Source organism: Tildeniella sp., assembly GCF_059505325.1.
The window spans coordinates 1-47,348 of sequence record NZ_JCACKI010000041.1 but is presented as its reverse complement, the minus strand read 5'-3'; the positions used below and the strand labels follow the sequence as shown (position 1 = coordinate 47,348).

Annotated in this window: 39 protein-coding genes and 1 tRNA gene; 29 read left to right on the top strand and 11 right to left on the bottom strand. The window is 52.0% G+C overall.

Annotated features, from left to right (window positions below; translation table 11 throughout):
• Positions 1–220: 220 nt before the first annotated feature.
• Positions 221–1,240, bottom strand: a complete 1,020-nt coding sequence (locus tag AC5JO6_RS15285; protein ID WP_496081926.1) for a glycosyltransferase family 2 protein — start codon at positions 1,238–1,240, stop codon at positions 221–223.
• Positions 1,241–1,323: 83 nt separating this feature from the next.
• Entirely contained in the window at positions 1,324–2,052 is a 729-nt protein-coding gene (locus AC5JO6_RS15280; protein ID WP_496081925.1) for a C40 family peptidase, read from the bottom strand.
• A 304-nt stretch (positions 2,053–2,356) separates the two neighbouring features.
• Here AC5JO6_RS15280 and AC5JO6_RS15275 point away from each other — a divergent pair, with 304 nt between their 5' ends.
• Positions 2,357–3,265, top strand: coding sequence for an RluA family pseudouridine synthase (locus tag AC5JO6_RS15275; protein WP_496081924.1), 909 nt, complete (start codon positions 2,357–2,359; stop codon positions 3,263–3,265).
• A gap of 391 nt (positions 3,266–3,656) precedes the next feature.
• Here the strand turns inward: AC5JO6_RS15275 and AC5JO6_RS15270 are convergent, their stop codons facing one another.
• Positions 3,657–3,938, bottom strand: coding sequence for a hypothetical protein (locus AC5JO6_RS15270; protein WP_496081923.1), 282 nt, complete (start codon positions 3,936–3,938; stop codon positions 3,657–3,659).
• Between the two features lie 38 nt (positions 3,939–3,976).
• Between AC5JO6_RS15270 and AC5JO6_RS15265 the strand changes: the two genes are divergently transcribed.
• From AC5JO6_RS15265 to AC5JO6_RS15245, 5 genes are all read left to right on the top strand, one after another.
• Complete coding sequence (locus AC5JO6_RS15265) at positions 3,977–6,256, top strand: amylo-alpha-1,6-glucosidase (RefSeq protein ID WP_496081922.1); 2,280 nt, start codon at positions 3,977–3,979, stop codon at positions 6,254–6,256.
• Positions 6,257–6,439: 183 nt separating this feature from the next.
• Positions 6,440–7,054 carry a transcriptional repressor LexA gene (gene lexA, locus AC5JO6_RS15260; protein WP_496081921.1) on the top strand — a complete coding sequence of 205 codons (615 nt, stop codon included), beginning with the start codon at positions 6,440–6,442 and terminating at the stop codon, positions 7,052–7,054.
• A gap of 160 nt (positions 7,055–7,214) precedes the next feature.
• Positions 7,215–8,588: an AmpG family muropeptide MFS transporter gene (locus AC5JO6_RS15255; protein ID WP_496081920.1), complete on the top strand. Its 1,374-nt coding sequence runs from the start codon at positions 7,215–7,217 to the stop codon at positions 8,586–8,588.
• A gap of 96 nt (positions 8,589–8,684) precedes the next feature.
• The gene (locus tag AC5JO6_RS15250) at positions 8,685–8,918 is read left to right on the top strand and encodes a DUF8624 family small hydrophobic protein (protein WP_496081919.1); all 234 of its coding nucleotides are present in this window, start codon (positions 8,685–8,687) and stop codon (positions 8,916–8,918) included.
• Positions 8,919–9,010: 92 nt separating this feature from the next.
• Positions 9,011–9,505 (top strand): GNAT family N-acetyltransferase, encoded by a 495-nt coding sequence (locus AC5JO6_RS15245; protein ID WP_496081929.1) that lies wholly within the window; start codon positions 9,011–9,013, stop codon positions 9,503–9,505.
• Positions 9,506–9,559: 54 nt separating this feature from the next.
• Here the strand turns inward: AC5JO6_RS15245 and AC5JO6_RS15240 are convergent, their stop codons facing one another.
• The 3 genes from AC5JO6_RS15240 to AC5JO6_RS15230 form a co-directional block, all read right to left on the bottom strand.
• Positions 9,560–10,234, bottom strand: coding sequence for a lysophospholipid acyltransferase family protein (locus AC5JO6_RS15240; RefSeq protein ID WP_496081918.1), 675 nt, complete (start codon positions 10,232–10,234; stop codon positions 9,560–9,562).
• A 194-nt stretch (positions 10,235–10,428) separates the two neighbouring features.
• Entirely contained in the window at positions 10,429–11,898 is a 1,470-nt protein-coding gene (locus AC5JO6_RS15235; RefSeq protein ID WP_496081917.1) for a DUF3370 domain-containing protein, read from the bottom strand.
• A 19-nt stretch (positions 11,899–11,917) separates the two neighbouring features.
• Positions 11,918–12,091: a hypothetical protein gene (locus AC5JO6_RS15230; RefSeq protein ID WP_496081916.1), complete on the bottom strand. Its 174-nt coding sequence runs from the start codon at positions 12,089–12,091 to the stop codon at positions 11,918–11,920.
• Between the two features lie 263 nt (positions 12,092–12,354).
• Here AC5JO6_RS15230 and AC5JO6_RS15225 point away from each other — a divergent pair, with 263 nt between their 5' ends.
• The 5 genes from AC5JO6_RS15225 (at position 12,355) to AC5JO6_RS15205 (ending at position 16,855) form a co-directional block, all read left to right on the top strand.
• On the top strand, positions 12,355–13,098 hold the full coding sequence (locus tag AC5JO6_RS15225; protein WP_496081915.1) for an MORN repeat-containing protein: 744 nt from the start codon (positions 12,355–12,357) through the stop codon (positions 13,096–13,098).
• A 272-nt stretch (positions 13,099–13,370) separates the two neighbouring features.
• Positions 13,371–13,685 (top strand): hypothetical protein, encoded by a 315-nt coding sequence (locus tag AC5JO6_RS15220; protein WP_496081914.1) that lies wholly within the window; start codon positions 13,371–13,373, stop codon positions 13,683–13,685.
• A gap of 513 nt (positions 13,686–14,198) precedes the next feature.
• The gene (locus AC5JO6_RS15215) at positions 14,199–15,302 is read left to right on the top strand and encodes a protein kinase domain-containing protein (RefSeq protein WP_496081913.1); all 1,104 of its coding nucleotides are present in this window, start codon (positions 14,199–14,201) and stop codon (positions 15,300–15,302) included.
• 110 nt (positions 15,303–15,412) lie between these two features.
• Positions 15,413–15,988, top strand: a complete 576-nt coding sequence (locus tag AC5JO6_RS15210) for a sigma-70 family RNA polymerase sigma factor (protein ID WP_496081912.1) — start codon at positions 15,413–15,415, stop codon at positions 15,986–15,988.
• Positions 15,989–16,015: 27 nt separating this feature from the next.
• Complete coding sequence (locus tag AC5JO6_RS15205) at positions 16,016–16,855, top strand: anti-sigma factor domain-containing protein (protein ID WP_496081911.1); 840 nt, start codon at positions 16,016–16,018, stop codon at positions 16,853–16,855.
• A gap of 5 nt (positions 16,856–16,860) precedes the next feature.
• On the opposite strand, the gene AC5JO6_RS15200 is transcribed toward AC5JO6_RS15205, so the two are convergent.
• Positions 16,861–18,216, bottom strand: coding sequence for an alpha/beta hydrolase fold domain-containing protein (locus AC5JO6_RS15200; RefSeq protein WP_496081910.1), 1,356 nt, complete (start codon positions 18,214–18,216; stop codon positions 16,861–16,863).
• 223 nt (positions 18,217–18,439) lie between these two features.
• On the bottom strand, positions 18,440–19,699 hold the full coding sequence (locus AC5JO6_RS15195; protein WP_496081909.1) for a DUF4912 domain-containing protein: 1,260 nt from the start codon (positions 19,697–19,699) through the stop codon (positions 18,440–18,442).
• Positions 19,700–20,332: 633 nt separating this feature from the next.
• Between AC5JO6_RS15195 and AC5JO6_RS15190 the strand changes: the two genes are divergently transcribed.
• From AC5JO6_RS15190 to AC5JO6_RS15180, 3 genes are all read left to right on the top strand, one after another.
• On the top strand, positions 20,333–21,085 hold the full coding sequence (locus AC5JO6_RS15190) for an LmeA family phospholipid-binding protein (protein WP_496081908.1): 753 nt from the start codon (positions 20,333–20,335) through the stop codon (positions 21,083–21,085).
• Positions 21,086–21,377: 292 nt separating this feature from the next.
• Positions 21,378–23,237 carry a S8 family peptidase gene (locus AC5JO6_RS15185; RefSeq protein WP_496081907.1) on the top strand — a complete coding sequence of 620 codons (1,860 nt, stop codon included), beginning with the start codon at positions 21,378–21,380 and terminating at the stop codon, positions 23,235–23,237.
• On the top strand, positions 23,234–23,464 hold the full coding sequence (locus tag AC5JO6_RS15180) for a hypothetical protein (protein WP_496081906.1): 231 nt from the start codon (positions 23,234–23,236) through the stop codon (positions 23,462–23,464). The genes AC5JO6_RS15185 and AC5JO6_RS15180 overlap by 4 nt, the downstream gene beginning before the upstream one ends.
• Before the next feature lie 141 nt (positions 23,465–23,605).
• On the opposite strand, the gene AC5JO6_RS15175 is transcribed toward AC5JO6_RS15180, so the two are convergent.
• Positions 23,606–23,920: a thioredoxin family protein gene (locus tag AC5JO6_RS15175; RefSeq protein WP_496081905.1), complete on the bottom strand. Its 315-nt coding sequence runs from the start codon at positions 23,918–23,920 to the stop codon at positions 23,606–23,608.
• Positions 23,921–24,578: 658 nt separating this feature from the next.
• Between AC5JO6_RS15175 and AC5JO6_RS15170 the strand changes: the two genes are divergently transcribed.
• Entirely contained in the window at positions 24,579–27,542 is a 2,964-nt protein-coding gene (locus tag AC5JO6_RS15170) for a CHAT domain-containing protein (protein ID WP_496081904.1), read from the top strand.
• A gap of 46 nt (positions 27,543–27,588) precedes the next feature.
• Here the strand turns inward: AC5JO6_RS15170 and AC5JO6_RS15165 are convergent, their stop codons facing one another.
• Entirely contained in the window at positions 27,589–28,149 is a 561-nt protein-coding gene (locus AC5JO6_RS15165; RefSeq protein WP_496081903.1) for a Uma2 family endonuclease, read from the bottom strand.
• Positions 28,150–28,227: 78 nt separating this feature from the next.
• Positions 28,228–29,001 carry a hypothetical protein gene (locus AC5JO6_RS15160; RefSeq protein ID WP_496081902.1) on the bottom strand — a complete coding sequence of 258 codons (774 nt, stop codon included), beginning with the start codon at positions 28,999–29,001 and terminating at the stop codon, positions 28,228–28,230.
• Positions 29,002–29,229: 228 nt separating this feature from the next.
• Here AC5JO6_RS15160 and AC5JO6_RS15155 point away from each other — a divergent pair, with 228 nt between their 5' ends.
• The 14 genes from AC5JO6_RS15155 to AC5JO6_RS15090 all read left to right on the top strand — a co-directional run bounded on the left by AC5JO6_RS15155 (position 29,230) and on the right by AC5JO6_RS15090 (position 47,340).
• Positions 29,230–29,655, top strand: a complete 426-nt coding sequence (locus AC5JO6_RS15155) for an MAPEG family protein (protein ID WP_496081928.1) — start codon at positions 29,230–29,232, stop codon at positions 29,653–29,655.
• A 72-nt stretch (positions 29,656–29,727) separates the two neighbouring features.
• On the top strand, positions 29,728–30,423 hold the full coding sequence (gene deoC / locus AC5JO6_RS15150; protein WP_496081901.1) for a deoxyribose-phosphate aldolase: 696 nt from the start codon (positions 29,728–29,730) through the stop codon (positions 30,421–30,423).
• 70 nt (positions 30,424–30,493) lie between these two features.
• Complete coding sequence (recO, locus tag AC5JO6_RS15145) at positions 30,494–31,462, top strand: DNA repair protein RecO (protein WP_496081900.1); 969 nt, start codon at positions 30,494–30,496, stop codon at positions 31,460–31,462.
• A 24-nt stretch (positions 31,463–31,486) separates the two neighbouring features.
• Positions 31,487–33,256 (top strand): MFS transporter, encoded by a 1,770-nt coding sequence (locus AC5JO6_RS15140; RefSeq protein ID WP_496081899.1) that lies wholly within the window; start codon positions 31,487–31,489, stop codon positions 33,254–33,256.
• Between the two features lie 104 nt (positions 33,257–33,360).
• Complete coding sequence (locus AC5JO6_RS15135) at positions 33,361–34,512, top strand: glycosyltransferase family 4 protein (protein WP_496081898.1); 1,152 nt, start codon at positions 33,361–33,363, stop codon at positions 34,510–34,512.
• 1 nt (position 34,513) lies between these two features.
• The gene (locus AC5JO6_RS15130) at positions 34,514–35,965 is read left to right on the top strand and encodes an amidase (protein WP_496081897.1); all 1,452 of its coding nucleotides are present in this window, start codon (positions 34,514–34,516) and stop codon (positions 35,963–35,965) included.
• A gap of 278 nt (positions 35,966–36,243) precedes the next feature.
• A complete protein-coding gene (locus tag AC5JO6_RS15125; RefSeq protein WP_496081896.1) occupies positions 36,244–38,142 on the top strand; it encodes an iron uptake porin in 1,899 nt (632 codons plus the stop codon).
• A gap of 466 nt (positions 38,143–38,608) precedes the next feature.
• On the top strand, positions 38,609–40,495 hold the full coding sequence (locus AC5JO6_RS15120) for an iron uptake porin (protein ID WP_496081927.1): 1,887 nt from the start codon (positions 38,609–38,611) through the stop codon (positions 40,493–40,495).
• A gap of 411 nt (positions 40,496–40,906) precedes the next feature.
• Entirely contained in the window at positions 40,907–42,709 is a 1,803-nt protein-coding gene (locus AC5JO6_RS15115) for an iron uptake porin (RefSeq protein WP_496081895.1), read from the top strand.
• Positions 42,710–43,038: 329 nt separating this feature from the next.
• Entirely contained in the window at positions 43,039–44,907 is a 1,869-nt protein-coding gene (locus AC5JO6_RS15110; RefSeq protein WP_496081894.1) for an iron uptake porin, read from the top strand.
• A 173-nt stretch (positions 44,908–45,080) separates the two neighbouring features.
• The gene (locus AC5JO6_RS15105) at positions 45,081–45,518 is read left to right on the top strand and encodes an Rrf2 family transcriptional regulator (RefSeq protein ID WP_496081893.1); all 438 of its coding nucleotides are present in this window, start codon (positions 45,081–45,083) and stop codon (positions 45,516–45,518) included.
• Positions 45,519–45,522: 4 nt separating this feature from the next.
• On the top strand, positions 45,523–46,488 hold the full coding sequence (gene cysK / locus AC5JO6_RS15100) for a cysteine synthase A (protein ID WP_496081892.1): 966 nt from the start codon (positions 45,523–45,525) through the stop codon (positions 46,486–46,488).
• 15 nt (positions 46,489–46,503) lie between these two features.
• On the top strand, positions 46,504–47,220 hold the full coding sequence (locus tag AC5JO6_RS15095; RefSeq protein ID WP_496081891.1) for a J domain-containing protein: 717 nt from the start codon (positions 46,504–46,506) through the stop codon (positions 47,218–47,220).
• A gap of 46 nt (positions 47,221–47,266) precedes the next feature.
• A tRNA-Pro gene (locus AC5JO6_RS15090) sits at positions 47,267–47,340 on the top strand.
• Positions 47,341–47,348: the final 8 nt, after the last annotated feature.

The following is a 47,348-nucleotide window of genomic DNA, read 5'->3' as shown; positions in this document are numbered from 1 at the left end:
ACTGCTGTTTCAGCCTATTGTGCTACGCTGCCTAATTGGATAAAGTCGAGCTTAGGTTTAAGGCAGGAGGCAGAAAGAAAACTGTGCTCCTCCTTGCTTTTGCCCTCTGCCTTCTGCTCTTCACAGCTACACTTCACTTGTTTGGGAACTGCTATGTAGCGCTTCTACAGATAACGAATTCCAGCTTTGGAAGACGAACAATGAAACAGACATCAGTGATTTAGCTATCAATCCTGTTGTCTGGCTCAATCATCTCTCGGACTCGATAAATGGGTCTTCCTTGCGATTCATGATAAGTTCGCATGAGCAGTTCTGCTAACAGCCCCACGCTGAAAAGTTGCACACCAGCCAGCACTAAAACTACAGCCAGAATCAAAAGTGGACGATTGCCGATGCTAACGCCGTAGGCAATTTTGATCGCTGTGAGGTAGACTCCGATCGCCGTGCCAATGGTAATTGAACCGACACCAAAAAGCCCAAACACGTGCATCGGCTTGGTTAAGAACTTACGCATGAACCAGACCGTCAGCAAATCCATAATGACCCGGAACGTGCGGTCTAAGCCATACTTGCTCTTGCCAAAGCGACGGGCATGATGGCGCACTGGAATTTCGGTAATTCTGGCTCCTTCAATAAACGCAAGGGCAGGCAGAAATCGATGCAGCTCACCATAAAGGTTCATGTCAGCAATGAGTTCTGCCCGATAGGCTTTGAGTGAACAGCCGTAGTCCTTCAGCTTCACACCCGTTACTTGACTAATCAGCCAGTTAGCAATTTTTGAAGGGAGTAATCGAGACAACGCTGCGTCTTGTCGGTCTTTGCGCCAACCGCTAACCAGATCATATCCCTCTTCTAATTTTGCAAGAAGGATCGGAATGTCAGCGGGATCATTTTGCAAGTCACCATCCAGCGTGACGATCACTTGTCCTCTGGCACAACTAAAGCCAGCCGCCATCGCTGCCGTTTGACCATAGTTACGGCGCAAAATAACCGCCCGTAGATCACTCCGAGTTTGCACAATCTGTTTGAGCAAGGTGCCAGAGTCATCAGTCGAGCCATCATCAATGCAAATGATTTCGTAGCGAAGCTGTTCTGCCTGCAAACTAGAGGCGATCGCGTCTACCAAATGCGGCAAACTTTCGTACTCATTGTGAATGGGTACGACAACTGAGACTTCAGGACGATGCGTGGCGCTAGAAGTGCGAACGAGGCTACCGTCAGGGTGTAATGAAGTACTCATTGGCAATAGCGATGGTGTTAGAAAAGCGAGGCTCAAAGCACTGTATCAAAAAACGTCCCCTTCATGAGCGTCCTTCATGAGCTTCATTGAGGCTGATAACAGGCTACAACGCGCCCTGCGCCGCGCAATTGGGCACAGTAGGTCTGGCTGATGCGATCGCCTTCGGAAGACAAGCGATCGATACCAATGCCGTTGCGTCCTTGATCCTTGCCAGAACTGTGGATATAGCTGCTTTCCCCCAAATATAGCCCCACGTGGGTCGCTTTTACAGGTGAACCGAAGAACACCAAATCGCCAGGAAGCAGCTCTGAAGGCGCGATCGCTTGTGTAAAGGCTTCCTGCTGATAGGCATCTCTAGGCAACCAGATACCCACTGAGGCAAAGGCGGCTTGCATCAAACCAGAACAGTCGTAGTTGGGTGCTACAGTGCCGCCCCAGAGGTACTCGTTGGGTTGTGCCATCGCTGCGTGGGCAAACGCGATCGCACTGTGTATCCTAGTTTTGATCTCTACTTCAGATAGGACGATTGCCTGATAAGGTTTGTTCGCGATCGTCAGGTACGCCAAGTCACTAACGGCTAACCATCCCCTATAGTCGTCCTCACAGAGACACACCTCTAGAGCAGGCTGGGTTGTCTGGGCAGCGGCGATCGTTGCTGTCGCTGTGAAGTATAAAGACCGTCCAACGGCTGCCTGTGTTGCCAGTCGGGCTAAAGCGGGCGAGTCATAGAGGTTCAAATTTGCCAGACTGCGATAGTGAGTATGAGCAGTTTTTGGCGAGTTCGCTGTTGATTCAGATAATTTTGGGGTCAAAACTGAGAAAACTCCCGATCGTCCTGTGCTTCTGATTTGGGTAGAAGTGTCGATGATTCTACAGCATTTCAACCTCTACACTCCTGTTACCGTGGAACCTCAGACAAGATCAGTCTCGACAGCTTTCATTTTTCTCCGGATCAAGTAGGGGTATTGGGAATAGTGGAGTGGTAGATGCACCCTGATCATGCCCCTGGCTTCTGGCTGGGGGCATTTACTTTTGTAAGGACACAAAACTAAGTGCGTCTGGATCGAATGGTGTCACAGAGTCCAGAATACAGGAGTTGTATCGTTTACTGGATGTGTGAATAACGGTTGGATGTATCGAGAGCAGGTAGAGCGATCGGCGGCTGGCACAACGGTTCTAGACTATTACACGCAGCGCTATCGCCACTCTAATCGGTCAGAGTGGGCAAGTCGGATTCAGTCAAGACAGGTGTTGCTAGACGACGCTGAAACAACGGTAGAGGCTGTTCTACTAGCAGGGCAGTGGCTAACCTACCATCGCGCTCCGTGGCAAGAACCGGACGTACCGTTGGCGTTTGAGGTGCTCTATGAGGACGCAGCGCTGACGGTGGTGGCAAAACCGTCTGGGCTACCAGTGCTGCCGGGAGGTGGTTTCCTGGAGCACACGTTGCTCTGGCAGTTGCAGCAGCGCTATCCACAGGAAACACCGCTACCGATTCATCGGTTAGGACGGGGTACGTCTGGGCTAATGTTGCTGGCGCGATCGCCCGATGCCCGTGCCCACCTCAGCCAGCAGTTGCGCGATCGCCAGATGCAGAAAATCTATCGAGCGCTGGCTCAAGGCAACTCCATGCCCGATCGCTTCTCCATTACGGAACCGATCGGCAAGCAGCCCCATCCCGTTTTGGGCTATGTCTACGCAGCGCATCCTCAAGGCGCATTGGCTCAAAGTGACTGTCAGGTGCTGCGCCGCGATGCTGAAACGGCGTTGCTTGATGTGACCATTCTGACAGGCAGACCGCACCAGATCCGCATTCATCTGGCAGCCACTGGCTATCCACTGGTGGGCGACCCGCTCTATGCGATCGGTGGTATGCCCCTCATCCAACCTCCGTCTGAAAACGGTAGACTACCTGTACCGGGTGATTGTGGCTATCATCTCCACGCGCTGCACTTAAGCTTTACGCATCCCAATGGGCAGCTAATGACGTTTACCTGTTCACCGCCGCCAGTGCTAGCAGTGTGAGAAGAGACCGTTACAGTGAGCCGCCAACACTTCAATTTGGACTAAACTGCCTCTATTTTTGGTGTTTATCTACGTGCGTCACCCGATCCACCCTCACCCTAGCCCTCTCCCACAGGAGAGGGAACCGGAGGCTCCTTCTCTCTTGGGAGAAGGGGTTGGGGGATGAGGGCAAATAACATGATGCGTTAAGTATATAAATGCCCTATTTTCAGCCCTATTGTTTAGAAACGCTGACCTTTCGGAACAATAAGTGCACCACTCATACAGAAAGTAAGTGCAGGATGAGTCAGATAGAGGCTGGAAAGCAACTCTATCAAGATTTTGTGAGATCTTGACGACGAATGCCTCAATTGCTACACAAGCCGCAAAAATTCTGTAGCCTTGAATATGGCTAGTTCCGCACAAATCGTCGTTTGTAGACTGCTTTCCTCCTGATAGACCGACGCATCCTGCTTAATGGTGTCACCCTGCGCTCAGTCGATCGACCCAGCGATCTTGTTGTCTCTAACAGTTCGCAGTGACGATCGAGGTTGAGGCATGAGTCTGTAACCATTAGACATGATTCCAGGATTCTGACTGCAACTTGAATGCCTTTCCGTCGATTGCCCAACGTCTCGCGTCTAACACCGCCCGATCGCACGGGTACATTCAGAATGATCTTGAGCGTTGCCATCACAAACCTTGTCCTGTTACCCGAAACCTGTGGATCGAATGACACTAGAAACTCTTGAACTGATTGAACTCGACGGTCGAAAGTTTGCCCCGGCTGACCAGCTACCAGCGGTCGAATGGCCCCCCTGTGTGCTCAGTGAACGTCCTCATACCACCTTGACACTGAAGGATGATGACCTGTTTTTACTGACCGATACACTGGGCAATATCGGCGGCTGCATGGACAACGATCGTAGCTCTAGCATGGGCTTGTTTTGCCGCGACACTCGCTTTCTCAGCCGACTGGAACTGCAAATTGAGGGTCGATCGCCCATCCTTTTGAGCAGTACGGCTGATAAGGGCTTCTTCCTGTCGGTTTTGTGCGCAAACCCGCAGATTGACGATCGCATCCGTGCTGAGTCGATCGGCATTAAGCGCGAATTGGTGCTCAACGGTGGCTTGTTTGAGGAAATCGAAGTCTCCAACTACACCACCAGCACCGTCAGCTTTGAACTAACGTTGAGCTTTGATGCCGACTTTAAAGACCTGTTTGATATTCGGGGCTACGGTCGCGAAAACCACGGTCAACTGTTACGGCTTATCCCTTCTGAAGGCACAGCGCCTGACCAGATAGAAACAGTTGCGGTGGATGACTTAACCAAACCAACCGCTAAGCCTATAGAACTGACGCTTGCGTACAAAGGGCTAGACGGTGCGCTGATGGAGTCGCGCCTCTACTTTGTGCATCAGCAGCCCGATTTTCTGAAAGGCTTTACGGCTGTTTGGCAGTTGACGATCGCCTCTCACGAAACGCTGAAACTGGGCTATCGCCTGCAAATGTTTAACAACAACAGCGCCATTTCAGTCGTCAGTGCCCCTGTTACCCTCTCTCAGGCAAAAGCGGCTGAAATGGTGGAGGAGCAAACCTGGCGGCAGCAAGTAACTCGTATTCGATCGGATAAGAACACCTTCAACCAGATCATTGAACGGGCGGAGCAGGATATTTACTTGCTGCGGCAATCGTTTGGCAAAGGGAAGGCACTCTCGGCTGGAGTGCCCTGGTTCTCGACGCTGTTTGGGCGTGATTCGATCATTGCGGCTTCTCAGGTACTCATGCTCGATCCGCAGATTGCACGCGAAACGCTCATCATCCTGGCACAGTATCAGGGTAAAAATGAGGATGAATGGCGCGATGAACAACCAGGGAAAATTCTGCACGAAATTCGCTTTGGCGAAATGGCACGCTGCCAGGAAATTCCCCACACGCCTTACTACGGCACTGTTGATGCCACACCGCTCTGGCTGATGCTCTACGCCGAATACTTCGCCTGGACTGCCGATCGCGAAACCCGCGATCATCTGTGGTTGAATGCCCTCACGGCGATGGATTGGATCGATCGCAACTGCAAAGAAACGGGTTACCTCAGCTACTTCCGCACCTCCAAACGGGGCTTGGCGAACCAAGGCTGGAAAGATTCTGGCGACTGCATCATCAACCGACGCGGACAGCTTGCAGAAGGCGCGATCGCCCTTTGCGAAGTGCAGGCATACGTCTACGCTGCCAAAATCCGACTGGCGCAAATCGCTCGCATGAAGAAGCGCATTGACCTCGCCGATCGTTGGGAAGACGAAGCCAAAGACCTCAAAATGCGCTTCAACCGAGACTTCTGGATGGAAGATCAGGATTTTTGTGCGCTAGCTCTGGATGGTGATGGCAAACCTGTAGACAGTATCACCTCTAATCCCGGTCACTGTCTCAATCTGGGCATCTTCACGCCCGAAAAGGCATACAGCGTTGCCGAACGCCTGCGGGCACCCGATATGTTTAACGGCTGGGGCATTCGCACTCTTAGCAGCCTGTCTCCTGCTTACAATCCAATGGGTTACCACATTGGCTCTGTGTGGCCCCACGACAATGCCATGACGGCGATCGGTCTGCGATCGCTGGGTCTCATCGACCAGGCACTTGAGGTTGCTAAAGGCATTCTGGATATGACGAAGCGCCAGCCGTACCAGCGTCCCCCAGAACTATTTTGTGGCTATGAGCGCACTGACGACAACGATCCGGTGCAATACCCCGTTGCTTGCTCACCCCAGGCATGGGCAACAGGTAGTGTGTTTCAGCTGATCCAGATGATCGTTAACCTCGTACCTGACGCACCGAACAACTACCTCCGCATCATCGATCCGGCACTGCCTGAATCAATCAACTACCTCTCCCTTCAGAACCTCCGTGTCGGACCGACATTATTGGATCTGGAGTTTGAGCGATCGGGTTCGAGCACCGCCTGCCGTGTTTCTAAAAAACGCGGTAACTTGCGTGTGGTGATTGAAGCGTAGATAAGAGCGCGACTGCCACCGCACAGAAACCGGGTTTCTTCACGATAAGATGCTGTGATCATCCAAGCTGCGTCTAGAAACCCGGTTTCGCTTAAACAATCTTTTCGACTAGAAAAGCACTAGACAGACTACAATTTTGGTGGTACAAGTGTTCTAAATACTGACGATCGCTTAATTATGGCTATGGAAACCCTTACCGATCCCCAACAAGAGCTTTATGACTGGCTGGTAGGCTACATCCGCGAGTACCAGCATTCGCCTTCGATTCGACAAATGATGAAGGCAATGGGCTTGAAATCTCCGGCTCCCGTCCAAAGCCGTCTAGAGCACTTAAGGACGAAGGGCTACATCGATTGGAACGAAGGTAAAGCCCGCACTATTCGCCTCACTCAAGCATCGTCTCCAGGTGTGCCCATCTTGGGAGCGATCGCAGCAGGCGGCTTGGTTGAAACCTTTGTGGAGACTGAGGTTGAGCATCTCGACTTTTCCAACATGCTGTTAAATCCTCGCTTTTTTGCCCTACGGGTACGTGGGCAGAGCATGATTGAGGCGCTCATTGATGATGGAGATGTCGTCATCATGCAGCCAATTTCTGACCCCAAAGCGCTGAAAAACGGCACGATCGTTGCCGCTAGAGTGGAAGGGCAAACAACACTGAAGTACTTTCATCGCAAAGGCAGCAGGGTCGTTCTGCAACCTGGCAATCCTGATGCTGAAACGTATCCACCGATTGAAGTGCCTGCTAAAGATATTGATGTTCAGGGCATTCTAGTCGGTGTCTGGCGAGAAAAGCTGTAGCAAAGATCCCCGACTTCTTGGTTGATTCCAATTTGATTGGCTAAACGTGGTTCAGAAGTCGGGGATCTGGGAGCAAAGGGATGCGGGAAACATCGTGTGGCTGTGGCATGATGGCTGAATCTAAAAGCACGTCCTATCGCCTCAATTCCCAGATGCCGCTGTGAAACCCTCTCAATCTTTCCTACAGGTCTTCCAAAGTCGCAAGATGGCGGCAATTTTACTGCTGGGGTTTGCCTCTGGACTGCCGTTTGCGCTGACGGATGATGCGTTTCGCGCCTGGATGACGAAAGCTGGATTGGATCTCAGCACGATCGGCTGGTCTAAATTAGTTAGTCTGCCCTATTCGCTCAAATTTATCTGGTCGCCGTTGCTTGATCGCTTCGTACCACCTTTTGGGGGACGTAGGCGCGGCTGGATGGTGCTGGCGCAAGTAGGGCTGGTCGTTGGGATTGGAGCGATCGCGCTTCAAATGGGTCTTATTGCAACGCTAGACCCGCAGCAGCGATCGTTCAGCTTGAAACTACTGGCTCTCACCGCATTGGGAGTGGCGCTATTGAGTGCGACCCAGGATATTGCGATCGATGCCTACCGTGCTGATGTGGTTTCAGAGCGGGAAGTTGGGGCTAGCGCATCAATGACCATTTTGGGCTACCGAATTGCCCTTCTTGTGACAGGCTGGATTGCTTTTAACCTTGCTGATCGCATCACCTGGCCATGGGTTTATGGGTTGATGGCGCTACTAATGGGTGCTGGGCTGCTAACGTCTTTTTGGGCACCGGAACCAGTAGAGCGCGATCAACCGCCTGAATCGCTGCAACAAGCGGTTGTACTGCCCTTTCTGGAATTTCGTCATCGTCTGGGCTGGCGGCAAGCGCTCTTGACACTGGTTTTTATTATTGTGTTCAAGTTGGGTGATGCAATGGTTGTCACGATGGCAGTGCCATTTCTGGGTGGCAAGGGGCTTGGTTTTGCCGATGCGGATATTGGCAACATTCGGCAGGGTATGGGGCTGATTGCCACGATCGTCGGCACGCTGGCAGGTGGAGCCGTGCTGAGTAAAATTGGCATCAATCGATCGCTCTGGGTGTTTGGCGCTCTGCAAGCTGTCAGCAATCTGGGCTACTACGTTCTAGCCGTGGTGGGTAAAGACTACCCAACGATGGTGGTAGCAATTAATGTTGAGAACTTCTGTGGTGGATTGGGCACGGCTGGCTTTCTGGGTTTTTTGATGAGCCTTTGCAATCCTCGTTTCTCAGCCACTCAGTTTGCGCTGCTGTCTAGCCTGATGGCAGTGGGTAGAGATTTGCTGGCGGGACCTGCTAGCGGGGAACTGGCGCAACGGCTCCAACCCTTCATTCAGGCGAACTCAGCGACATTGGGTAACGCTTATCTGGCAGGTGCAACCCAGCAGGGATGGGCGCTGTTCTTCTTAATCACACTTGCAGCATCGCTGCCCGGTCTTTTGCTGTTGCCTCTGTTCGCACCCTGGAACGCTAGGCGATCGAATTTTGCGAATTTGCATGATGAGAATTGACAATGTCACGTTACGATAAATAAGAAGAACTTCACAAATCTTGAGTGAGGTCTCAGAATTCTTACCGAATTAAATACTAGTTATACGGCTCCTCCCATGGCGTTCTTCAGGCAGTACATTGCTCCCATTTTTATCTTTTTAATCTTTTTTGTGGCATTAGCAGCCGTTAGTGCCCGGATCTTTCTGCCCTCTGACATGGCGGCTCCCGCTCCCATAGGGGAAGTCAGTCCGCAAAAGTTGGAACCCAGTGCAGAGTCGCTTGCTGGTCTGCCACCAGCACTGGCAGCGTTGGTAAAGGGCTTGCCTGATGACCCGGCTCTGTTTCAGTAGCCCCAAACTGTGTTATTCTTCTCAACTACCCATCTCTGCTGCCTTGAAAGCTCAATCTTAACCACCGGATAGTCGTGTCTTCATCACACCAGATGCCCGATGGTTACCAGTTGCGTGTGGGTTCTGGGCTTGATCGCGCCCTGTTGGTGAAGTTCATGCAGCGGACGTATCAGGAGATGGAAGGGGCAGGCGAGTACGCACATCTGGCACAGACGGTGGAGCACTATTTGTCAAGCGAAACGCCGCTCTGGTGGGTTTCTTTGTCTACTGACGATCGCTCAGGAAGTTTGCCCAACGTACCGTTACGTCGATTGCCCCAACCCATTGCGTGTCTCTGGTTGGGGAGTGCGATCGACCAACTGCATGGCGATCGTCATGCTCATATCTTCTTACTCTACGTACTCCCAGAGCACCGACGGAAAGGTATTGGTAAAGCGCTTATGCTTCACGCTGAAGCCTGGGCAAAAGCCAGAGGCGATCGCCAAATTGGGCTTCAGGTCTTTCAATCAAATCAAGCTGCTCTTAGTCTTTACGATCGCTTAGGCTTTCGTACTCAATCGCTATGGATGGTGAAGTCTTTGTGGTAGGTGAAGTCTTTATAGTAAGAGTGCTGACTCAGAACTCGGCTTCTGACGAACGACTCACAAGCCTTTTAACAGCGCTTCTTCAAGGGCTTCGGTGAGCGCTTGAGCAGTCTGCTTATCAGTTCTCTGTTGATGGTCAACGGTATACAGTGGCGGGCTGATGGTGATGGTGACGTGTGATCGCCAGACTGGTGCGGGCTGATAGTGGATAGCAATGGGCACGATCGGAATGTGTAGCCGCTCGGATGACAGCGCCTCTGCTTGCAGCACCAGCCGCGCCAAGCCAAGCTTGAGCGACCGCACAGCCTGATCGCGGACGATGCCCCCTTCTGGAAACAGCATCAGCTTTTTGCCCCTTTGTAGGAGTGCGATCGCATAGCGAAAACTAGCGATTTTAGGCTGGTTTACATCCACTGGAAACGCTCCCAGTCGAGGTAGTAGCCAGCCCTGCCAGCCCGAAAACTGATTGGCATTCGTCATAAACCAGAGCGGTTCGACGCTTAGCACTGCCAGCACAACCGGATCCCAACGGCTGTAATGTTTGGGTGCCAGCACCATCGCGCCTTGAGTTGGCAGATGCTTGATGCCTTCAATGACGATCGAACCAAAGAAAAGGCTCAAAAACAAACGATGCAGTGGCAGCAGCAGCCAGTAAAGCCACGGCTCAACCGACGCATGCACAGGTGGCTCAGATACGGCTTGTGGATCAAGGCTAGCTTGTGGAGTAGACATAACATCAGCCAGAAAGAAGTAAGAGATGGGCAAATAGCAGAACAACGGGGCACAGGTACATTAGCTCCTGCCTCCTGCCTCTTCGCGGAAGTGAGGTGTGAGGTGTATTGCTTCTGCCTCCTGCCATCTGCCTCCTGCCTCCTTCCATCTGCCTCCTGCCATCTGCCATCTCCCATTCTTGATCACCATCCCTATCAAGGATTATTCACCGTCTTTACCGTCAAAACCTGTGGTGGGGTCGAATCAGGTGGATAGAGAAAGTCTAGCTGGACGAGGCGACGATCGCCTTTTGGCATGGTCAGCGAAATCAACGGTTCGCCCTCTTGTCCGCGCTGAAGGATCAGGTGGACATAACGCGTTTGGGGTGCCCCTCGATCGTCGGTGTAGCGCAAACGTACGGGTCCACGAAAGAAAATGCGATCCTCAGGTGGTGTAAAAAACAGTAGCCCACCTTTGGCTCGATCTTCCTTTAAGGGTGTCTGAATTGCCACAGTCACTGTCTGGCGCTGTCCAGTAGCGTTGTGTAACGGCAACGTCAGGCTGTACTGAATACCATAGTTACCATGCGCCTGGTAAGCCGTATCAGGGTAACGTACCAGCAAGGATGCACTCTGCACTTGCCCGGTGCCAAACGTGCCTTGATACAACGTACTCAGCCCGTAAGAAAAGGCACGTCCTCGTTTGGGAATGCTCAACGAATCAGCTTTAGGACTATCCGTTAAGTTTGCCTTCCACTCCGAGCCGAGCGCGACACCCGAAACACGTCCATAAATGACACGAGCGTAATCTTTCAGCCGCTCGATCGGCGTTGGCGGAATATCACGCGGTCCTGCCAAACTACTGTTAAGCAGCAAGTTTTGCCATTCCTCTAAGGTCGGGCTGCGTTCCGTTTTATCGGGATTCAACGGTGCAAACATTGCCAGACTTGCCATGTAAACGGGTCCATTGCTCCTGAGCCGCAGCAGCGTTGAGCGACCGTTAGACGAAGGCGTGACATTCCCCACGGGGATCGGCAGGTTCATGAGCATCCAGCTTTGTCGGGGTGGGACGACCATCACAGCGGGCCAGTTTCCCTGCCGCCGTCCGCGCAGTACATCATTGACCGTGCGGCTACCGGGTCCTGCATAAACCCTCCCCGTCGGATCATCCACATAAGAGGGCAACTCCACAAACAGCGCATCGGGACGTGTGAGATAGCTGGCACCCTGCAAAATGTCGATCGTCACAGGCTGATACGTCGGGTTATACACCAGCACTCCCTGAAAGAGCGTGCGCGTATTATTCGAGCCTTTCGTTCTTGCAATGTGATGCGAGAATAAATCAAACCGACCCTGAAAGGGAAAGTTGAGATGGGCGAATGCGACTGCCTTGCCCTCTGGCGGAAAGGTCGATAGCAAAATGCCCTCGGTCTGCACTAGCTCAGGACTGTTACTATTGAAAACCGGAACGGTATCAAGCTGTCCGGGTAAGGGGCGAAGCTCTTGAGGCTCAAACACTTCTTGACGCTGAAGCAATTCCTGAGGCGGTAACCGCTGCTCCTGAAACGGCACAATTTCTTGTGGCGGTGGTACTTTTGGTGGTGTTGAGGTTGGTGATGAAGGCGATGGTAAGGGAATCGGAGCCGCGATCGTCTGTGCGAGGGTGAACGATAACAATGAAAACATCAGCAAAACCGAAAGAATCCTACAGCAAGGGCATTAACTGGCACAGGTATGAACTGGCAGAGTCATAAGAGCGTCGGGCGGTGTGTACCCGATCGTAGTAACCAACTGCCAGGTCTAAGAGCAGTGTGAGAAGCCAACGGTACAAAAGCGCTACTCGACTAAAACGGTGCAACTTCAGGTAGAAGGATGACATGAGCAGGAGGTGAGCTACAACACCTGAGCTTTTTAGACACACAACATTTATTTAGGAGTCGCAGAATCATACACTAGGTTCAAAACCGCTATCGATGATTACACCCATCCGCAACTAGCGTCAGGAGCTTTAACAGTTTCTCGTTAAGCGTGAATCCTGACAAGCCAGCATTCACCCTGAACAGAGTAAGCGTTTTAGCCGCTTAGACCAAGAAACCTGTCACAGCAATGCAACGATCGACACATCTCTTTAAGGAAAGAATTTTGCCTGAACCCCGTTTAGCTCGTCGTTTGAGCCTTACCATACTGTTTTTGGTCAGTATTAATAGTTTTAGCTATCTCCATGATGCCCTCTTCGCGCCTGCGATCGCGCAAACGGCTGATGCGGGTAATTACTGCCAAGGGCGATCGCGCGATGGCTTCATTAATGGCAAAGCGGTCTGCACGTTTCCCAGCGGCAACCGTTATGAAGGCGAACTGCGCGACAGCCGACGACAGGGTAAAGGTGCCTTTATTTTTGCTAACGGCACTCGCTGTGACGGTGAGTTTAAGGAGGGTTTGCTCAACGGCAGAGGAGTTTGTACGTTTCCCAGCGGCAATCGCTACGAAGGCGACTTTCGTAACGGCAAACGTGAGGGTAGAGGCATCTTTAGCTTTGCTGACGGCACTCGTTGTGATGGTGAGTTCCAGAACAATTTGCTCAATGGTACTGGCGTTTGCACGTTTCCTGGTGGGAACCGCTTTGAGGGTACCTTTCAGGACAGTCGTCGCCAAGGTAAGGGCGTTTTTGTCTTCGCAAATGGTATTCGCTGCGAGGGGGACTTTCGCAATGAAGTGCTGAATGGCTTCGGTGTTTGCACGTTTCCCAGCGGTAATCGCTATGAGGGCGAATTTCGTGACGGTAGGCAGAACGGCAGAGGCACTTACGTTTTTGCCGATGGCACCCGCATTGAAGGTGTATGGCGAGACGGTAAATATTTCAAAATTCCTAAAGACGGGCGCATGTAAAGCTAAGAGCTTGCTAAAAAATAACGGCACACTTTTGGATCAGCGATCAGCTTTTCGCTGGCGGCTGACGGCTGACAGCTACAGACCCTGCTGGTCTTTCTGTACAACTCCTAAGGCACAGTGACAGGTGTTTTTTTCTTTTGCGAGGTCTTTTGCGTTTTCTTAAGCGCAATGTCTCAATTATTGCTCTTTGTAAGGATTGCTGTATCTCACAGCACATCTTCCCTTAAACTAAGCTCTCAGTCTGAGTTTTAAGCGTCTTAGGTAAACACATGCCGCACTTCTCCTGGCACGATTATTTAATGATTCTTTCGTTCTTTGCGTCGATCGCGGGTACAGCGCTTCTCTTTAACGGTACCCAAGCAGATGAGAGCGATTGGGAAACCACCGATCGCGTGTTGATGTTGATGACGTTTACCTATTGGATGGTCTACTGCCTTGCCACGGGCGTACAACATTTTATTTTGCCCCAGTGGGAGGTGCTGCTCTGGAGCGTGAAGCTAACAGGCGTACTTGCGTACTTGCTGACCGCAGCCTGTATGCTCAGCTTGCCGCTGCACCGTGTTGCTATCCGCCAACCAGAGTAATGAGTGATGGGGCATGGAAATTAGCGCTTAGAGCTTGCTAAAAAATAACTGCACGCTTTTGAATCAGCGATCAGCTTTTTGCTGATGGCTGACGGCTATAGACCCTGCTGTTATTTCTGTACAACTCCTTCGTTTCTCGAATTAGGTTCTCGAAGAAGCGTAGTGCTACTGACTGACGATGCCAGCACATAGGCGCACCAGTTTCCCTCTGTTGAGCTGTTGCGTGTCAATGTAGCGGCTCTACAGGTAGCCAACCATAGTGCTGGCACACGTCCCACGAAACCGAGTTTCTGTGGGACGTGTGCAGTCCTACTTTAAAGATTTTGCCCACCGCCCCTGGTTTGTTCCTAAACTAAGAGCAGATAGACCTTAGATCAACGACTTCCTGGTCGCTAAAGCGGCAAACCAGTACACGTTGAACCTCAGTCTGCCTACTATTGCATCTGCCGTTGTCGGTTCATTGGGTCACTTCCGGGTTCCGATCGAACTATTCGCAATTACCTGGCTTTCTGAATGAATCATTCGGCGACTGATTTACTCAACTTTCGTGCTGATCTGCTTAACCAGACATATCTGGGGCAGTTGTGTGGATCGGGACAGCGTTTTCTCGATCGCTATGAGATCCTGAAGATTCTCGGTCGGGGTGGCTTTGGTATCACTTTTTTGGCGAGGGATGCTTCGCTTCCTGGGCAACCTCTCTGTGTGATCAAGCAACTGTGTCCCAAAGTTAACGATGCGGCTGCGCTGCAACAGGCTCGTAAGCGGTTTGAGCAGGAAGCTGCAACCCTGAGCAAACTTGGCAGTCATGCTCAGATTCCCCAGTTGCTGAACTATTTTGAAACGGCTGGTGAATTTTATTTAGTGCAAGAATACGTCCGAGGGTTCACGCTGAGTAAAGCCGTGAAACGCTATGGTCCTTTTTCTGAAACTGGCGTGAAGCAGTTTCTGCGTGAGTTTTTGCCTCTATTACAGTATGTGCATGGCAATCGTGTCATTCATCGAGACATCAAACCACCTAACCTGATTCGCTGTCGTGATGATGGCAGGCTGGTACTGATCGATTTTGGCGCGGTTAAACAGATTGCTAAAACCAGCGATTCAGGTGCTAAATCAACGACGACGCAATTTGTGGGTACCGTTGGGTTTGCGCCACCAGAGCAACTTGCCTCTCGCCCAATTTACTCTAGCGACATCTATGCAGTTGGTGTGACCTGCTTGTATCTGCTGTCGGGTAAACCACCACTGGAGTTTGACTACGAATTTCTGACGGGCGATGTGCGCTGGAGTGACTACGTTTCGGTCAGCGAACACTTTGGCACGGTGTTGAGCAAAATGCTGAAAGTGTCTCCTCAAGAGCGTTTTCAGTCGGTTGATGAGGTCATGCGGGCACTGGAGTTGGAGCCTTACTTCGACAATCTGGTGCATTGTATGAATATTAAGCCCAAGCCCTTTCCTCATACCGCCCAAAATGAGACCGATGCTGAGAGCTACGTGCCGCCGATGGTGCGAACCGCGATGGCAATTCGAGATTGGCAAGCCAAACTGAAGGCTAGACGGCTGCGCGATCGTCTCTACCAGCCCACCATCACCCACAGTGGTTCGAGCTACTTTCGGTAAGCAGGCTGAGGTGTGATTCGCTGACTTATGCTTAAATGACATCATGCTTGTTCTTGCGTAAAGCAGAACATGCCAAAACTGCAAGCGATGCACGATGTCATTACCCCTGAATGGCGACCGAACCACCCTCAAATGAAGCCATTCTCCTGATCCGAGTTGCCCAGCGCGATCAGGCGGCTTTGGCAGAACTGTACGATCGCTATGCACGAGTTCTCTACTCCGTTGCCTTCAGAAGCTTGAGATCTGCTGAAGAAAGCGAAGAAGTTGTTTTAGATGTTTTTGCCCAGGTATGGCGCACGGCAGCCCGCTATGACGCAAGCCGAGGACGGGTCGATAGCTGGCTGTTTATGATGACGCGCAGTCGCGTGTTGGATCGGCTCCGCAGTTTACAGCGCACAACCAAGGTTACACTCGCGTCAGAGAATGTTGCAGAGATCCAAACAACCAATCCTGGCGTAGATCCTATTGAAAACCTCCTGATCTCAGAGCGCCGCGATCGAGTGTTAGCCGCCCTCAGCCAACTTCCCGAAGAGCAACGCCAGGTAATCGAGTTGGCATACTACAAGGGTCTCACCCAATCGGAAATCGCCGCGCAAACAAACCTTTCCCTCGGTACTGTTAAAACTCGCGTTCGGTTAGGGTTGAGCAAATTGCGAGTTGCCCTCGGTTACTGGGAGCCAAGCTAGGATAGGAATCTAGACCATCAGAATGTAATGAACGCTGAAGACCGCTGTTTCTGTGAACTTGCTCCGCTGTATGCACTCAACTTGCTTGACGATGATGAGCGTCACTGGGTTGAGGCACAAATCCTTGAAAATCCAGAGTTGGCAACTGAGCTGGCAGAGCACCAAACCACAGTGAATGCCCTTCCTTATGGCACACCAGCAGTACCGATGGCAGCAGATCTAAAAGACCGACTGTTTCAACGGTTAGCAGAAGAGCCAGCAGATCCACCACCGCTCATTGCTCTTCCCACACGTCCTAACCAATCGTTTCAGGACGAACAATCTATCCCCGCTTCTGCTCCAATGCCTGTCAGCGGAGTGCGGGACGGTGATTCACGTGTTATGCCGTTCCGTCGCCGCACTGAGGTCTGGTTACAGGCTGCTGGGGCTATTGCCGCACTGGCAGCGATCGCCCTTTTAGTAGACAACTACCGTCTTCGTCAACGCGTTCAGGCTGATCAGGCGATCGTTGCCACCCTTCAACAGCCCGACAGCATTGTTTACACACTTAGAGGGACTGAGCAAGCTGCAACTGCCTCTGGTAGCCTGGTGGTTAACCCTGGTGAAAAAACGGCTGTCGTGCTTGTGCAGAATCTGCCCGCCTTGCCTGAAGGAAAGGCATATCGCCTGTGGGCAATTCCCAAAGGGGCGACTAAACCAACCTATTGCGGAGAGTTTAACAACAGTAGCACTGGTACCGTTCAATGGTCTCTACCGGAAGTAGAGTGTAGTGCCAGTGCTCCCCAAATGCTCATCACGGCTGAATCGGTGACCGCTCCCCCGGTGCCAGCAGGACCGTTAGTCATGAAGAGTATGCTGCGATCGTGAATGCCTTATTTCAGCGCCCACGCTAGAAAGCGTTCTGTGTAATAGAGCGCTAGCTGGTTGCTCACACCGTTGAATACTTTATCAAAGACATGTTCTGCCCAGGGGATTTCGATCCAGACAGCACGTGTACCCGTTGCTTTTAATCGTTCGTAGAGTGCTCGCCCAAACTTCGCCTGCACCAGATGATCGCGCCCACCATAAATGAGCAACGATGGCACAACTGGACTGGCAGTTACAGAACCTGAAGGGCGATCGCGGCTACCATAGGTGAGCATCGGTTGCCCGACATAATTATAGGGAGAAGCCTGTCGATAAAGCTCAGGAAACTGTTCTGGTGTGCCGCCGAGCAGCGCGTTGAGTACAGCGCGACTATTAATTGGGTCAGGGCTGGGCAAATCATAGTAGCCCTTCGCCAGGTCAACGGGTCCGTAATAATTTACCACCGCTCGAATTGGGATACGACTGGGTTGGTACGCCGCCAGCATTGCCAGATGCGCTCCCGCCGATCGCCCCATCAATGCAAGCCGCTCCAGATCCACTTCCAACTCCGTCGCGTGTTGTTGAATATAGGTCAGCGCTGTTTTCACATCGTCAAGCTGTGCGGGAAAGCGATATTGGGGTGCATGGCGGTAGTCGATCGCTACCACCGTATAGCCCCGCGCTGCCATGTAGCGGCTAAACGGCGCATCATCATTGGGGCTACCGCGCTGCCATGCACCACCGTAAATGACTACGATCGTCGGATACAGAGCAAGTTGCTTGTCAACCTGTGGCGGATGGTAGACTGTCAGCGTTAACGGCACTCCATCAGGTGCGGCAAACTGTATGCCTGCCGTTATGCGTACAGGTTGTTCAGGAATCCCCCGAAAGGCATCCATGAGAATAAACGGCTTGGCACGCATGGGTGGCTCAGGCATACTAGCGTCATCGCCAGCGATACTAGTGATTTGTTCTGATGCTTTTTGTTTTGATGCTTGCGCCAGTGCTGTTTGTAGCCGCAGCAATGCACTTAACCGAGAGACGGATAAGTAATCGGCTCCTAAGGCTGTCTCCATTGATTTGGCTGCTTGTTGATTGGCAGCCGCAAACTGGCTCAGCGGTAAGGTGCTAATGATCAGGCTGAAAAAGCTAAAAACAAGCACAAGGCGAAACAACCAACCTTTACGGACAGACCGCAACGCAAGTAGAGCCGCGATCGCATTTGCCACAATTAACCAGGGGCTGACCTCTGGCGCACCCACGCCCAACGGCAACAACGCAAAGGTCGGCGCAGGCACAATAATCCAGGCAGTCAGAAAGCAGGCAACTCCACTGATGAGCAGCGTTAGCCCTCCCAGCAGAGCATTTAGCAGGTTAGGCATTAAAAAAATTGTTAAGAACTAAACTCATGGTTGAGGGCTATGGTTAGCGATCGAGCAACCAAACCATTCTGCATTTATAGCTGACGGCTGATCGCTGACTGCTAATAGCTCTGCTCACCCCAATTCTGACTGAAAGGCTATTTACTTATAGCATCAAGCCTCAAAAAAGCCCCCGATCGCGCGATCGGGGGCAAGGGGGTACGAAACGTTGAAGTTGATCAGGCTATACAAGCCACTCTTGAACGGCTTCTTCTTTGGTGTTGGTTCTCCGTTCAGGAGTTTCGCGGGTAAACGACATGTGGATCGCGCGGTTTTGCTCACCGTCAGCCGCAACTGCCAGAATGGGGTAGTCGATCAAGCCATCCTGGAAAGACATTTGAAAGCGGAAGGTGCCATCGGAGTTGAGCTGAATAGGGCGACCACCGATCGTTACCGTTGCATCCGGTTCCGTTGCGCCATAAACGATCAGCTCTGCGTCAGCAACGAGCCAAAACTGGCGAGGACGAATCGGTGGCGCGGAAGCAGAGAACCCAACACCAGACATACCAATACCTGATGCCGTCAGACCCGATGTGGTCGGTAGCGCCCACAAACCAGCGCCTGAGGGGAAGACGTAGGAACTGACTGACTGCTCGTGGACAGGTACCTGCTGCATCGAGCCATATAGAGAACCTGCCACTCGCTGCGCTTCAGTGGTTTCTGCCAGACCAAAAATCTGGTCGTAGATCGCATTGCCTGTAGCTGTGCCCATGCCTGTACCAGTACCAACACCAACGCCAGGTGCTTGATGACTGGGCGGCACCAGCTCCAGGAAGGTTTTACTGACCAGTGTTTCCTCCCACCCAACCGTGATGAACTGGTCATCAATCCAGTCAGAGGGGTAGACGGGGGGAACCCGCACCGGAGCAGAACGAGCGAGAACCAACCAGCGTCCATCAGCACATCGATAGCCGATGTCTACTACGTAGTCACGATCGCTCACCGGAATCGGCAAATACCACTCCCGCGACAGCTCGTCAGCAGGATATTCCTGGATGCTGTGAGGCGACTGATAAGCCAGACTGACATCCGTGACATCGTAGAGGCGTAGGGCAATCTGTAGCCCACCTTGACGGCGTAGAGCTTCTTTGTGCTCATTGGGAATATCCCAGTACGTGTAAGCCCACTGTGGATCACGCGGCATGAGGACAATGCGGCTTTCGCCGTAACCAGCCGGAAGATCAACCAACCCTTCATCGACAGCAGACAGCGAACCACCGACACGATCGTCCTGTCCAAGATCAAATTTTGCTGCTTCCACTTCTGCTTGAGCCTCCAATGGTCTGGCTGGGGTAGATGAACCTTGACTACGCTGAATTTCCTGAATCGACGCGAGGAGTTGCTCTTTACGCATACGGCTATAGCGAGAAACACCGTATTCACTGGCAACTCGGCGAAGCTGCCGTAGCGTCATGTCTTCAAGCGGCGGACGTTCTTTTGTCATGATCGTTAGGTCTCCGGGTTAAGTCTTTGTTAATGATCATTTCTGCTTTAAACAGTTACTTCTGATACGTCTTGGGATCACGCAGGCTTATGCGAGGGGATCACATCTCTAGGCTTATGTTGCGGCAACTTAAAAGTTGGGTCAAGAGTTTAAAACACCGATTTTAGGCATATATACGTATTTTCAGGCATGATGGGGATCGTTATGTCATGATTTTGTGACATTTGCGTGACGAGGGGGATCGCAATCTCACGATCTGCTGATTGCTGATCCCGTCTCTAGGGCGCGTCATCAATTAGCTCCAAAACCTTGCGGTATCAGCCTGATCGCGCCCGCCCCAACATACCAGGTTAGGGGCTGGAACCCTTGCTGCAAGTCATGTGTAGTTGTAATTGATAGCAGCCCCTAAACCATTTATGGCTTTGGGAGACTGTCTAACTGAGTCCAGTTCGGCGGTCTGATTTTGGTAGGGCGTGTTGTGTCGGTATACTCGGTGTAGTTTGGCAGCGATTGAGAGCCTCGATCGTTCTCAGGCGCTCTCAGGTTGTTTTCAAAACGCGCTCATAGCTTTGTCCAACTACTGGAGGCATTGCAATTGAAGGCAAGATGTTCGCTAAAGGCTCAACGTTTTCTATGTCCAACCAAAGCCGTTTGATCAGCACGGTTCTGTCTCCAGCCGTCCGGCTTTGGCTGCGATCGCAACTTGAGCATGTAGACGACCTCCACCTCACTATTGAAGCGGGCGATCGTCAGATTTTGTCCGGCTGCATCAATGGGGTCTCTGTTTCTGCCCGCAATGCTGTCTATCGAGGGTTGCACCTCAGCGAGGTGTCTCTCGTGGGGGAGCAGATTTGTACAAATTTTGCTCAAGTATTACGGGGTAAACCGCTGCGCTTAACGAAAGCCTTTCCCATCACGGGGGATGTGCTGGTCTATGAAGCCGATTTGAATCAGTCACTGCAAGCGCCGTTGCTCGCGCAGGGCGTAATCGAATTTTTGTTGACCTTGCTGCGATCGGACAGCGAAGCGGGCGATACAGCCAAAGACGACGATCTAACGCAGCGTAATTCGCAAGACATTCAACTAAAAGATCCGCAGGTCGTCCTGGGAGACGGTCAAGTCACGTTGGCAGCAACTCTGGTAACGGTCAGCAACCAGCCGACGACCGTGATCATTCGTACAGGCTTGCGTTTAAGCAGCGGCAATCAACTGCATCTCGATCGTCCCCATTGGCTTCCTCACGCCAAAGCCCGTCAAGGTATGCCCCTTCGTGACCTGGACGGCTTTGCCTTCGATCTTGGCTCCGATGTTTCCCTGCAAACACTCAGCGTGGAACCGGGTCAGATTCGCTGCCAGGGGCAAATTATGGTGACACCAGAGGATTAGCAAGGGGAGGCAGGGGGAGGCAAGGGAAGCAAAGGGAGGCAAGGGGCAGGCAGGGGAGGATGTTTTGAGTTTTGCTTTCGACCTGAGCTCAAGCCGAAGAGAGTTTTGAGTTGATTGTGATCTTCTACTCCCTCCGCTTCCCCTACTTCCTCTGCCTCCCCTACTCCCTCCGCTTCCCCTACTCCCTCTGCCTCCCCTGCTCCCCTCTTAACCATCTGCAACATTAAGCCCTCCACATTCAACCTGGGCTTAAGCTATGGTGGTAGTCAAATCTTGACCGTTGCGGGACGTTATGAGAAAACTTTTGCTGCTGGGTTTGTTCCTGATCGGGCTGGGCTGGGCGCTTTCCAACTTTAGTGGCTTGGCGGCTCGCGGCACCTACGACTCGCTGATCCTGGATTTTCGTGAGGATCTTGGGGCGGCGCAGATTGAGAGTCAGGTGCAAGCGATCGCCCAGAAGTATAACGTCACCCCTCGGTTGAACAGTGCGTTCTCCTTTGCAGATCATATTTTTATTGTGAAAGGCGATCGCGCCACGCTGGATGCGCTGAAAAAATCCGAGGTCAAGAAATATACCGAATTTATCGAGCCTGATTATATCTACAGTGCTTTCACGCCGCCCAATGACCCTGACTACGGCAAGCAGTGGAACCTGCGTAGCATCAACATTGAGTCTGCATGGGAAGATACTCAGGGCGAAGGCAGCACAGTTGCGGTGATTGATACGGGTGTGAGCCAGGTTCCAGACTTAAAAGAAACCAAGTTTGTCAAAGGCTACGACTTTGTTAACGATCAGGCAGAAGCCAATGACGACAATGGTCATGGTACCCACGTTGCAGGCACGATCGCCCAATCGACCAATAACGAGTACGGGGTTGCAGGGATTGCGTACAAGGCGAATCTCATGCCGCTCAAAGTGCTGTCAGGTGGCGGCGGTGGTACGGTGGCAGACATTGCCGAGTCGATTCGCTTTGCCGCAGACAATGGGGCTGATGTGATCAACATGAGCCTGGGTGGTGGCGGTGAGAGTCAATTGATGCAGGAGGCGATCGACTACGCCCACCAAAAAGGAGTCGTGATTATTGCCGCAGCGGGTAACGCGGGTGAGAATGCTGCCTCCTACCCCGCACGCTATCCTCATGTAATCGGTGTCTCTGCCTTGAGTCCAGCGGGGACAAAAGCGCCTTACTCCAACTTTGGCGCTGGTATTGACCTTGCTGCACCTGGTGGGATGAAGGAGGGCGACGATCCAACGGGCGGTATTTTGCAGAATACGATCGACCCGACAACAGGCGAACCGATTTTTGAATCCTATCAAGGCACCAGCATGGCAGCGCCTCACGTAGCAGGTGTGGCAGCCTTGGTGAAAGCAGCGGGGATTAAAGAGCCTGACGCGATCGAAAATGTGCTGAAGCAATCGGCGTTGCAGGTCAACGATGATGCGCTGAACCATTACGGTGCAGGCAAGTTAGATGCAGCGGCAGCCGTAAAGCTGGCAGCCCGTGGACAAATCACCTTCCATGACTTCTTCCGCTGGTTGCGCGACAACGGCTACCTCAACCCCCGCTTCTGGATTGATGGTGGCGTGATTGCACTGTGGCCCAAGCTGGCGATGGTGCTTGGCTCCTACCTTCTGGCATGGTTCTTGCGTAACTACTTTCCGTTTGCCTGGGGCTGGTCACTTTCGACGGGCTTAATCGCAGGCAGTTCTGGTCTCTTCTTCCTAAAAGGCTTTTATCTGTTCGATGCACCTCAGTTCCCTTTCCGGCTTTTGGGTAGTTCGATTCCAGAGTTGGGTGGTGCCATTCAGGGAACCAGTCTGCTGAATCCAATTTTTGCTAGCGCACTCATTCCGCTGGCGTTGATGGCTCTGCTCTTGGGGCACGCACAATGGAAATGGTTTGCGATCGGTACTACGATCGGTGTAGCCGCTTGCCTTGGTGTGAGTGCTGCTATGTTCCCGTTACATGATTTGGGTCGAGCTTGTTTAGCTTATCAGGTTACTCCTTGCCTTGGCTTGAGCGCAGTAATGTCTCCATCCGTGATGTGGTTGGGCGATGGCACGATCGCCTGTAGCTTTTTGATTGTCAACGCGTTGTTCTGTTTCGCACTGGCACGTCTTGCCGTTAAACCAGGAGTTCAATCGACATGAGCGACAGCATCAAGGTAGAAGGCACGATCGAGCGGAAGGGCTTTGGTACGGGCACCTGGGCACTCGTCAGCACCAACGGCGAAACGTACGAACTCCACAAAGCCCCTAAAGAACTCCAAAAAGCAGGACTAACCGTCAGCGTTGACGGTCAGATCCGAAAGGATGTGATGACGATCGCCATGATTGGTCCCGTCTTAGAAGTCAAGCATTACGAGATTAAGAGCTAGAGGGTTATTAAGAATGTGACGTGCAACGTCCCTACAGAACACCTAATACAGAAACCGGGTTTCTTCACGAGTGGATGTCATTTGAGCATCCAGGTATTGTTCAGAAACCCGGTTTCTCTCAAAACTCAAAGCTTGCCCGATCTAATTCGTCTCTGCCAATACTTCCTGTAGACGGCTGCGGAATTCGCCTTTGGGATGCCCGCCTTTGACTTCGCCCAAAATTTTGAAATCGCTTTCAGGATCATCGCAGATCAGGTACGTGGGCCAACCCATATCGGCTTTGTCAGGGTACTGCGCCAGCAAAATCTTGCGGTATTTGCGGTAGGTCGTCGTATCCTGCATTTTCACGCTGACGAACTCAAGCCCCAGTTCTTCAACGACCTTCTGGTCATAGAACGACATTTTGTGGCACACGCCGCAGTCTTCAGACGAAAATTTGATGACAGCTCGAGTCATAGTACCAGCCTTTTTAACACGTGAGCGATCGCCAGCAATCGCGATTAAGCATCTCTACATTTTACGGTGGAATGTCGATCGACCTTGCGTTCGGACTGTTGCAAATCTTGTCGAGGGGGTGTCGTCTCCCCATGCTTGCGCTCGAAATCTCTAGAATGAACGTATCTGATGAGTGCGACGACTGAGCCAGAAGCAGTGCGTTTTGCATGTGAACTGGGCGTACAGGCACGATCGCTAGTTCCGATTGCGCAATCAGCGTTCTAAGTAGCTTTGCGCTGATTTCTTGAAGAGATTCGGAAACTGTTTGAAGTTTCGGTAACTTTTCCGGCTCCAGCACGTCCACTTAGGTAGCTCATGCAATGATCGATAAGACTTAACAAAGCCAAGTTCGCTCACTCCGTGCATTTACCGAATTGCTAGTCTGTTAGCCGTCAGTCCGTTCCTGAAGTCAATCGTCACTCAGTCAATCTCCTCAAAAAATAAAGCAATAGCGTTGCCACTGTCTTTGTAGGGCAACCTAAAAACGAGTGAGCATGATCAAGATCACAATTATTTCCCCTGATGCTGCTGTGCGATCGTTGCTTAAGAAGGGTAGCCCCCATGCGATCGTACTTTAGACCACCAGGGGATTGCATCTATAGTCTTCTGGAGAATAGCTGTGACCCAGGAATTTCATATTTCTGTGACTCCGATAGGGGAAGACGACTACCTTGTACGGACTGAACGGGTAGCGCCAGGCGTGCCGTTGGCAGAGGAACAGGTGACTTGGCCCGTTGACGAATGGTTGTCCCAGGCAAGCCTCTTGATGAATGACCCTTTGCAAGGGCTGCTGCGTGGCGATATCCTTCATACGTTTCCAGACGCGTCAACGTTGCCCCCAAAACAGCCGATCGAGGCACAAGGAACCCTGGTTGCGCTTGGGCAACAACTTTACAATGCGCTGTTTCAAGGCACCATTCGCGATAGCTGGATGACTGCTCAGGGCATTGCTCAGCATCGTCAGGAAGTGTTGCGCCTGCGCCTGGGGCTAAAAGATACGCGCCTACCGCGCCTACCGTGGGAAGTACTTCATGCGGGCGATCGCTCCATTGCGACTGGCACCGACGTTGTCTTCTCGCGCTATCATTCCAGCTTTGCGGCGATGGCATCGCTATTGCCATTTCAGCCTACGAGCGCGATCGATGCCAAACAGCCACTCAAAATTCTCATGGTGTTGGCAGCACCCACCGATCAGGAAATGCTGGCGCTTAAGCAAGAAGCCTTGCATCTTCAGGAGGAACTGCAAGCCGCTGTGCAGAACGGCAGTCGCAATGGCAGCAAGAAGTACAACTCAGATGTGCAACTGACGATTTTGGAACAACCTGGGCGTGAGCAACTCACTCAGGCACTGGAACACAATCATTACCACGTGCTGCACTATGCAGGACATAGCAATTTAGGGACGGCTGGCGGCAAACTCTATCTAGTCAGCAGCAAAACGGGGCTGACTGAAACCCTGAGTGGCGACGATCTGGCAGGTCTTCTGGTGAACAATGGCATTCGCATGGCGGTCTTCAATTCCTGCCGGGGTGTCTATACAGCAACAACCGAGGTTCTGAGCGAGACGGGTGACGGCAATTTGGCAGAAGCGTTGGTCAAACGCGGCATCCCGGCGGTGCTGGCAATGGCGGAGCGCATTCCAGATGATGTGGCGCTCAATCTGAGTCGCTTGTTCTATCGAAATTTGAAACAAGCTTACGCGGTTGATCTGAGCTTGAATCGCGCCCGTCAGGGATTGGTTTCCTCCTATAGCTCGAGTCAACTGTACTGGGCACTGCCGATTCTTTATCTGCATCCAGAGTTTGATGGCAATCTTCAGTTGCTGGATGGTCTAGGTGAACAAGCCAATGGTGCGGTCGATCGCCCGGTTGATTTACCTGAAACCGAAACCGCTTTCGTTGAAGCGATGCTACCGACGACGCTACATGAAGGACAGGCTACGGCATTGCTCCCACTGGAGGCTCGTGAGCTTGTTCATCACGCCGCTATTGATGAGTCTGCTTTAGACGATGTGGAACTGGACGACTCAGAGTACCAGAGCGAGATGGAGACCGTTGCCTACCTGGTCGATCAGCTATCGCATGGCACAACGGCTGATGCTGCCGACGATCGCCCACTCCCAGCCTCTCCCTCAGAAAGCCTCTTGCCCGAAGCGGCTTATACCTTCAATGCAGACGATTATTTGATTTTGCCTGATTACCCCAACGATGCTGCCTCAGAACCATCAGAGGCGGTCTCTGCGAAGGAGCCTGTACAGCCTGGAGGGGCGCTAGCAGCCACTGCGGTTGAGGCAAGTGAGGTTGAGGTGTATGCAGAACTGACAAGAATGCTGGCAGAGACAGGTAAGCTCACAGAAGCGATCGCCACCTGCCATCAAGCCGTGCGAGATAATCCCAATGACGCTCATGCGTACTACCGTTTGGGCGTGGCGCTGAACCAGCAAGGCTATGTTGCAGAAGCGATCGCAGCCTACCATCAGGCGCTACGCATCGACCCTGCGTTGGCTGAAGCGCACAACCAACTAGGATTAGCGCTCTACCAACAAGGCAATCTCAGCGATGCGGTGCGGTCATATGACCATGCCATTCAGCTTGATCCGGGTCTCACCAGCGCCAAGCGTAACTTAGAAGCCACACTCCAGCGCCAGGGCAATCTGGGCACAGCAAAGCAAGCCTTGCTGGATGCTACACCCGCCGTTCGTCGGGGAACAGGACACGTAGCACTCGATGATGCCGATAGCAATTTCCGTCTGGCAGCGGCTGGTGCGCCGACTCGATCGCTTGTTCGCAGTAAACCGCTCTGGCAGCGCCAACCGCTGCTGTGGGTTAGCGCTGGTATGGTTGCAACGCTGCTCTTGGGCACCTGGGCTTTGCGCGATCGCTGGTTGCCCAGTACGCCTCAGCTACCACCCTCTGAGTCTGCCTTCAATACCGTCAATAGTGCGGGTGATTTGAAGCGGGTGAGTACCAATGTGGTCGCTGCCCTGGCAACCGAGCAACTCAGCCAAGGTAAAATTACGGATGCTCAAGCGGCGATCGAAACGCTCCTCGATCGGGGCGCACTTGCTCAGGCTGCCGCCGTCCTCACACCCGCTCTTGGTCGCCAAGCTGATAATGCAACCGTGAGCTTTCTCATGGGTCGTGTTGCGTGGCAGTCCATTAAGGTCGGCAACAACGATTACAGTGTGGATGATGTCCGGCGATATTGGGAAACTGCTGTCAAGCAAAAACCCAGTGCCGAATATCAGAATGCCTTGGGCTTTGCTTATTACACCGAAGGTAAAATCGATCGTGCCAGTCGAGCGTGGATGCAGGCGCTGAAGTCAGGGAATGGACAAAATGGCTCTGCATCCTCCGTCCCACAAGCACTTACTGCTTACGCTGGACTCGCACTCGTAGCGGCAAAATCGTCTACCAATCAACCGCCCACGCAACAGGCAAACCTGCAAACCGAAGCGATTAAGCTCCGTCAAAAAGTGCTGACTGACGATCCGATCGCCTTTCAACCCGAAGAACTGGCGAAAAATTGGATGTGGTCTGAAACAGCGATTCGAGATTGGCGATCAATTCTTGCGCTGAAGTAAAAAGCAGGTTCTCTGCCGATCAATTTTGTCTTGACTACTTACAGCGTTACTTTTCATCCTCAAGCTCATCAAACTGTGGTGACCAGAGGTCTTCAATCTTTACCTGCCAGCCGGGAAGAATATCAGGCACAGTTAGCGCGTCTCCGTCTCGTAGCGTCATTGGCTCTTGCTCGGTGCGACGAATCTCAACCCAGCGCTGCTCGGGGTGAATCAGGATGCCGACTCGTGTACCCTGCGCCAGGAAGCTATCGATCTTCTCTCGCAGCCCTTTCAGGCTATCAGTAGGAGATTTCACTTCCACCATCAAATCAGGCGCTAGTTCGGCAAAGCTGCGAGGACTTGTCCGTAACCGCTGTGCCTGAACAAAGGACACATCAGGGGCGCGAGTATCAGAGTTGGGCAAGGTAAAACCAGCGCTGGAACCCGTCACGCGACCCAGTTTGCGTGGACGCACCCAATTAGAGATTTGCCGCCCAACCTCGAAAGCGACCTCATCAGACTCATAGCCAGATGGACTCATAACCGTGATGCTCCCATTCACCAGCTCCATGCGGTAGTCAGGTGCCTGCGCTTGCAGCTTCTCCAGATCTTTGATGGTGAGAGACATAGAACCTCCACAGTTTCTACCGATCGTTTCTAGCCGATGCCAATGCCACAACGGATGGAAACGATTCTGTTGACAGCATCATAGTAATGACGACACCGATCGCTGTTTGCGAAGATCCAGCTTGTCTGCCAGACTGGCTTTGCCCCAGTCGAGGGGATGCGTGTCTTCAGAGGAGACGGTTGCTGACACATCGGTTTGCGCGATCGCACCCTGAGACTCTTGATGCGCCAGTTGCATCAATGTGGCAGGAGCCATGAATGGCGTAGGGGCTGTAGAAAGAGACTGACTGTACGCTGGGTTTAGATTGTGCGCTGGGTTTAGATTGTGCGCTGGGTTTAGATTGTGCGCTGGGTTTAGCACAAACGATGGTACGACTGGAGGATAGGTTGGTTGGGGCTGTGGTGCAGGGGAAGGCGCTGGCTGCGGTAGGGTTGAAGCTGCATAGGGCGCTAACCGCTTCACCTTGGTGCTTTTGCGAGGACGTGACGGACGATTTGCCTGCTTTGCGATCAGCATCGAACCAGCCGCACAGCTAAGCGCGATCGCCCCAAAGAGCCACAGCGGGAGGCGAGTCTGGCTGTTTCTTTGCGCCGTTTCACTGGTCTCCCGAATCACGGCTGCTCCTGGAGGTCGCTTACCAGTGGATGCATTCGGACTCAGCAAGCCACTGACAGCCGTGAGCGCAATCACAGCTACAACAATCCATGCGCCACCCAAAACCACTAGCGCTAACGTCCACCCAGGTTTGCCAAGGCTCAATGTTGCCTTCGACGTTCGTCGCTGCTGGTGCGATCGCGCTGTTAGCGGTGGTCGCGGCTGCTTTGCCCTGTGCTGATGTTGCTGCCTTTGCATACCATTTCCAGGTTATGAACCACCATCTCTCTAAATTTTACTCAAAGCGCTCGACAAGCAACATTAATCTCCAAGAGTCAGGCTAGATCTGGGTCATTCTACGTACAGGTGACGCGATAATGGAGGTTGCTATATGTGAAGCGATCGGGTGTGAAGCGATCGCGGCTGAAACGATCCAGCCATCAAGCAGCGCTTCCAACTGGCACAGCCATCATTTACAAGTTCCGTATGATCTCATTGCCACTCTTACCAATCTCGACACCCACACTCCTGCTGTACGCCATTGCAGCGGCAGCAGCGTTGGTTTACCTGCCCTTTATGGTCGTTGTCTATGGTCGCGTTCAAGCTGGGTTTGATCTGGCATCGCCACGAGCGCTCTTTGACAAGCTGCCTGCCTACGCTCAACGAGCTACCTGGGCACACGAAAATGCGTTTGAGTCCTTTGTGTTATTTGCGGCAGCGGCACTGATGGCATACGTCACGAGCCAACAGTCAGCAGTGGCAGGTTGGGCTGCGATCGCCTATGTCACTGCGCGTCTGCTCTATCCTTTGTTCTACATTTTGAATGTGCCCATTGGTCGATCGCTCATGTTTGCTACTGGTTCACTCAGTATTGCAACGCTCATTGGTTTAAGCTTGCTCACGGTCAATTAGTCGAGCATTCAAGTTACCACCGCGGTCAGAATACTGCGGTCAAAATACTAAAAAGACGTTTGGGAGAATTGTATGGCAGAGCGATCGAATGCAGGGCGATCGAGTTCAGAGATTGATCTTGCTCCATTGATCGATCACGCGTTGCTGACTCCAACGGCAACGTCAGAGCACGTCGAGCAATGGTGCGCGGATGCAGACCAATTTAACTTTGCGGCGGTGTGTCTTCATCCAACCTATGTCCGGCAAGCTGCTGCGTTATTGCATGGCAAGCGACCCAAGGTATGCGCTGTGATTGGGTTTCCCTATGGTGCTACCACATCAGCCGTCAAGCTCTATGAAGCGCAGGAGGCAGTCGAGCATGGCGCGACAGAACTAGACGTTGTGATCAACATCGGCTGGTTAAAAGCGGGTGACCTTGATGCTGTCCACCGCGAAATTGCCGAAATCTACGATGCTACGGGTCAAACCATCAAGGCAATTTTGGAAACCGCGTTGCTCACCGATCTAGAAAAGCGGCAAGCGGCTGAAGTTTGCATGGAGGCAGGCGTAGCGTTCCTGAAAACCAGTACAGGCTTGTATGGTGGTGCTACAGTCGCTGATGTCCGTTTGCTCAAAGACGTAACCAAAGACAGAGTCGGTATTAAGGCTTCTGGAGGCATTCGCACAGTAGAGCAAGCGTTAGAGTTAGTTATGGCTGGAGCCACTCGTCTGGGAACCTCGCGCGGTCCTGAACTCATCCGACAGCGAGAAGGTATGGCAGTAGGCTAGAAAGCAGCGGTCAGCATCAACTCAAAAGCCCCCATCATCTTCTGCTCCCCCATCCCTCATCTTTCTTTTCATGAGCCGCACCTACAAAGCTACTGGAATCAATCTTAAAAGTATGCCAATGGGGGAGTCCGATCGCCTGCTGACAATTTTGACACGCGAGTTTGGCTTAGTGCGAGCGATCGCTATGGGGTCGCGGAAGCACAATTCACGCTTGGGTGGACGAAGCGAACTCTTTGTGGTGAATGAGCTGATGATTGCCAAGGGGCGATCGCTCGACAAAATTACGCAGGCAGAAACGCTAGAGTCTTACCCACGCCTGGGGCAGGATTTAAAAAAGCTGATCGCCAGCCAGTATCTTGCCGAACTGTGTCTCCATCAGGCATTAAGCGATCAGCCGCAAGAAGACCTGTTTTGCCTGCTCAATGAACATCTGGCACGTTTGGAGCGATCGCCCGCTTCGCAGGTACTGGCTCATTTAACCCACGCGATCTTTCAATTACTTGTGCTGGCAGGCGTTGCGCCCCAGGTGCATCTCTGTTGCGTTACACGCCAGTTGTTGCCGCCTGACTTGACCGATCGCGATTGGCGCGTTGGGTTTAGTATTCCGGCAGGTGGAACAGTCACACTGGTAGCATTGGAACGGTTGCGTGCTGAGAAACCATCGCTGCGCCAGCAGCGGGTCTCTGAGGCGCGACCGACATCAGTGCTTCACGCTAACGTGACCGCAACTGAAACCAGCGCAACTGAAAACAGGCAAACTAGCCTTGTCCAATCGCCGCGAACCTCGATCGCAGGCTTGCATCGACGACTGAGCGCTCCTGAACTCATGCTTTTGCAGCACCTCGCTGACGCAGAATTGCCTGCACCGGAAGCGCTATTGGCTTGTATGCAGCCAGGTGGTGGTTCTCAGGGAGCGCTCGATCGCCTCTGGCAGTCGGTTGAACAGGCGCTGCGATCGTATGCTCAATATTATTTCGATCGACCGATTCGCTCTGCCACTCTCATTGATGCCTGCTTTGCGACCGCTGAACCTGTCTAAGATCTCCAAACACCTCTTCAAGCTATGATGCGATTGTCCCACTCTGACCTGGAAGCAACGGTGATGTTGTCTTTGAATCCAACGAACACAAGTGACAATGTCAACGATGAGTCGCGTAAAGCAGAAGCTGATGCTTTCTTGTCGAAGCGGGAGCTGTATCCGTCAGATACCTCTATGCAACCCATGACGAGCCAGGATGCTCATCGACCCAGGTTGGCAGAGGACATTTTTCACTCTGAGGCTAACCCCTCCTCCTCAGACCCACTGGAGCAAGGTACTGCTGAGCAAATTGATGCCCAGGCAATCCCGCTGTCCCCTTTAGAGCCGTTGCGCCCAGAGGAGACGTTGCACCAAAATGGTCGAGGTACAGCCGTTGCAACGGCGGGAGAATCAACAGCAGACACTTTTGCTCAAGTCAATGGTGCTCAGATAAATGGTGCTCAGACGAATGGGCAAAAGCCGGAATCAGAGCGGGGTTTCTTTCCTGTCTTGAAGAATCGCAATTTTCTCATTCTGTGGAGCGGTCAGGTTTTTTCGCAGCTGGCGGACAAGGTATACCTGGTGCTGATGATTGCACTGATTGCCAGCCGTTTTCAGAGTGGCGACCAATCCATTAGCGGCTGGGTGTCGTCGATCATGATTGCGTTTACGATCCCAGCCGTGCTGTTTGGCTCGATCGCGGGTGTCTTTGTCGATCGCTGGTCTAAGAAAACAGTGCTGGTGCTGACGAATCTACTGCGCGGCGGACTGGTTTTTGCACTGCCGCCCTTGCTCTGGTTGTCAAAGGGTTGGTCGCCTTTAGCAGGCTTGCCAGTTGGCTTCTGCGTTCTCCTCGGCATCACGTTTCTAGTCTCCACGCTGACGCAATTCTTCGCGCCAGCCGAGCAATCAACGTTGCCGCTAGTAGTGGAGCGTCGGCATCTACTGTCTGCGAACTCTCTCTACACCACTACCATGATGGCATCGGTGATTATTGGCTTTGCGGTGGGTGAACCGCTACTAGCCCTGGCAGACACCTTGATCAGTAAGCTGGGTTGGACGGCGATCGGGCTGGGCAAAGAGCTGGTTGTTGCCAGTGGCTATACGATCGCGGGTGTGATTTTGCTGCTGCTACGAACTGGTGAAAAGAATCTTAATGTGGCGGCATCAACTGTTGAAGGGACTGAAACCAGCGTCGAAACGCCCCACGTATGGCAGGATATCCGCGACGGCTTGCGCTTTCTAGCAGAGCAGGGTCGGGTGCGGAGTGCGTTGATTCAACTGGTGATTCTCTTCTCGGTCTTTGCGGCGCTGGCTGTGCTTTCGGTGCGTCTAGCAGAGGTTACGCCAGAGATTAAATCCTCTCAGTTTGGCTTTTTGCTAGCGATGGGTGGGGTTGGTATGGCGATCGGGGCAACGTTTATCGGGCAATTTGGACAGCGGTTTCCTCATGCACTGCTTAGTCTTGTTGGTTCGCTGGGTATGGCAGCGTCGCTGATTGGCATCTCCCTTTCGGTAACGCGGTTGGTGCCGACATTACTACTGATTGCAGCGCTGGGTGGCTTTGCGGCGATCGTTGGTGTACCGATGCAGACGGCGATTCAAGAAGAAACACCAGAAGCCATGCGTGGCAAGGTCTTTGGGCTGCAAAACAATGCGATTAACATTGCACTCAGTTTGCCTCTAGCACTGGCAGGAGTCGCCGAGACGTTCTTCGGTTTGCGAGTCGTTTTTCTGGGTCTTGCTGGCTTGGTCGTCGCAGGAGGGGTCTTAACCTGGTATATTTCCCGTACAGGATTAAACCACCAGCGTTAGTAGGCTATAGGCTTTACGGTTGCGTTTTGTTGGACTCATGCCAGTGGCTCACTAACGACTGACCGTTAATCACCTTACTCTTACCCTTTTGCTTGAGACCCTGAATGCATATCGCTTGGCTCGGAAAAAAGTCGCCGTTCTGCGGCAATGTCACTTACGGTCGAGAAGTGACCAATGCACTGCTCGATCGAGGTCATCAGGTTAGTTTTTTCCACTTTGCCCAGGCAGAGCCACCACCCGATAACTGGCCCGATTTTCAGGAGATTTCGATTCCGTTTCTCTACAAATCGCAAATCTACACCATTCCCACATTCAAATCGAGCAAGATTCTGGCGCAAGCGCTTTACAGACTCAGACCAGATGTGGTTCATGCTTCGCTCACCCTATCGCCGCTAGACTTTCTGCTGCCGGAAATCTGTCTCGATCTAGGCATTCCGCTGGTGGCAACGTTCCATCCACCCTTCGATCGCAAGCCGCGTAATTTGACATCGGGCACACAGCACCTGATGTATCAGCTTTATGCCCCGTTTCTTGCCAAGTACGATCGCGTCATTATTTTCTCTCACATTCAAGAAGAATTGTTGATCCGCCTTGGTGTACCTGCATCCAAGCTGGCAGTGATTCCCAATGGTGTGGATGTGCAGAAATATTCCCCTGGTGCGTCGAGTTTGAAGGCGGAATTAGATGCCGATCGCATCTTTGTCTACCAGGGACGCATTGCCCCAGAAAAAAACATTGAATCGCTGCTCAAAGCCTGGAAGCAGTGTCGCATGGACGATCGTACCAAACTGGTCATTGTGGGCAATCATGGCTCTTTGGCTGCTTCCCTCATCCCGTTTTATGGTCCTGAGCATGGCATCATCTGGCTTGGTTTCATTGCCGATGAGCAGCAACGCATCAATATCCTGCGCGGCTCCGATGTGTTTGTGCTGCCGTCGCTGGTCGAAGGGCTGTCGCTCTCTCTGCTCGAAGCAATGGCGTGTGGCTTAGCCTGCGTTGCTACCGATGCGGGGGCTGATGGTGAAGTGTTGGAACATGAAGCGGGTGTGATCTTGAAGACTCAAAGCGTAGCGATCCAGCTTAAGACGCTGCTGCCCCAACTGTGCGAACACACTGGCTGGACAACGCTACTGGGACAAAACGCCCGACAGCGGGTCAAAGAGCGCTACACGCTGACCGATAACATTACGCATTTAGAGAGCCTCTACGACGAAGTTTTGCGGCATCAGCCAGCACCACTGAGACGGGTTTCGTAACATGAACCTGACTGATCTGGCATTTGCGCCTGCGTTAGAACAAGCACGGTTGATTCGTCAGCGAGAAATCTCGCCGTTGGAGCTAGTAGAGCTTTACTTGCAGCGTATTGAGCAACTGAATGGGCAGTTGGGCAGCTACGTCACAGTGGCAGCTGAGCAAGCGATCGCCGAAGCAAACGCTAAAACAGAGGCGATCGCACGCAGTACTGCCGACCTGCCGCCCTTTTTTGGCGTACCGATTTCGATCAAAGACCTCAATGCAGTGGCTGGACTGACGTGTGCTTACGGGGTCAAAATCCTGAAGAAGCGCATCGCCGCTGAAGACGATGGTGTTGTGACCCGCATCAGACAAGCTGGTTTCATCATTTTAGGAAAGACTGCCACATCAGAGGTGGGCACACTGCCTTACACCGAACCTGATGGCTTCCCCCCTGCTCGTAACCCCTGGAATCTAGACTACACGCCTGGTGGCTCCAGTGGCGGTGCCGCAGCAGCTTTGGCAGCGGGACTGTGCGCGATCGCGCAGGGATCAGATGGCGGCGGCTCGATTCGAGGACCGGCATCCTGCTGTGGTTTGGTTGGGATCAAACCATCAAGGGGACGTGTCACCCATGCGCCCCACGGCGATCGACTAAGTGGTATCGCTACCAGTGGACCGATCGGTCGCACTGTTGCTGATGCCGCTGCTTTATTAGATGCGATGTCGGGCTATGTCAGCGGCGATCCTTACTGGTTGCCTGATCCCGTCCCCTCTTTTCTAGCAGCGACTCAAACCGCTCCTGGTCAACTGCGGATTGCCTTTGCGACTGCCATTGAACCGATCGGAGCCGCAGATGCAAGCTGCGAGCAAGCCGTTTTGGAGACAGTGAATCTGCTTCAATCATTGGGTCACATCGTCGAACCGGGTTGCCCTGACGTAAGCGATCTCGTTGAGCCATTTAGTATCGTCTGGCAGTCCGTTTTAAGCGAAGCGGGCATTCCCTTCATTTTTCTCGGCAAGATGAATCGCTGGTTGCTCAATCGATCGCGCTTCGACTCGAGCGGCAAATATCTAAGAGCCGTCGGCAAAATGCAGACGATCGCGCGTCGCATTGTAACCTTTTTTGACACAGTGGATGTGCTGGTACTGCCAACCTATCTGCACTCCACCATTCGCGTTGGCGAGTGGGCAAGGCTTCGACCGAGCCAAACATTAGAAAAAATTATCCGTTGGGTTGCACCCTGTCCACCGTTTAATGCCACTGGGCAGCCAGTGATGACGATTCCCGCTGGCTTCGACCAGAACGGTCTCCCGATCGGCATTCAGCTCATTGGTCGTCCAGCGGCTGAAACCACCCTCATTGCGCTGGCAGCCCAAATTGAAGCAGCAAAACCCTGGAGTCAGTACCGTCCACCCTTCGCGGCTGAAACTGAGCAACCTAGCAAGTCGATCGCGTTTGAGGGCAGCGCTTAGCGGGTGGATCGCTAGACTTAACTGGCTTTGCGTAGACCAAGCGAGACAAGAAGGACCTGTAGAAAATTCTCTTGTCAATTTCTTATTTCCAAGTAAAGACATACGCCAAAAGATTCGATATGATATTCGAGAAATGTATTCGACAGCACAAAACACTCTTGCCGCAGAAATTAATCTGAATTACGCTTGAGTGCGTCAGCTTGTTGAAGAATCTGAGTGTAACGATAAAAGACGCTGATGGTCTTTCCATATCGGTGTGAGGAGAATAAATTAAAGTCATGTCCAACGCTTTTTTGAAATCGCTGCTAGTCAGCCCTGCAATTCTTGCTGCTGCTCTAACGGTCTCTGCTTCTGCGATCGCAGCCGAAGCTAAAGCAACGAACGAAGTTGTTCAGCCTCAAGCTTCTGCCTTGCAGCCCCTCTCGATGGCTGCTGATCTAACGATCGCTTCGCCTGAAGTTACCGCACTAGACGCTGCACCAGCATCGGTTACGCGCTCTGTTAACCTGACTGAAAAGCAACTGCCCATGCAGATCGCTTCGACCCCAGTTGACAAGTCCAGTGATGATGATGCGCCCGCTCCTGTGACAGTTGGGGCATCGGAAAACTCTCTGAAACAGATCAATCGCTACACCCGTGAGGGTCGCTCAAGTGCTAGCCAGGTAACGTCTGTCTCTCAACTGTCTGACGTAAAGCCAACTGATTGGGCGTTTCAGGCATTGCAATCACTGGTAGAACGCTACGGCTGTATTGCTGGTTATCCTGACAGAACTTACAGAGGTAACCGCGCGACCACTCGCTACGAATTTGCGGCTGGCTTGAATGCGTGTCTCGATCGTGTGAACGAACTCATTGCTGCTGGCACCGCTGATCTAGTCAAGAAAGAAGATCTGGCAGTCCTGCAAAAGCTGCAAGAAGAGTTCGCTGCTGAACTGGCAACCCTTCGCGGTCGCGTTGATTCTCTAGAAGCTCGTACAGCTACTCTTGAGAAACAGCAATTCTCCACCACCACCAAGCTGGCGGGTGAGGTGATCTTTGCTATCACGGACGAGTTCTTCCAGCCGAACAATAACGAAACCGTGTTTCAAGACCGGATTCGTCTGTCCCTCAACACCAGCTTTACGGGTAAGGACTTGCTCATCACCCGTCTTGCGGCTGGTAACTTTGTTCCCTTTACGCTTCAAGACCCTGTTGGCGGTATTGGTCTACAGTCGTTCCAGTTTGGTAGCACTGGTGGAAATTCAGTCTTCGCTGACTGGGTGGCTTACTACTTCCCACTGGGCGACAAAATCAGCGTTTACATTCCAGCTTTCGCTGGCTTGCAGTACGACTATGCGCCAACTCAGGCAGGTCTGCTAGAAGGCTTTGATGGCGGTAATGGTCCCCTTAGTATCTTTGCTCAACGCAACCCGATTTATGACATCGGTGGTGGTTCGGGTATTGGTCTAAACTTTGACCTTACAAGCAACTTCAAGATCAGCCTTGGCTACCTGGCAAACAACTCTAGCTTGAGTGCAACTGGTGGACAGCTAAACGCTCCGCAGACGTTCTTTGGAGCAAACAACCCTGCTGACAAAGCTGGTTTGTTTAATGGTAACTATGCCGCTCTTGCTCAGATCGCTTTTAAGAACGACACCTTCTCGATCGGTGCCACCTACGTTAACGCTTACGCCCGCGGTGCCATCTTTGATACTGGTAGCGGCGGTGCCGTTGTGGGTTCAAGCGCTAGTAACTTTGCCTTCGTTAACGCTGCGGGCAGTGGCGTTGGACAATTTACGTCCACCACCCTGAACGCCTACGGTATTTCAGGTTCGCTCAACCTGGGTAAAACCATTTCGATCAACGCCTTTGGCTCATACATTGAAGCGAACAAGCCCGATGATGGCGTTGGCAAAGGTGAAATCTGGACGTATGGAGTTGGTCTTGCGTTTGCTGACTTCCTCAAGAAAGGCAACTTGCTCGGACTCACTGCTGGTGTTGAACCCTACTTGGGCAACTCAAGAAAGTTTGGTCAGGGTCAAAACGATCTGCCACTTCACTTTGAAGCGTTTTACAGATATCAGTTGAGTGACAATATCTCCATCACACCTGGTGTCATTTATGTCATCAACCCCGGTCAAAGCGATGCTAATGAGGACATCCTCATTGGCACGTTGAGAACCACCTTTACCTTCTAGGTATCGCTGAAGTCCTTTTCTAGCGTGCAAAAAATCACGCTTTAGTCTGCAAGCGCTCTCCATATAGTAGGAGAGCGCTTTTTTTTGGTGTCAGCCATTACATAAAACACGGAGTCGTTGCCGATAGCATCAAATGTGACGCTTGCTACTTAAAAAACTCAGGTTTTGCTGTTTTTTTGACGCGACTGCTAGAAATAAGTCTAGAAAAGGTGTATACCTTTAAAGTCATGTTAACCATTGCCTCTGATAATCAGATGAGTATAGATTCCGAGCTTCGATCGCTGGGTAGTGCATTGCCCTAAGGGTTAACCTTCTAGTAATGTACGAAAGCGTTCTTAGAGGTGCCTAAACTTCAAGAACAGCTGGCAAATGTGTGGAATTAGCATGGTAAAGCTCCCTTTCTTGAGCTTTGATCGCAATCTGTACATCGATCCGTTTGTAATAAGGTGTGAGTGTGAAAGCAATGATGTCAAAAACAATCTGGAAGTCTTTGTTAGCGGCTCCAGCGCTCCTAGGCGCTACGGTCGCAATGTCTGCGATCGTGAATGTAAGTGCAAGTGTGAATGCTGCTGAAGCAACTGATGCTGCATCCCAAGTGACGGCTACAGACCGCTTAGCTACTTCAGCACCGTCTCTTCCGGTCGTGCCTGTGACTGTAGCGGATGCTTCGACTGCTGTAACTCCGGCTGCTGTAACTCCGGCTGTTACGACTTCGACGGCTACAACACAGTCGGCTACAACACAGTCGGCTACTCCAGCCGCTCCTGTCAATCAGATGGCGGTCTACAGCACCGAAGGCACGCCTTCTACAGGTATTGTTGGTCAGGTGACTTCTGTTTCGCAGCTTTCGGACGTAAAGCCGACTGACTGGGCGTTTCAGGCACTGCAATCACTGGTTGAGCGCTACGGCTGTATTGTTGGTTATCCTGACAAGACCTATCGTGGTAATCGGGCGCTGACTCGTTACGAGTTCGCTGCTGGTCTGAACGCCTGCATGGATCGAATCAACGAACTGATTGCAGCAGGCACCGCTGACCTGGTGAAGAAAGAAGACTTGCTGGCAGTACAAAGGCTGCAAGAAGAGTTTGCGGCTGAGCTGGCAACCCTGCGTGGACGGGTCGATGCTTTGGAAGCGCGGACGGCGACCCTTGAGAAGCAGCAGTTTTCTACCACGACCAAGTTAAATGCTGAAGTAATTTTCGCTATTTCTGATACGTTTGGCGATCGTGCTACCCGAAATGGTAGTGGTGGATTCCTTGGTGGCATTAACGCTGGTAACGAAGGTCGGTTAAGAGACGACCAGACCCAAACCATTTTTTCTGATCGTGTTCGCCTTAACTTCGACAGCAGCTTTACCGGCAAGGATCAACTGAGAATCCGCCTGCAAGCACGAAACATTACCCCTTATTCTGGTGCCTTCACGGGAACCAACGAAACCCGATTTGGCTTCGATGGCAATGAAAGTAACCAGTTTGGCATTGACAAGCTGTTCTACCGCTTTCCCCTGGGTGACAACCTTAGGATTCAAATCGATGCTACGCAAATGAACTTCTACAACGGACTGATCAGCACACTCAGTCCGTTCCAATCCAGTGGTAGTGGTGCACTCTCGCGGTTTGGACGGTTTAGCCCTGTGTATCGGAGCGGTGCAGCAGGTGCTGGCTTCACGTTCGATTACAAATTTGGTAATTTTCTCTCGTTGCAGGGAGGCTACCTCTCTGACACCAATAGCAATGACCCAGGCTTGGAGAATGGTCTTTTCAACGGTGCCTACACTGCTATAGGACAAGTTGTTTTAAGACCAGCTAGAGCGATTGAGGTTGCGTTGACCTACGCTCACTCCTACTACCCTGGTGGTGAGGTCAACGTTACATCGAGTACTGGCAGCGGCTTCGCTTCCAACCCCTTTAACTCGAGTGCGGCAACCCCTCGTCCAACGTCGTCAGATACGTTCTCGGCTGCAGTACAGTTTCGTCTCAGCCCCCAATTCATCATCGGCGGCAACTTTGGCTACACCGAAGCCTATCAAGGTAGAAGCGATAACGAGGCAACTATCCTGAATGGCAGTGTCTTCTTGGCTTTCCCTGACTTGGGTAAGAAAGGCAACTTGGGTGGCATCATCGTCGGTATTCCACCGAAAGTGACTGGCAGCGATTTCCGTGGTGCTACGGGTGCTGCGGGTGCTCGCCGCTTTGATAACGACACCACATATCATGTAGAGGCGCTGTATCGCTATCAACTGACGAAAAACATTGCGCTTACACCAGGCATTATCGTGATCTTCAATCCAGAAGGAAACGAAGATAATGCGACTCAGTATGTTGGCGTACTTCGGACGACATTCTCATTCTAGTTAGCTGAATTTTCAAGCTGAAAAGACCCCGTGAAAACGGGGTCTTTTTGTGTATCAATTCATATCAACGGCTCAGGTTTTTAGCAGCAGCAAACATGCGATCGCCCTTCAAACTATCGCCCTTCAAACTGTTGCTTCCACTGAGCGCCCTACAAATCCTATAGCTAACCCTCCAGTGAGATGTTGTACAGCACATTTGACAACGTTTGTCATTGTGTTGATGCTGCCTTTGAGTAAGGTCTTAACGTTACCCGTAGGGCTATAAGCGTTGAGTGTAATCACCGAAAATCTCCGGATCATTAAGTGCAAGAAGCGTAAGGTGAATAGGTCAAGAACACCCTTGGTTGATTCAAAAACCTGCGTGTAACGTTTGCATCTTGACGCGGACGGTGATGGAGATGAGGGTTAACCATGTCAAACCAGTCTTGGAAGTTACTGACGACTCCAGCGCTTTTGAGTGCTACCGCTGCGTCTGCGATCGCTGGTGCAAGTACGGCTGTGAATGCCGCTGAAGCAATTGATGCTACTCTGCCAGCAACGACGCTCGACCACTCTACAGATGTAGCGAATGCAGCATCTTTGCTGCCGACGAACCCGGTGACTGTGGCAGCTGCTTCAGCCGCATTGCCTCAACCATCGCCCCCGGCGGCTACGCTCAATCAGGTAGCGGCTTACAGCGTCGAAAGCAATGCTTCTACAGATATCCTTGGTCAAGTGACCTCTGTCTCTCAGCTTTCAGACGTGAAGCCTTCTGACTGGGCGTTCCAGGCTTTGCAATCGTTGGTGGAACGCTATGGTTGCATCGTCGGCTATCCCGACAAGACCTATCGCGGAAATCGAGCACTCACTCGCTATGAGTTTGCGGCGGGTCTGAACGCTTGCATGGACCGGGTGAATGAGCTGATTGCGGCTGGCACTGCTGATTTAGTCAAAAAAGAGGATCTGCTTGCCGTTCAAAAACTGCAAGAAGAATTTGCGGCTGAGCTAGCCACCTTGCGGGGTCGCGTGGATGCAGTGGAAGCACGTACAGCCACATTGGAAAAGCAGCAGTTTTCGACCACTACCAAGCTGAGCGGCGAAGTCATTTTCTCGATCGCGGATACGGGTGGTAACAGTGCCACCGTCAACGGAGCGGGTGGAGCGATCGCCAACACAACGAAAAATGACAATACAAACACGATTTTTTCCGATCGCGTGCGCCTAGCGCTTGATACAAGCTTCACGGGTAAAGATCGCCTGCGTACTCGACTACAGGCTCGTAACACCACTCCGTTTAATGGTTCCTTTACAGGCACAAACGAAACCCGCCTGGGCTTCGACGGTAGCGAAAACAATGCCGTGCAAATCGATAAGCTGTTCTACCGCTTTCCCGTGGGTGACAAACTTACCGTGCAAATTGATGCGCTGAATGACGAGCTTCAAGATACAGTAGTGAGCAATCTAAGCCCCTTTGAAAGTAGTGGCGCTGGCGCTGTGTCTCGCTTTGGGCGTTTCAACACCTTCTACCGACTTAACAACCCTAACAATATTGGCTCTGCTGGCATCACGTTTGCCTACAAGGTGAGTGATGCCTTGCGATTGGAAGGCGGCTATCTCGCTGGTGGCAGCAGCAATAACCCATCTGCGAAGGGAGGCTTATTTAATGGTTCTAATGCCGCCGTGGCTCAGGTCGTTTTTCAACCGAGTAAGGCGCTCACACTGGGTCTTGCGTATGCTCACTCGTACTACACGGGAGCAGAACCGAATGGTGGCGGCATTAATATCACAGGCAGTACAGGCACTAGCTTTGCCGCCAACCCGTTTAATGGCGCTGCGACATCGGCAGACTCCGTTGCGGGTGCTGTGCAGCTTCAGCTCAGTCCGAAGTTTCTTGTCGGTGGCTGGGCATCGGCTTCGTTTGCTCATCGCCGCAGCAACAGCGACAACGCAACGATCTTAAGTGCTGTAGGTTATCTGGCGTTCCCCGATTTAGGTAAGAAGGGTAATTTGGGCGGACTCCTATTTGGTATGGCACCCACTGTCATTAGCAACAGCGGTCTTACAAATAATCGGACTGATACAAGCACGCCCCTCCACCTGGAAGCCTTCTACCGCTATCGTTTGACGGATAATATTGCCATTACACCGGGTGTCTTTGTCCTGTTCAACCCAGAAGGGAACAGCCGCAATGACACTCAATATGTGGGTGTCATACGGACCACGTTCACTTTCTAATGGGCTGGTTTTCAAGCTGAAAAACTAAAAAGCTCCGTAAAAACGGGACTTTCTGCGCGCAATTTTTGCAGAATGAATGGCGCGATTTTTGCCCGTGGTAACCGTACGATCGCTCCCCTTAAAAAGCGATTGACAACCCTTCAAGATGAATCAAGGCTCATAGTTCGGCTCTAATATGAAACTTATGCGTAAATAGCATCAGCCTCAAGAATTTTTAACCAATTGAGTGTAAGATTTTAAGCAAGTAAAAAAGCCTTTGGCGGTTTGCTGGTTTGTGTGCTGCTTTTGTGTCTTGAGTGTTGTGTGTCTTGAGTGTGAGGATAAAAATAATGTCAAAACAGTTCTGGAAGTCTTTGCTGGTGGCTCCTGCTCTTCTCAGCAGTGCCGTTGTGATGTCTACGATCGCAAGTACAGCCTCGACTGTGAAAGCGACTGAAGCGGCTGATGCCGTTCCTCAAACTATTGCTGCTACGCGGTCAGACAAAGTCATGTCTACGCTCCCCGCTAGTCCAGTGCTTTTAGCAGAGGCTACGCCTGCTGCACCCCAGTCGGTTGCGCCAACGGCTCCTATGAGCCAACTGACGATTTACAGTACTGAAGGTACCGTTGCGCCAAATAGTGCCAGTCAGGTGACATCTGTTTCTCAACTTGCGGATGTAAAGCCAACCGATTGGGCATTTCAAGCGCTGCAATCGCTGGTTGAACGTTATGGCTGTATTGTTGGCTATCCTGACAAAACCTATCGCGGTAACCGTGCCACTACTCGTTACGAGTTTGCGGCAGGTCTGAACGCTTGCTTAGATCGAGTCAATGAGTTGATTGCCGCAGGTACGGCTGATCTAGTTAAAAAGGAAGATTTGGCAACGTTGCAAAAGCTGCAAGAGGAATTTGCGGCTGAGCTAGCCACCTTGCGGGGTCGCGTGGATGCACTCGAATCGCGGACGGCAACCATAGAGAAGCAGCAGTTTTCGACCACGACCAAGCTTTCGGGTGAAGTGATTTTCACGATCGCCGACGCGTTTGGTGACTACCCACCACAGGGTGGCACAAATACTGTTTTCAACGATCGCATTCGACTAAACCTGCTCACCAGCTTTACAGGCAAGGATCGCTTGAGAGTGCGCCTCCAGGCTGGTAACGCCACTCGACTTCTGAGCAACGGCACCATCCCAAACGCACAGAACAACTACCAGCGCACAAACGAAGCAAACCTTCCCTATGACGGTGCGAACCCTGCTGCGGATGGCACGATTACGGATTCCAACAACGGCGGTAACAGTATCTTTCTCGACGTGTTGGATTACCGCTTTCCCATTGGCAGCAACCTGACCGTTAATCTGTTTGCGAATGGTGCCTTACATCACTATTACGCCGATACAATTAACCCCTTCTTTGAAGGCAATGGTGGCGGTCAAAATGCGATTTCTCGCTTTGCCGAGCGCAACCCACTCTATCGCATTGGTCCTCTGGGTGCTGGGCTTGGTATTAACTATAAGTTCAACAATAACTTTAAGCTTGATCTGGGCTACCTGTCTAATACTGCTAGCAACCCTGGCATTGATGGCGGGGTGTTTAATGGTAACTACTCCGCGTTGGCGCAGTTAGTCTTTAGCACGGGCGGCTTTAAGCTTGGTTTGACCTATGTGCGTGGCTACGAGCGTAACAATGCGGCTCTAACGGCTGGTAATAACTTCAACCTCGGCGGTACGGGTACAACGTTTGCTAACTTAAACAACAATTCCCTGTTGCGGGGACGATCGTTCCCAGTTGAAAGCAACTCATTCGGGGTTGAAGCGTCTTTCCGACCCGCTCCTGGCTTCATCGTCAACGGTTGGGTTGGTTACAGCGATGCAGAAATCATCGGCTTAGGCGATGCTGATATCTGGAACTTTGCAGTTGCGGTTGGTTTCCCAGATCTGGGTAAAAAAGGTAATTTCCTGGGTATCGTTGCGGGGGCAGAGCCTACGCTAAGAGGGATTGACGTTGGTAATGCTAACTTAAGTCCAGCCTTTGCTAGTCGAAGCCAAGACTTCGCTTACCATATCGAAGTCTTTTACAAGTACCAACTCACGGATAACATTTCGATCACTCCAGGTCTCATTTACCTGCCGAGTGTGAACCAAAACGCGGGCATCCCTGGTGACAATTCCAATGAGGATGTTTTTGTTGGGGTTTTACGGACAACCTTTACCTTCTAGCCACTACAAGTAAGCGAATTGCTTCTAGAGCTGTATTGGTACATGACTTAGCCCTGCGATCGTGGGGCTTTTTTGTTTTCTCCCTTCCTCGCAAAACCCTAGTAGCGAACCGTAGTATAATAGTCAATGACGGCTCTTTAACCGACTTGACTACTGTTCATTGAATCTTACCCGTGGAAATTTCTAGCAAGAATGAGTACGCTATCCTGGCGCTCATTGAGTTAACTGCACATTATGCTAGTGGAGAACCGCTGCAAATTCGCCAGATCGCTGCTCAGCAGCAAATTCCCGATCGCTATCTGGAGCAATTATTGGCTACACTCAGACGGTGTGGTCTGGTGCGATCGCAGCGCGGGGCAAAAGGCGGCTACATTCTGTCGCGTGAACCCTGGAAAATTAATCTGTTAGAGGTACTGCAATGTCTAGAGGGTGCCGAGGCTCAATCGGCTGAATCGCATGTAGTGCCTAAAACCGTAGAAAGCGCTGTTATTTGGGATGTTTGGCAAGAGACGCACCAGGCTGCAAATGCGGTCTTGCAGCGCTGCACCTTGCAAGACCTCTGCGACAAATGCAGCGCCAGACGACAGCTCGACATCATGTACTACATTTAAGCTCATGCGTATTGCTCAAAACATAACTGAATTGATTGGTCATACGCCCCTGGTGCAGTTGAATCGGATTCCTCAGGCGGATGGGTGCGTCGCACAGATCTTAGTGAAGCTTGAAGGCATGAATCCATCTGCTTCAGTGAAAGACCGTATTGGCATCAGCATGATTCATGCCGCAGAAAAAGACGGCTTAATTACACCGGGTAAAACCGTGCTGGTAGAGCCTACCTCCGGCAACACGGGCATTGCGTTGGCGATGGCAGCAGCAGCTAAGGGCTATCATCTGATTCTGACTATGCCAGAAACGATGAGTTCGGAACGGCGAGCGATGTTACGTGCCTATGGTGCACAGCTAGAATTAACGCCCGGCATCGAAGGCATGAGTGGCTGCATTCAGCGGGCGCAGCAAATTGTTGAAACGCTGCCCAATGCCTATATGCTGCAACAGTTTCGTAACCCAGCGAATCCTCAGATTCACAGGGAAACAACGGCAGAAGAACTCTGGGCAGATACTGATGGTCAAATTGATGCGGTGATCGCTGGGGTTGGCACAGGTGGTACCATCACAGGGATTGCCGACGTGATCAAGTCCCGTAAGCCTGAGTTTACAGCGATCGCGGTCGAGCCAGCCAACAGCCCCGTCTTATCGGGCGGTCGTCCGGGCGCTCACAAAATTCAGGGGATTGGTGCTGGCTTTGTACCGCCAGTGCTCAACGTCAACCTGATTGACGAAGTGATTACGGTTTCAGATGACGAGGCGATCGCCTATGGTCGGCGGTTGGCGCGTGAAGAAGGGATACTTTCTGGTATTTCTAGCGGCGCTGCCCTCTACGCAGCCATTCAGGTCGGTCGTCGTCCTGAGTATGCAGGAAAGCTCATTGTGATGATTCAGCCCAGTTTTGGTGAGCGCTATCTCAGTACGCCCCTCTTCCAGGACTCTGAGCTAAACATGCCAGCCATGCTTGGAGGGTGACGCTGAAGCAGCAGAATGAGGTCTGATCACTACCGCACTTTAAACGTGGCTCCCACAGCAACGCAGGCGGAGATTAAACAGGCATACCGTCAGTTAGCCAAACAATTTCACCCCGACAGTAACCGGGAAACCGCTAACCACGAGAAAATCGCCAGGGTTAACGCTGCCTACGAAGTTCTGGGCGATCCCGAACATCGCAAATCTTACGACCAACAGTTACGGTACCTGACACAGCTTGAAGACGCTGGCTTTTCAGCAGGTAGAGGTAACCGACAGCAACGGACTGCCGCAGCCCAAGCGCGCCATCGCAAGCCACAGCAGACAGCCCAAAAAGCCGATGAGCATCTGCAACAGTGGCTGACTCAAGTTTACACACCCGTCAGTCAGCTAGTACTGCAAATTCTCAAACCATTGAAGGAGCAAATTGACGCGCTTGCGGCTGATCCGTTTGATGATTTCCTGATGGCAGATTTTCAAGAGTATTTGGAGGACTGCCGCGATCGCCTCAGTCATGCTGAAACCATCTTTCACTCGCTCCCCAATCCCAAAAGTCTGGCTGGCGTTGCAGCACATCTCTACTACTGCCTCAACCAGGTTGATGATGGGATTGAGCAGCTAGAGTTTTTCACGCTCAATTACGATGACTCTTATCTGCATACAGGGCAAGAACTTTTTCGGATTGCCTCTGGGCTGCGTCGAGAGGCACAAGCCGCCGTGAAGGAAGTCACGTAAAGAGCTGCGGACGGTTAAGCCATTATGTTATAGTAGGCAGGCACATCGGGGCGTAGCGCAGCTTGGTAGCGCACTACTTTGGGGTAGTAGGGGTCGTGAGTTCGAATCTCGCCGCTCCGATGGCATAA

Coding starts and splice junctions, on each gene's coding strand:
- AC5JO6_RS15235 (WP_496081917.1), bottom strand. CDS start 11,898: ATGTTTTCATTGTTATCGTTCACCCTCGCACAGACGATCGCGGCTCCG.
- AC5JO6_RS15125 (WP_496081896.1), top strand. CDS start 36,244: ATGTCCAACGCTTTTTTGAAATCGCTGCTAGTCAGCCCTGCAATTCTT.
- AC5JO6_RS15205 (WP_496081911.1), top strand. CDS start 16,016: ATGAACGCTGAAGACCGCTGTTTCTGTGAACTTGCTCCGCTGTATGCA.
- AC5JO6_RS15250 (WP_496081919.1), top strand. CDS start 8,685: ATGGCGTTCTTCAGGCAGTACATTGCTCCCATTTTTATCTTTTTAATC.
- AC5JO6_RS15115 (WP_496081895.1), top strand. CDS start 40,907: ATGTCAAACCAGTCTTGGAAGTTACTGACGACTCCAGCGCTTTTGAGT.
- AC5JO6_RS15165 (WP_496081903.1), bottom strand. CDS start 28,149: ATGTCTCTCACCATCAAAGATCTGGAGAAGCTGCAAGCGCAGGCACCT.
- AC5JO6_RS15210 (WP_496081912.1), top strand. CDS start 15,413: ATGGCGACCGAACCACCCTCAAATGAAGCCATTCTCCTGATCCGAGTT.
- AC5JO6_RS15135 (WP_496081898.1), top strand. CDS start 33,361: ATGCATATCGCTTGGCTCGGAAAAAAGTCGCCGTTCTGCGGCAATGTC.
- AC5JO6_RS15195 (WP_496081909.1), bottom strand. CDS start 19,699: ATGACAAAAGAACGTCCGCCGCTTGAAGACATGACGCTACGGCAGCTT.
- AC5JO6_RS15245 (WP_496081929.1), top strand. CDS start 9,011: ATGCCCGATGGTTACCAGTTGCGTGTGGGTTCTGGGCTTGATCGCGCC.
- AC5JO6_RS15095 (WP_496081891.1), top strand. CDS start 46,504: ATGAGGTCTGATCACTACCGCACTTTAAACGTGGCTCCCACAGCAACG.
- AC5JO6_RS15200 (WP_496081910.1), bottom strand. CDS start 18,216: ATGCCTAACCTGCTAAATGCTCTGCTGGGAGGGCTAACGCTGCTCATC.
- AC5JO6_RS15180 (WP_496081906.1), top strand. CDS start 23,234: ATGAGCGACAGCATCAAGGTAGAAGGCACGATCGAGCGGAAGGGCTTT.
- AC5JO6_RS15185 (WP_496081907.1), top strand. CDS start 21,378: ATGAGAAAACTTTTGCTGCTGGGTTTGTTCCTGATCGGGCTGGGCTGG.
- AC5JO6_RS15190 (WP_496081908.1), top strand. CDS start 20,333: ATGTCCAACCAAAGCCGTTTGATCAGCACGGTTCTGTCTCCAGCCGTC.
- AC5JO6_RS15130 (WP_496081897.1), top strand. CDS start 34,514: ATGAACCTGACTGATCTGGCATTTGCGCCTGCGTTAGAACAAGCACGG.
- AC5JO6_RS15120 (WP_496081927.1), top strand. CDS start 38,609: ATGTCAAAAACAATCTGGAAGTCTTTGTTAGCGGCTCCAGCGCTCCTA.
- AC5JO6_RS15240 (WP_496081918.1), bottom strand. CDS start 10,234: ATGTCTACTCCACAAGCTAGCCTTGATCCACAAGCCGTATCTGAGCCA.
- AC5JO6_RS15230 (WP_496081916.1), bottom strand. CDS start 12,091: ATGTCATCCTTCTACCTGAAGTTGCACCGTTTTAGTCGAGTAGCGCTT.
- AC5JO6_RS15215 (WP_496081913.1), top strand. CDS start 14,199: ATGAATCATTCGGCGACTGATTTACTCAACTTTCGTGCTGATCTGCTT.
- AC5JO6_RS15155 (WP_496081928.1), top strand. CDS start 29,230: ATGATCTCATTGCCACTCTTACCAATCTCGACACCCACACTCCTGCTG.
- deoC (WP_496081901.1), top strand. CDS start 29,728: ATGGCAGAGCGATCGAATGCAGGGCGATCGAGTTCAGAGATTGATCTT.
- AC5JO6_RS15270 (WP_496081923.1), bottom strand. CDS start 3,938: ATGGCAACGCTCAAGATCATTCTGAATGTACCCGTGCGATCGGGCGGT.
- AC5JO6_RS15160 (WP_496081902.1), bottom strand. CDS start 29,001: ATGCAAAGGCAGCAACATCAGCACAGGGCAAAGCAGCCGCGACCACCG.
- AC5JO6_RS15110 (WP_496081894.1), top strand. CDS start 43,039: ATGTCAAAACAGTTCTGGAAGTCTTTGCTGGTGGCTCCTGCTCTTCTC.
- AC5JO6_RS15265 (WP_496081922.1), top strand. CDS start 3,977: ATGACACTAGAAACTCTTGAACTGATTGAACTCGACGGTCGAAAGTTT.
- AC5JO6_RS15175 (WP_496081905.1), bottom strand. CDS start 23,920: ATGACTCGAGCTGTCATCAAATTTTCGTCTGAAGACTGCGGCGTGTGC.
- AC5JO6_RS15285 (WP_496081926.1), bottom strand. CDS start 1,240: ATGAGTACTTCATTACACCCTGACGGTAGCCTCGTTCGCACTTCTAGC.
- AC5JO6_RS15140 (WP_496081899.1), top strand. CDS start 31,487: ATGATGCGATTGTCCCACTCTGACCTGGAAGCAACGGTGATGTTGTCT.
- AC5JO6_RS15220 (WP_496081914.1), top strand. CDS start 13,371: ATGCCGCACTTCTCCTGGCACGATTATTTAATGATTCTTTCGTTCTTT.
- lexA (WP_496081921.1), top strand. CDS start 6,440: ATGGAAACCCTTACCGATCCCCAACAAGAGCTTTATGACTGGCTGGTA.
- recO (WP_496081900.1), top strand. CDS start 30,494: ATGAGCCGCACCTACAAAGCTACTGGAATCAATCTTAAAAGTATGCCA.
- cysK (WP_496081892.1), top strand. CDS start 45,523: ATGCGTATTGCTCAAAACATAACTGAATTGATTGGTCATACGCCCCTG.